This window comes from Clostridium sp. UBA7791 (genome assembly GCF_002480755.1).
GTDB lineage: Bacteria > Bacillota > Clostridia > Clostridiales > Clostridiaceae > Clostridium_J > Clostridium_J sulfidigenes.
In genome coordinates, this window is record NZ_DLCT01000005.1 from 57,672 (window position 1) to 115,342 (window position 57,671).

The window sequence follows — 57,671 nt, forward strand, 5'->3', positions numbered from 1 at the left end:
ATTTGCGCGAATTAGATAAAAATGAAGTTGATAGAATATCCTCTAAAGAACTAAGTGAAAGAATTGGGTTTACAGCTTCACAAATAAGACAGGATTTAAATTGTTTTGGAGATTTTGGTCAACAAGGGTATGGATATAATGTTAAAGAATTATTATATCAAATCTCTGTTATATTAGGCCTTAATAAAGAGTATAACACTGTAATAATTGGAGCTGGAAATATAGGTCAAGCAATTGCCAATTATACAACCTTTGATAAGATGGCATTTAATCTTAAAGGTATTTTTGATGTAAATGTAAAACTTATTGGACTTAAAATAAGAGATATTGAAATTAGAGATATGGATGAGTTAGATGGTTTCTTACAGAGAGAAAAGATTAACATAGCCATAATTTGTGTGCCTAAAAATAGAGCTCAAGGGGTAGCAGATGTGGTAACAAAGAATGGCGTAAAGGGAATATGGAATTTTGCACCTATAGATCTAAAGGTTAGCGAAGATGTTATTGTAGAGAATGTACATCTTAATGAAAGTTTAATGACTTTAAGTTACTTATTAAATGAGCGTGAAAAAGAAGAAGAATTCCTATAATACTAAAAAAAGACAATACGAATTTCTTAAAATTTGTATTGTCAGGAATTTTTTGAATTTAATTATATGAATTAAGTAAAAAGATTCATTAAAAAACATAAATAAAATATAAATTAGGTTGAAAAAGAATTATAAACAGTCTATAATAGTGATTAAGGTATTAGAACCTTAATCACTATTTTTGTTAAATTAATAACGATTTATGGCGGCTAACACCTGAAAAATTGCATGGGGGATTTTGAACATGGATTATAAGAACATAGTCTTGGAAAAAGAAGGAAATGTGGCTTTAGTTAAACTAAACAGACCTAAAGCATTAAATGCTTTAAACACAGAAACTTTAAAAGAAATTGATTGTGTTATCCAAGAAATTTCTGGGGATAAAGAAATTTATGCAGTTATTCTTACAGGAGAAGGTAAAGCTTTCGTTGCTGGAGCTGATATTTCAGAAATGAAAGAAATGAATGCTATAGAAGGTAAAGAATTTGGTATTCTTGGGAATGGGGTTTTTAGAAAAATTGAAAAACTTGAAAAACCTGTTATAGCTGCAGTTAATAGTTTTGCATTAGGTGGTGGATGTGAACTTGCAATGGCTTGCGATATTAGAATTGCATCAGTTAAAGCTAAGTTTGCACAACCAGAAGCAGGGCTTGGAATAACTCCTGGGTTTGGCGGAACTCAAAGGTTATCAAGACTTGTAGGTGAAGGAATTGCAAAAGAATTAATTTACACTTGTGACATGATCAATGCTGAAGAAGCTTTAAGAATTGGATTAGTAAACAAGGTAGTAGAACCAGAGACACTTTTAGATGAAGCAAAAGCTATGGCTAATAAAATAGCTAAGAATGCTCCTATAGCTATAAGCCAATGTAAAGCGGCTATCAATAGAGGCTTGCAAATGGATATTGATAGTGCAGTATTATATGAAGCTGAAGCATTTGGAATGTGTTTTGCTACTGAAGACCAAAAAGAAGGTATGACAGCTTTTGTTGAAAAGAGAGACAAGAATTTTAAGAATAGATAATCGAAATAGATAATCGTATAAGTAGGAGGTATTATAATGAATTTTTCATTAACTAAGGAACAAGAACTTGTAAAGCAAATGGTAAGGGAGTTTGCTATTAATGAAGTAAAACCTATAGCAGCTGAAATAGATGTTACAGAAAGATTCCCAATGGAAAACGTAGAGCAAATGGCTAGATACAACATGTTAGGAATTCCATTCCCAACTGAATTCGGTGGAGCAGGTGGAAACAACGTATCTTATGCTATGACTGTAGAAGAACTTTCTAAAGTTTGCGGAACTACAGGAGTTATAGTTTCTGCACACACTTCTTTATGTGGAGCACCAATATACCAATTTGGTACTCAAGAGCAAAAAGAAAAATATTTAACACCACTTGCAAAGGGTGAAAAACTAGGTGCATTTGGTCTTACTGAGCCAAACGCAGGTACTGATGCTGCTGGACAACAAACAACAGCTGTACTTGAAGGAGATCACTACGTATTAAACGGTTCAAAAATATTCATAACTAACGGTGGAGTTGCTGATATCTTCGTAGTATTTGCAATGACTGATAAATCAAAAGGAACTAGAGGAATATCTGCTTTCATAGTTGAAAAGGATTTCCCTGGATTCTCAATAGGAAAAGTTGAAGAGAAGTTAGGAATAAGAGCATCATCTACTACTGAATTAGTATTTGAAAACTGCATAGTTCCAAAAGAAAACTTACTTGGAAAAGAAGGAAAAGGATTTGCTGTTGCAATGCAAACTCTTGATGGAGGAAGAATTGGTATAGCAGCTCAAGCTTTAGGACTAGCTCAAGGAGCTTTAGATGAAGCTGTTGCTTACATGAAAGAAAGAAAACAATTCGGAAAATCAATAGCAGCATTCCAAGGACTTCAATGGATGGTTGCTGATATGGACGTTCAAATAGAAGCTGCTAGACTTTTAGTATACAAAGCTGCATACAAAAAAGATATGGGTATGCCATACTCAGTAGAAGCTGCTAGAGCTAAATTATATGCTTCAGAAGTAGCTATGGATGTTACAACTAAGGCTGTTCAATTATTTGGTGGATATGGATACACTAAAGAATATCCAGTTGAAAGAATGATGAGAGATGCTAAGATAACTGAAATCTACGAAGGAACTTCTCAAGTTCAAAGAATGGTTATCGCAGGAAGCATATTGAAATAGGAGGTAGTGAAAGATGAAAATAGTTGTTTGTGTAAAACAAGTACCAGATACAAATGAAGTTAAAATAGATCCAAAAACAGGAACTCTTATAAGAGATGGTGTTCCTTCAATAATAAACCCAGATGACAAAAACGCTTTAGAAGGAGCTTTACAATTAAAAGATACTTATGGTGGACACGTAACTGTTATAACAATGGGACCTCCACAAGCAAAAGTAGCTTTAGAAGAAGCATTAGCAATGGGAGCAGACGAAGCTATACTAGTTACAGATAGAGCTTTCGCTGGAGCTGATACATTAGCTACATCTCACGCTTTAGCTGCAGCTATTAAAAACTTAGATTATGATATAATATTCGCTGGAAGACAAGCGATTGATGGAGATACTGCACAAGTTGGACCAGAAATTGCTGAACACTTAGGAATGCCTCAAATAACTTATGTTGAAGCAGTTAGCCAAGAAAAAGAAGGCGTATTAAACGTAAGAAGAGCTTGGGAAGATGGATATGAAAATATCAGAGTTAACACTCCAGTTCTATTAACTGCAATCGAAACTTTAAACGTGCCAAGATATATGAACATTAAAAACATATTCGCAATGGCTAAAGAAAAAGAAGTTAAAGTATGGACTGTAGCAGACATTAACGTTGATGTTAACCTACTTGGTCTTAAAGGATCACCTACAAAGGTTAAAAAATCAATGACTAAAGAAGCTAAAGGACAAGGTGAAATATTTGAAGTATCACCAAAAGAAGCAGCTTCAATTGCGCTTTCAAAACTAAAAGAAAAACACTTCATCTAAGATATAGTTAAGGAGGAAATTACCATGAATATAGCAGATTATAAAGGTGTATGGGTCTTTGCAGAGCAAAGAGACGGAGAATTACAAAAGGTTGCTTTAGAATTATTAGGAAAAGGAAGAGAAATAGCTGACAAGTTAGGAGTAGAACTTACAGCATTATTACTTGGACATAAAAATATAGAAGAAATGACTAAAGAATTAGGAGCTTTTGGAGCAGATAAAGTATTAGTATGCGACAATGAGTTACTAACTCACTATTCAACTGATGGATATACAAAAGTTATAAACGAAGTTGTAAATGCTAAAAAACCAGAAATCCTATTCATTGGAGCTAGCTTCATTGGAAGAGATTTAGGACCAAGAGTTGCAGGAAGACTTTCAACAGGTCTTACAGCTGACTGTACATCTCTAGATGTAGATGCAGAAACTAACAACTTATTAATGACAAGACCAGCTTTCGGTGGAAACCTAATGGCTACAATCGTTTGTGGAGATCATAGACCACAAATGTCTACAGTAAGACCTGGAGTTTTCGAAAAGTTAGCTAAAGATGAAAACAGAACTTTCCAAGTTGAAAAATTTGACGTTCAATTATCAGCTTCTGATATAAGAACAGAAACTATAGAAGTTGTTAAATCAGTAAAAGAAATGGTAGACATTACTGAAGCTGATATCGTAGTTTCAGGAGGAAGAGGAGTTGGCTGTAAAGAAAACTTCGCTTTACTTCAAGAACTTGCAGACGTAATGGGAGGAACTTTAGCTGGATCAAGAGCAGCTGTTGATAATGGCTGGGTAGAAAAAGCAGTTCAAGTAGGACAAACAGGAAAAACTGTAAGACCTACTATATATATAGCTTGCGGAATCTCTGGAGCAATCCAACACTTAGCTGGAATGCAAGATTCTAACTACATCATAGCTATTAACAAAGATTCAGATGCTCCAATTATGAAAGCTGCTGACGTAGCTTTAGTAGGAGACTTTGCTAAAGTTATTCCAGAAATGATAGCTCAATATAAAGAGATGAACAAATAGTAAATTTATAAGACTTTAGATTAATTGAATTTTATAGTACACTAATTAACATAAGATGAGGGGATATACGGAGATGTATATACCCCTCATTTGTTAAATATTGAATAAAAGTCTAATTTCGTTGAAAATTGTATACATATATTTATATTTATTGAGTTATTTTTGATAAATATAAATATAAATATATAAAAATGTGGTAATATAGATTTGTAATAGTCTATAATCCATAATACAAAATTATGTTAGGAGTGTTTAATATGAAAAAGATATGTGTTTTAGGCGCAGGTACAATGGGATCAGGAATAGCTCAAGCTTTTGCCGCTAAAGGATATGAGGTAATAGTTAGAGATATAAAGGATGAATTCGTACAAAAAGGTCTTGGAATGATAGAAAAAAATATTAAAAAACTTGCTACAAAAGGTAAAATAACAGAAGAACAAGCAGAAGAAATTTTATCAAGAGTTAGTGGAACTACAGAATTAAGCTTATTAGATGATGTAGATTTAATAATAGAAGCTGCAGTAGAAAATATGGAAATCAAAAAACAAATATTCAAAGAATTAGATGAAATCTGTAAACCAGAAGCAATCCTGGCTACAAATACATCTTCACTTTCTATAACTGAAATTGCTACTGCTACAAAGAGAGTTGATAAAGTTATAGGACTACACTTCTTTAATCCAGCTCCAGTTATGAAACTTGTAGAAATCATAAAAGGAATGGGAACATCACAAGAAACATATGATGTAATGCATGAATTAGTTATTAACATATCTAAGGAGCCAGTTCAAGTAGAAGAAGCTCCAGGATTTGTAGTAAACAGAATTTTAGTACCTATGATAAATGAAGCTGTTTGCATCTATGCAGAAGGTATTGCAAGTGCTGCAGATATAGATAAAGCTATGATGCTTGGAGCAAATCATCCAATGGGACCTCTTGCTTTAGGTGACTTAATTGGACTAGATGTTTGCTTAGCAATCATGGATGTATTATATAAAGAAACTGGAGATTCAAAATACAGAGCACACAGCCTACTTAGAAAATTCGTTAGAGCTGGACAATTAGGAAGAAAAACTGGAAAAGGATTCTTCGATTATAGTAAATAATAATATCATAAAAATATTACAGCAAAAGAGTAAAGAATAATTTATCTTTACTCTTTTCTTTATGTGAAAATAAATTAAATATAATTAAAAAAATAAAAGATAGATAAAATTATAACAATGCATTTTATAATTTATTGTAGATTTTTAAAAATAAAAGGAGTATAGTTTAAATGGAATCACCAGAAGTTTGAAAGAATAACTGGAATTCAAGAGGATGTTTATAAAAAATGGATTTATTTGCTTGAAAATTTATAATATTTAATTTACTATATGGTTGACTATAATTAAATAAAATTATAAAATATAAGTGTAACCGACACAATGTATATTCATGTAAAGGATTTAAGTCGTATTATTTAAGGATATATGGAGATTTAAGTTAGTTTATTGGACAAGTGTAATGTGGTAAAGAATCCTATCATTATTGCGCTGTTTATTTTTGCGTTTGTAGCCACTATGTTAAATAAATATCTAATGTTCATATATAAATTTCAATGAAAATAGTATAATATTATATTTGGCAAAGGATATGAATTAAAATGGTGAAATATTAAATTCATATAAAAACAAAATATGTTTAAAATACGGAGGAAAGTACTATGTATAAAATTGTTGAAAAGAAAATTTTGGCACCTTCAATATTTATGATGAAGATTTTAGCTCCAAGAGTAGCTAAATCAGCTCGTCCAGGTCAATTCATTATAATAAGAATGGATGAAAAGGGTGAGAGAGTACCTTTAACAGTATGTGACACAGATGTAGAAAATGGAACAGTATCAATAGTTGTACAAACAATTGGATGTACTACAAAAGCTATGGAACAATATGAAGAAGGGGATTCTTTCTTTGACTTTGTTGGACCTTTAGGGATGCCTTCTGAACTTTTAGAAGAAGACAAAGATAAGCTAAAAAATGAAAAAATAATGTTTATATCAGGTGGAGTTGGAGCTGCACCAGTATATCCTCAAGTAAAATGGTTACATGAAAACGGAATTAAAGCTGACGTAATCATGGGATTTAAAAATAAAGAAATGGTTATTTTAGAAGAAGATATGAAAAATGTTGCAGACAATGTTTATGTAGCAACTGATGATGGTAGCTATGGATTTAAAGGAATGGTTACTAATAGATTAAAATCTTTGGTTGAAGAAGGCAATAAATACGATACAGTAATTGCTATAGGACCAATGATAATGATGAAATTTGTATGTAAATTAACAGAAGAATTAGGTATAAAAACAATAGTTAGTATGAACCCAATCATGGTTGATGGAACAGGTATGTGTGGTGCTTGTAGAATAACTGTTGATGGAGAAACTAAATTTGCTTGTGTTGATGGACCAGAATTTGATGGACATAAAGTAAACTTCGATGAAGCATTAAAAAGAACAACTATGTATAAGACAGAAGAAATACAAAAGGATTCTATACAAAAAGGATGCAAAGTAGGAGGAAATAACTAATGGATAGAATGAAAAGAACTCCAATACAAGAACAAGATCCAAAGGTAAGAGCAACTAACTTTCAAGAAGTTTGTCTTGGTTACACTGAAGAAGAAGCAGTTCAAGAAGCTTCTAGATGTTTAAATTGTAAAAACAAACCATGTGTATCTAAATGTCCAGTTGCAATAGATATACCAGAGTTTATTCATCATGTAAAAGAAAAAGAATTTGCACAAGCTGCAAAGGCTTTAGATAAATATACAGCACTTCCAGCAGTATGTGGAAGAGTTTGTCCTCAAGAATTACAATGTGAAAGCAAATGTGTTCTTGGAATAAAAGGTGAGGCAGTAGCTATAGGTAAATTAGAAAGATTTGTAGCAGATTGGTCAAGAAATAACAATGTGGATTTGACTAAAGAGATTGAAAAGAAAAATAAAAAAGTTGCTGTAATTGGTTCAGGCCCATCAGGAATAACTTGCGCTGGGGAGCTTGCTAAAATGGGTTACGATGTAACTGTATTTGAAGCTTTACATGAGCCAGGTGGAGTTTTACTTTATGGAATTCCTGAGTTTAGATTACCAAAGGATACTGTTGTTAAACATGAAGTAAACAACCTAAGAAAATTAGGAGTTAAAATAGAAACAAATGTAGTTGTTGGTAGAACAGTTACAATAGATGAATTAATGAATGATGAGAAATTTGAAGCTGTATTTATAGGATCAGGAGCAGGACTTCCTAAGTTTATGGGAATTCCAGGAGAAAACTTAAATGGAGTATTCTCAGCAAATGAATTCTTAACTAGAAATAACTTAATGAAAGCATTTAAAGATGAGTATGCTACTCCAATTAAATCTGGTAAATGCGTTGCAGTAGTTGGTGGCGGTAACGTTGCTATGGACGCTGCTAGAACAGCTTTAAGACTAGGTTCAGAAACACATATAGTTTATAGAAGAAGTGAAGCTGAACTTCCAGCTAGAGTAGAAGAAGTACATCACGCTAAAGAAGAAGGAGTTATCCTTGATTTATTAGTTAATCCTACAGAAATCCTTGGGGATGAAAATGGTTGGGTTAAAGGAATGAAATGTGTAAGAATGGAACTTGGAGAGCCAGATGCATCTGGAAGAAGAAGACCACAAGTAATAGAAGGTTCTGAGTTTACATTAGACTGTGACACTGTTATCATGTCACTAGGAACTTCACCAAACCCATTAATTCCAGCTACAACTAAAGGCTTAGAAACTAATAAATATAAATGCATAGTTGCAGAGGAAGAAACAGGACTTACTTCAAAAGAAAAAGTATATGCTGGTGGAGATGCTGTAACAGGTGCAGCTACAGTTATACTTGCTATGGAAGCTGGTAAAAAAGCTGCTAAAGCTATTGATGAGCAATTAAGTAAATAAGGCATTTTCAAAAAATCAAGCCATATTTTAAAGTTATGTGAAATTCTTTAAAATATGGCTTTTTTATATGATAAATATAGTATAATGAAACTGAAAACTAGTAGATTTCTAATATATTTAAAGAAATTTTTGGAGTCATAGATTTATGACTAAAAATATAATAAACAGAGTTCTTAGCTTCTCTGAAGATTAGGACTAATTAATAGGAAAGTAGGGTGTATAAATATGTTATTAGATGTAGTAAAAAAATATTATGGAGAAGAATATGATTTAAACTGTGCAGAGACTATGCTATATGCTGCTAATGAAGAATATGGTTTAAACTTAAGTAAAGAAACTTTTAAAACCATGGCTGCTTTCGGTGGGGGAATGGGTGTAGAATCCATTTGTGGAGTTATCACAGGAGCAATTTCTGCTTTAGGTATTTTATTTACAAAGGAAAGAGCCCATGAAAGTGATTATGTAAAAACCCTTACTCAAGAATTCATTGAAAACTTTAATAAAGAATGTAATTCACTAAATTGTGATAAATTAAAGGAATTATATAGAAATGATGAAATAAGATGTCTTAATATAGTAGAAAAAGGTGCAGTTATATTAGACAACATAGTAACAAGAGAGAGAAATAAACAGTAATTGAGAATAATTTTAAAACTTAGTGCTGAGAATATCCTTAGCACTATTTTTAAACTAGCATCCCATAAGTGTTATTTAAAGGAGGTTGATATGGATGGACTTTAAAGAAGTTATTGAAGAAAGTGGAAAAGTTATATTAAAGGATGTAAAGAATTTTGAACTTCCCCATATTTTCGATTGTGGACAATGTTTTAGATGGAACAGACAAGATAATAATAATTATATAGGTGTAGCCTTTGGAAGAGTTATTGAAATTGAGAAAAGGGATAATGATGTAATTATATATAACACGGATTTAAAGGATTTTAATGACATATGGCTAAATTACTTTGATCTAGAAAGGGACTATTCAGCTATAAAAGAAGAATTTGAGAAGGATGAACTTTTAAAAAAAGCAGTAGAATTTGGTGTAGGAATAAGAATACTACAGCAAGACCCCTTTGAAATGCTAATATCTTTTATTATATCTGCAAATAATAGAATTCCTATGATAAAAAGAGCTATAGAGAATATAAGTAAAGCATTTGGCAAATCTATAAAGTACAAGGGAAATACATATTATGCTTTTCCAACCTTAGAGGAGTTTAGAAGAGCTACAGTAGAAGATATAGAAGCTTTAGGGGTTGGATTTAGGGCTAAGTATATATATAAGGCACTAGAAGATTTGAGTAGTGGTACCTACGATTTAAATGCAATAAAACAAAGTGATGATGATGGATGTCATGAGGGTCTTAAAAATTTTAATGGAGTAGGGCCTAAGGTAGCTGATTGCATAATGCTATTTTCTATGGGGAAATACTCAGCATTTCCAGTGGATGTATGGGTAAAAAGAGCAATGCAATTCTTTTATGTGGCACCAGATGTATCATTGCCTAAAATAAGGCAGTTTGCAAGAGAGAAGTTTGGTAGTTTATCTGGATTTGCACAACAATACTTATTTTATTATGCAAGAGAAAACAATATAAAAATAGATTAAGTTAGAAATATGTTGATATATAGAACATAAACTAAGGGTATACAAGGTGGGAAAGGTATGGAGAATAAAAATAAGATAAAAAAGTATGTAATAAATGGAGTAATATGGACTATAGTTATAGTAGTATTATTAATAGCATATTGGGAATTTTCCAAGAAATTCACTGTATTCAGAGATCCTGAAGAATTAAAAAAATTAATACTATCCTTTGGTAGTTATAGTATAATTGCCTTTATAGTGCTACAAATGATACAAGTAATAATATTCTTTATACCAGGAGAAGTAGTTCAAGTAGCAGGGGGATATATATTCGGACCTTTAGTAGGAGGAATTGCCTCTGCAGTAGGTATAATTCTTGGAAGTATAGTTGCTTATTTTATAGCTAAATTATTTGGGAAAAAGTATATAAATAAGCTTATTGAAAAAAATAATTTAACTAAGATAAAGAGGATATTAGATGCTGGAAGTAATAATATAGTTATCTTTGTAATATACTTTATACCTGGAATACCTAAAGATATATTAGTTTATGTAGCTGGTATATCCAATGTAACTCTAAGGGATTTTATATTATATTCTTCTGCTGGTAGATTACCATGGATAATCACATCTGCCATGTTTGGCCACGGTATACATAGAGGGGACTATGTGTCTATGATAATTATAGGAGTAATATCAGGAGTCTTATTTTTAGTCGGAATACTTAAAGGACATAGCATTATAGACTTTTTCCATAGAGCGTTAAAGCATAAAGGTAAAAATAAGAGAAAATAAGAGAAAATATTACCATGAGTGAGATATTTTAATATATTCGCTTATTTTACCAGGTTCTATTAAAATAAAAGATTTGCTTATAAAATAATAATTATATATTATTATATTGTAGTTAGCACTCAATAGTCGTGAGTGCTAATAAATAAAGATAAATAAAAAAATTATATAAATAATTAACAATAGGAGGGTTTTTTATGAATATCAGACCATTAGGCGACAGAGTTGTAATCAAAAGATTAGAATCTGAGGAAATAACTAAAGGAGGAATAGTTCTAGCAGGTACTGCAAAAGAAAAACCACAAGAGGCAGAAGTCGTTGCAGTAGGTCCAGGAACTTATTCTCATGGAAGAGAAATTAAGATGGAAGTGAAAATAGGAGATAAGATATTATTTTCTAAATTTGCAGGCACAGAAGTTAAATTACAAGGACAAGAATATATTATATTAAAGCAAGAAGATATATTAGCAATATTAGAATAAGTAATATATCTTAATAAGTGTAAAGAAAAATAATTTTAATGATAAGCTAAGAAATTCACATATCATAGGAGGTAAATGAATATGGCTAAAAGTATTTTATTCGGAGAAGAATCAAGAAGAGCTATGCAAAGAGGTGTAGACGTACTTGCAGATACAGTTAAGGTAACTTTAGGACCAAAGGGAAGAAACGTTATATTAGATAAAAAATTTGGTTCACCACTTATAACAAATGATGGTGTTACAATAGCTAGAGAAATAGAACTTGAAGATGCATATGAGAATATGGGAGCACAACTTGTAAAAGAAGTTGCAAACAAAACAAACGATGTAGCTGGAGATGGAACTACAACTGCTACAGTACTTGCTCAAGCTATCATAAGAGAAGGACTTAAGAATGTAACAGCTGGTTCAAACCCAATGTTACTTAGAAATGGTATAAGAATGGCTGTAGATACAGCAGTTGAAGAAATAAAAAAATACTCTAGACAAGTAGATGGAAAAGAAGACATAGCAAGAGTTGCAGCTATATCAGCAGCAGACGAGGAAGTTGGAGCTCTAATAGCTACAGCAATGGATAAAGTAGGTAACGAAGGTGTTATAGCTGTAGAAGAGTCTAAAACAATGGGAACTGAACTTGATGTTGTTGAAGGTATGCAATTTGATAGAGGATATTTAAGTGCATATATGGTAACTGACACAGATAAGATGGAATCTGTACTTGATAATCCATACATTTTAATAACTGATAAGAAAATATCTAACATCCAAGAATTACTTCCAATTCTTGAGCAAATAGTACAACAAGGTAAAAAACTTTTAATAATTGCTGAAGATGTTGAAGGTGAAGCAATAGCTACTTTAGTAGTTAATAAATTAAGAGGAACATTTACATGTGTTGCTGTTAAAGCTCCAGGCTTTGGTGATAGAAGAAAAGAAATGCTTGAAGATATAGCAATACTTACAGGTGGTACAGTAATTTCAGAAGAATTAGGACACGACATTAAAGATGCAACTATTGAAATGTTAGGAAGAGCTGATAGTGTTAAAGTTACTAAAGAAAACACTGTTATCGTAAATGGAAAAGGTGCAAAAGAAAATATAGCATCTAGAGTAAATCAAATTAAGAAACAAATGGAAGATACAACTTCTGAATTTGATAAAGAAAAATTAAATGAAAGACTTGCAAAACTTGCTGGTGGAGTTGCAGTAATAAAAGTTGGTGCTGCTACTGAAACTGAATTAAAAGAAAAGAAATTAAGAATTGAAGATGCTCTTGCTGCTACAAAAGCTGCAGTTGAAGAAGGTATCGTTGCAGGTGGTGGAACTGTTTATATCAATGCAATAGAAGCAGTTGCTAAACTAACTTCAGAGGTTTCAGAAATCCAAGTAGGTATTAACATTGTAAGAAGAGCTCTTGAAGAGCCATTAAGACAAATAGCTACAAATGCTGGTGCAGAAGCTTCAGTAGTAGTTGAAAGAGTTAGAAATTCAGCTACAGAAATAGGCTATGATGCATTAAATGCTGAATATGTAGATATGATTAAAGCTGGAATAGTTGACCCAACTAAGGTTACAAGAAGCGCACTTCAAAATGCTGCATCTGTAGCATCAACATTCTTAACAACAGAAGCTGCTGTTGTTGATATTCCAGAAAAGAACCCAGTTCCAATGCCAGGTGCACCAGGAATGGGAATGGACGGAATGTACTAAAATTAAATATTAAATAAAATTAAGACTTTCATGAAGTTTTCATGGAAGTCTTTTTTACATCCATAATTAATGTTCACATAAATTCTCTCCAAATTTTATCAATTTAATTATCTACAAAGTCTATAAAAACCTTTAAAATAGTGGATTTTAAGGAGAGATGTAATAAAATAACACATAACAAGGAAAGTATATAGAAATATAATACATAATATAGTATAATATGTTTAACATTTATAAATTTATACAACAATAAAACAAATTTATATAAATGTAAAATAAATTTGTATAAAAAGAAAGTAAGTTTAGATACAATGATGCAACTTTTTTATTTGGGTACCTTGAAAGTTGTTGAGTTAATGGTACAACCGGCTAAATTATAAATTTAGTCGGTTTTTTTGCGTGTATTTTATATACACATATGTAAAAATATAGTATAATGATTTCTAAATAGAAATAAATGTAGAAGGATAATAAATTATGGGTTTTATAGTATTTTTATATGGAGTAGTAATAGGAAGTTTTTTAAATGTATGTATTTATAGAATACCTAACAATCAGTCATTAATTAGTCCACCTTCCCATTGTGGAAATTGTGATACTAGATTAAAATGGAGGGATTTAATACCAATAGTAAGCTACCTATGGCTTAAGGGTAAATGTAGATATTGTGGTTCTAAGATTTCTATGAGATATCCTTTAGTAGAAGGGCTTACAGGGATTTTATTAGTAGGAATATATCTAAGATATGGCATAGGGGTAAGCTTTTTTAAGTACTCCCTTTTAACTCTATTTTTAATAGTCATAGCCCTTATTGATTATGATACTACAGATGTGTATTCTAGTGTAGTTTATAGTGGAATGGCAGTGGGTATAATCTTTATCTTTATAGAAACTGTAGCATACTCCCATAGTATAACTAACTATATTATTGGGGGATTAATAGGCCTAGGTGTTATTGGTTTAATATATGTTTTAACTGGTGGCATGGGTGTTGGAGATATTGAAATAGCAGTATTATGTGGATTATTTCTAGGATGGAAATTAGAGATATACTTTTTACTTATATCCTTCATTATAGGAGGAACAATTGCAGTTATGTTAATTGTATCAAAAAAGAAATCAAAGGATGAGTATATTCCTTTAGGACCTAGCTTGGCTATGGGAGCATATATAGTTTTAATCATTGGAGAACAATATATTTTAAATTTCATTTAATATAAGGAGTTTTAAGAAATAAAAAGAAGTATAAAACTTTTAGATAAGGACAAATAAATTAATTGTAAAGGTGAGGTGGAGAGAAATGGCAAGGAATACTGTCAGACTAGGTGACTTGCTAGTAAAGGCAAATAAAATTACCAGGTCACAATTATCAGAAGCCTTAGAGATTCAAAAGGTAAAGAGAAAGAAACTGGGAGAATTATTAATCGATGAAGGAATAGTAACAGAGGATATTATTATAGAGGTACTTCAAGAACAGTTAGGTATTGAAAGAGTAACCTTAAGTAATATAGATGTAGATTCTAAGGCTGTTAAGTTAGTTAACGAAGGCTTATGTAGAAAATATGAATTATTCCCTTTTTATACTGCTGATGGAGTAATAAAGATAGCTGTATCAGATCCTTTAAATATATTTGCCATGGATGATGTAGCTATAACTACGGGACTAAGGGTGGAGCCTTATATATCCACAAAGGATGACATCCATAAGGCTACGGAAAAGTATTATTCAGATAGAAATGTGGAAAGTGCTGTAGAAGAGATAACCAGGTCTAGGATAGTGTTTCATAATAAGACGGAAGATATAGAAAAGATTGATGAAGTTAAAAATGCTCCCACAGTAAAGCTAGTGGATTCTCTACTTAAAAATGCAGTGGAACAAAGAGCTTCAGATATTCATATAGAGCCCTATGAAAAATATATAAGAGTTAGATATAGAATAGATGGTCAGCTAGAAGAAATATCATCTTTAAATATTGATGTACTTCCAGGCATAGTTACTAGAATAAAAATTCTAGCAAATCTTAACATAGCTGAAAAAAGAATTCCTCAGGATGGAAGAATAGTTACTGTAATCAATAATAAAAACATAGACATGCGTGTGTCTATAATACCTCTTATCACAGGAGAAAAGGTTGTAATAAGAATACTAGATAGAAGTAACTATAAAATTGGAAAAGATAATCTTGGCATGAGTAGTGAAAATATAAAAAATCTTGAAAACATCATATCTGCACCCCATGGAATAATTTTAGTAACAGGACCTACAGGAAGTGGAAAATCCACCACTCTATATACTATTTTAGGGGAACTTAATGATATTAATAAGAACATAGTTACTGTAGAAGACCCTGTGGAATACTCCATGGATGGAATAAATCAAGTAAATGTAAATAGTAAGGTAGGACTTACCTTTGCTGCAGGCTTAAGGTCTATATTAAGACAAGACCCTGATGTAGTAATGGTAGGGGAGATGAGAGATAGCGAGACTGCTGAAATTGGTATAAGAGCTGCCATAACAGGCCACCTGGTTCTTAGTACACTACACACAAATGATGCACCATCATCAGTAATAAGACTTATAGATATGGGAGTTGAACCTTTCTTAGTTGCCACTGCCATAAAAGGAGTAATAGCTCAAAGACTGGTGAGAAGAATATGTCCAAGCTGTAAGGAAACCTATGAGGGGGATGAAGCTGAAAGGAAACTTCTTAACTTAAGTAGTGATGATAAAGTAACTCTTCATAGAGGAAAGGGTTGTGCTAGCTGTAATTATACTGGTTATAGTGGCAGACTTGGAGTCTATGAAATAATGAATGTAGATAGAGAGATAAAAGATTTGATTATAAAATCTAATAATCCAGAAGAACTAAAGGATGAAGCGATTAAAAAGGGTATGAAGACTTTATCAGATAGTTGTAGAGAGTTAGTTCTTAAAGGTGAAACCACCATGGAAGAAATGATGAAGATAATATTTATGGATAACTTGTAGAGGAAGGAGAACTAAATTATGTCTAAATATAAATATAAGGCTATTAGCTCTAAGGGTGAAGTTATTCAAGGAGTACATGAGTGTAGGAGTAGGGAAGAGGTACTTAACCTTATGGTATCTAGTGGATATTCACCTCTATCCATTGAGGAAGCTATAGGCAGTAAGGAGATTATTCTAGGAAAGAAAAATAAGGTTAATAACAAGGATATTTCTATATTTTGTAGACAATTAGCTACCATGATAGAAGCTGGTGTTTCCATAACTAATGCCATAAGTCTTTTAGCAGAACAAATACCTAATAAGAAGCTGAGGGAAGTCCTTGTAAAAGTAGATGAAGATATAAGAAAAGGTGAAGAGTTATCGGTAGCCATGGGTAAATACTCTAATGAATTTCCAACCTTACTTATAAGCATGATTCAAGTTGGTGAACAAAGTGGTACCCTAGATTCCATCATGAATAGGATGGCCACTTACTATGAAAAGCAAACAAAGATGAATGGTAAATTAAAAAATGCATTAATCTATCCAGGCATATTAGCCACAGTAACAGTGTTTGTGGTGGTATTTATTTTAACTTATATAATGCCAATGTTTATGGATATGTTTGAATCAGCAGGGTCAGACCTTCCAGCTATGACAAAGATAGTACTATCCCTAGGAGATGGTATAAGGCATTACGGTATATTAATAGGACTTATTATTGTAGGTATAGTGGTAGGCTTTAAATATTATACAAAGAGAGTTGACTCTGGAATTTATATGTACAGTAAATACAAATTGAAAAAATCTCTCTTTAAAGACTTGAATCAAAAGATTGTAGTATCAAGATTTGCAAGGGGACTATCTACAGTTTTAGGAGCTGGACTATCCATAGCCAGCTCCATAGATGTAGTATCTGCAGTACTAGAAAATAAATATGCAGATGTAAAATTAAAAACAGTAAAAGAAAGAATGTTAGCTGGAGATACACTATCCGATGCCATAAAGGAATCACAGTTATTTCCACCAATGCTAGGGTCCATGATAAAAATTGGAGAAGAAGCTGGAGAACTAGACAACATCCTAAGCAAAACAGCTGACTTCTACGACGAAGAGCTAGAAAGAGCAATAGAAGCCTTCACCACAATCCTAGACCCAATAATGCTAGTGATAATGGGAGTAGTAGTAGGATTTTTAATAATCTCCATCCTAACTCCAATGTTTGAAATGTACAACGTAATGTAAAAAGGACAAGCCTATCTTTTAACTAATATGAATAACGACTTCATATTATCTGCGCTCAATCGTTTCGGAACCTTGATTTACTAAAGGCCCTGATAATGAGAAAATCTAAAATACAACAACTCGCATGCGCTCAAACAAGTTGTATTTCTTAACGATTTTATCATTCTCATAGCCTAAGTAAATTCAAGAACCCTGCAAATGGTATTCGCTCAGATAATATTGAAGTCAAATATTCAAAATTATTTAAAGCATAGTCAAAACAAAATAACAGGTCTAACCAGGGGAAACCCTTTAGAAATAAATAGAAATAATTAGGAGGTCATTTTAAATGATAAAAAGAGCAAACAACAAAAAGAAAAAAGGTTTTACACTAATAGAACTAATCATAGTTCTAGCAGTAATGGCAATCATAGCATTAATAGCTATACCAAACTTCGCAGCGGTAAGAAATAACTCTAAGGTTAAAGCAGATAAACAAAGCTGTGCAACAATTGAAAGAACAGTATTAATGTTAGTTTCAGATGAAACAATTAGTTTAAAAGATTCTACTAAGCCAGGAACAATAGAAATGACATTCCCAGGTGCAAGTCTAACCCTAACTGATGTTGCTGAAAAGGAAGCTGATACTGTAAAGAAGGCATTAGCAGAAGTTAAAGAGCCACAAGAAAAAGATAAGACTAAATATATTATAACAATTGATACTGAAGGTTCTGTTAAAGCTATAACAGGTCCAGTTAAAGAAGTAGAAGAAGGAAAATAAGGATAATAAAAAATAATGTCATAGTTTATGAAAATAACTAAAACAACCCACAAACATAAGTGTAAAGCCACCCTTTACGCTTATGTTTCTAAAAATAAATAAAGTATTCCTCTACATACTTAAACGCTACTTATATCAACACTTTCACCATGGAAGAACATAAAAAGCTAAAAACATGAAAATTCTAGAGCCTATACATAACCACTAAAATAGTAAAAACACTGCAAACCATTGATATTACAACAAATAGTTAACTAGTTATATAGTTATATATAGAAAAGTTTAAATAGCTATATATTTAAATAGACTTATAGTTTCATATTTTAATAGGTATATAGATAAATATTCAATTTAGGAATAATGAAGAAAGATTTCAATTGTGACAATGTAATTTAATGATGAAAAAGTAATATTATTCATAGTATTTCTCGGGGAATAAAGAAGATATATGAAAATTAATAGAAGTAATGAAAGAAAAATAATGAATTTGAAAGTTATCTAGGGTGCTAAGTTATTAGAGCCTTAGTGTATATAAAATAGATATAAATATTGTTAATTAAACATAAAGGATTTGAAGAAGAAGGGAGTGCTAATTTTGAGTTTGTTTAGTAAATCTAAGGTCAGTGAAGAATTAAAGAATAAGGAAATTCAAGTAAATATAGATGATGGTACCTTGCTAAATAAGGAAGGTTATAATAAAGGCATTGATGCTGAAAATTCAAAGAAGGAATCCATATGGAACAGAGATATAAAGTTACAGGATCTAAAATTTAAAAGAATAAAAAAAGTTGATGATAGTAAACCAGCTAAGCCTAAGAGTATAAGACTTGTGAGTCTTGACATAGGCTCTAGTGATATAAAAATAGTAGAGGGACAAGTTAAGGGTGGAAAATTAAAGATTTATAATATGAGGAAAATAAAATCTCCAGAGGAGATTATTCAAGATGGGGAGCTTTTTAACGAAGAATCTATCTTACTTAAGTTAAAGGAAGAAATGAAAACCTCAAGGGTGAGAACTAAAAATATAGCGTTAGTTTCCTCATCATCTACAATCATAAGTAGAGAGATTATAGTTCCTTATGTGGAGAATAATGAAGAATTAAAAACCTTAGTTAATTATGAAATAGAGCAATTTCTAGCTATAAATTTAAATAACTATGTAATTCAATTTATGAGATTAGAGGAAGTTATAGTGGATGAGGTAAGAAAGGAAAAGATATTTACTATTATATATCCTAAAAATCTCATTGAATCCTATAGAAACTTAGCTGAAAAACTACTTTTAAATCCCTATGCTTTGGATATAAGTAACAACTCCATAAGAAAACTAAGCAGCATTGCAGATATATATAATGTAGATTTAATAAATAAAGAGGAATCCATTTTGTATTTAGACTTAGGTTATAAAAGTGTAGATTTATCTATAGTTAATAATAATAATTTAGAATTTATAAGGGTTATGCCCATTGGTGGAATAGAGATAGATAGGTTTATAGCGGATTTAAATGGAATTTCTATGGAGGAAGCAGAGGAAATAAAGAAGGCTCAGGTTGAAGTAGGAAAGCATAGGAAAGAAAATCAGCTTAATGATGGAGTAGTAGAAGTCATAGAGGGTTGGCTAGAGGATTTAAATAGAATTATTCAGTTCTATACTAATAAAAGTAATGGGAAAAAGATAAGTCATATATATTTATACGGTGGTACTTCTAAGTTAAGAGGAATAGATGAGTATATAGCTTTAAAGACTGGCATAGATACTACAAAAATAATTACAGCTAACAATATAGAATTTAGTAAAAATGTAAATACAACAACCATTGAAGAGTATGTTAATGCATTAGGTGCATTAGTAAGATTGTAGGTGAGATTATGAATGATTTGAATTTTTTCTATGTGGATACAAATAAAGAAAGCGATGCAGGAGTAAAAAAAGCAATTTTTAGTGCAGCAGCTATAGTTGGGGCAGGTATTATAGTAACCTTGTCATTTAATACTTTTGGAATTTATAGAGCTGAAAAATCAATAAATGATCTTAATAATAAAATTAACGAAGAAGCTTTTCTAGAAAGTTATAAGGAAAGTTTAGAGGTAGCTACAGAGAGAAAAACCTTTTCTACTTATAATAGTAAGTTAAATGAAATTTTCCATGGCATAATCGATAGAAATAAATTAAGTCCAGACTTTATTGAAGAGATAAATTATACCCTTCCAAAAGAGGTGTATTTTAAATCTATGAATTTTGCAGCAGGTTCTATAGAAATAAATGCTTCAGCTACAAATAGAGAGGCTATTGCTGAGTTTCAACATAATATGAATAATATTGAATTCATAGAAGAATCTCATATAGGTGGAATAGTGTCAGACTTAGGTGATGGTGAAAAAGAAGTATTTACCTTTACTATGACCTGTAAACTAAAGGAGGCCTACTATAATGAAAGTAAGTAAAAGAGAAAAATTTTTATTAGGAGTGTTAGTCCTCATAATTATATGTACAGCATATTATAAGTTGGTTTATGAAAGACAATATGCTAAATTGCAAGAAATTAAACAGGAAGAATCAGAGCTGAATAAGAAATATAATGAGATGCTTTCCAATATAAATACTATTACAAAGAATAAAGGTGATATAAAAATATTAAAGGGTAGTATAGGTTCAAAGTCTATGCTGTTATATCCTAAGATCTATCAAGATAGAATAATAATAGAGCTAAATAAACTATTAAATAATGCTGGAATTAAGGGAAGTTTAACTTTTTCAGAGGTTACTGTTTCTCCAATAGAAGCTTATTTTTCAGAAGTAGCAGACCCTAAGGAACAAGCATCCCTAGAGCAAGTAGTGGAGGAGTCTAGTAAAGAAAAGACCAAGGAAGATGTGGAAGAAAAACTAGAGGAAACTAAAGAACTTGGAGAAGATCAAGCTACTAAAAGAGATGAAGGAGAGTCAACTGGAAATAAGGTAGAGCAAATGAAGGTATCGGTATCCTTTAATGGTACCTATAAAAATGTTGCTAAGTTCGTAAAGCTAATATCAGAATATGAAAGAATTTTAGCTATGCCAAATATAAATATAACAGCCTCTGGGAATGATGAAGTCTCTGGAACTTTAGATTTAGAATTTTACTCCATACCCAAAATTAATCCTTATGAAGATTCAAAGTACTTAAAATGGACTTTTGACGAGGAGTATGGAAAGGAAAATCCTTTTTTAGAAGGAAATCAAAGCTCCATGGCATCAAGAACTAGTGAAGGAAATAATTATGTTCTAATCATGGCTTTAAAGGGTGTGAATTCAGATTTACCAAGTTTAACTTTAGGTAAGGAAAATGATTTAACAAGAGAAAGTTATATATATAATGATGAAAATAAAAAGGTAGATGTGGAAATTGAAGTAAATAAGGAAGGTGGTAAGTACTATATTAAGTACAAAACAGAGAAATCTAGCTATCCATCAGATTATAGTAAAAATGGTATAGAGCTTAGGAATGTGGATGAAGAAAATATAAATATTGCAATATACTCATCTAAACGTATAGGTATTGATGATAAGGTAGGAGCAAATATAAAGGTAATAAATAATGCTAATGATAAGAAAGTTTCACTTACTATAATTGATGATGATAAAACTAGTCCAAGGGTGCAAATAACACCAGAAGGAAAGGTGGAGTATGTTAATAAATAAAGTTACTAAATCTAGAAAAAGTAAGAAAGGTTTTACTCTTCTAGAGGTAATAATTAGCTTTGCTCTAATATCAATTATTCTTATTCCTATAGCTAATTTAGTACTAACTTCTGTAAAAATAAATAAATCTACAGAAAATAAACAACAAGCTAAGGCGGTACTTCAGGAAACTATAGAAAATATTAAAACTGTAGATAATTTTTCAAGTGCTTTATCAAAGCCTTTAAATAATGGCATTACTTTAAGTGAAGCTACAGGGGAAGATAATAAATTAATATATTCCCTAAGTGGGGAGATAAATGGATTTTCCATAGAGGGGTCTATAAAAGAACAGACCCAGGTCATTAATAATAAGGTTAGTGAAATGGAAGTCGATAGAACTATATATTTTCACCACGGGTCCATATCCATATCAAATGGTAAGGAGGTTATAGGAGAAGCTATAAAAAAACTATCAGATAATTTAGCTACACCATCAGAGGAAGTCTTTATTGAAATGAAAGAAGCAGGGGAGATAAATGTTACTTATGGGGGAAGTATCATTGCTATTCCTAAACCAGAAGCTAAGTCATTACTTATATGCTTAAATGAAGACAGTGAAAAGAAGTTAAATTTAAGTGTAGAAAATAAGAGCCATACAGAAAACTTAAAAATATATCTATTTAATGGGGAAAAAGTATCTGAAAGGCAAGATGTAATAATATCTAAATTTAATGGACAAATAGAATTAATCGAAGGGGTTCAACATAGTGATGATGTTATCAATGAAAAATTGTACTTTGTAGAATTAAGAGCTAATAAAAATGGGGAAGTAGTAGAAAATATGAATTTAGAACTACTTAAGTAGAATAACTAATTAAAAAGGGGTTTTAATAGAGTTGTTAAATTAAGAGGAGGGAGAAGATGAGAAAAAGAAAGACTAAAGGTTCATCTATGTTACTTGTAATAGCTGTGTTTGGTATATTAGCTACCTTAGCATTGGCTATGCTAGGGGCCACCTATGCAAACTATAAGCTAAGAGTAGAAGAGAACAATAGGGTTAAAAATCTCTATTCTGCTGAATCTGGAATTGATAAGGCCTACGCTAGAATCACTAAAGTAGTAGAGATAGCTATAGAGGAAGGCATAGCGGCAGGTAATAAGGAAACTACAATAAAGAAGCAAAATGAAATTTTCAAAGGGGTTTATAAGGATTATATAGATGATAATCTTATAGATTACGTATCTGGAGAATATGTAGTAAATAGTAATAAGGCAGAAGTTAAGTGTGAGCTAAAAGCACCAACAGTAAAAAAAGAGGATTTAGATTATAAAATTGTTAAGTTAACTTCTACCTATAAAGATGATAAAGGCAAAGAGAGGGTGGTGAGTGTAGCTTATAATTTAGTTACACCGGAAGCGTATAGAATCCTTGATAAAGCCGATGGAAACACATCTAAATTAATAAACTATACTCTAGCTGCTGATGGAAACTTAACTATTGCTACTGATTCATCCAATGTTAAGGAAGGTAAGGTAGAAGTGGACGGAAACCTTTGGATTCAAGGTTTACGAAGTGAGGATATGGCTAAAGCTCCAACGGTAGATAAGTATAAGGGCGGAATTGAGATAAACAATACTGATATAGAATTTAAAGGACAAGTTAACACCGCTGCTAATATTACTATAGACAAAAGTAAGGTAAATTTTAAAGCAATAACTTTAGAGGATAAAGAAGTTGATAATAAGGTTTACGCTGAGAATATATTTTTAGGTAGTTTAGCAGAAGGTGATGTGGATAGTGGTATAGATGTAGATTCCAGTAAGGCAGAGCTATATCTAGCTAACGATTTAGTTATAGGAGCTAGTGATTCAAAAATTAATATAAAAAACCTTTATGGTTTTAATGATTTAAATATTGCTTTGCCTACAGACAATGGACAGGTTGTTAGGGGTTCTAGCTCTATAATAATTAATTCCATGAAGTGGCCTAATAATAAGGGTAATTTAACAGTTAGTGATAGTGCCTACCTAATGGGTTCTGCTTATATAAAGACTCATAGAGAGCCCTATCAGACAGGAGAGTCTGTAGCCTTAAAGGGGAATTATAAGGCCTATGCCAAGGATTCTAATGGGAATTATAAGAATAGCCAATATGAGTATTTAGATCCCTTAGTCCTTATAACGAAAGATGCAGAAGGACAACCTTTAAATGTGGTAGATAAAGCAGAGCACTTTGTGGATTATAGTAATTCAAGTGATGAAAGTATAAGAGCAAAGGGAATATCCCTTCCACAGAAAACCTATACTGCTGGAGCCTATATTTCAGGAGGAAAAGCCCATGGAAATTCAGTGAACCTTAATGAAAAAGAACTTGATGCAGTAAAACACATGAGGGAAAGGTTTGTACAAGCTGTTTATTATATGGGAAACGAAGACTTTGATGTGAATAAATTTCAACAGGGTAAGGCTATTTATACTGTAGAAAATCAAATAAACTGGGATGGTGTATCTTCATTAATTGCTAATAGGGGTAACATTATTCAGTTAGAAAATATGGTAATTCTATTAAATGATGATGAAAATAGGGACATTGAAATTAATGATGATAAGCTTATCTTAAGACATGAAAATGAAGAGGCAACCTATAATACAGAATTTAATAGGGATGAATCTAAGGACATAACCTATATAGTGGTGACAAAGGGTGATGTAAACTACACTGGAACTAAGGATTATAAAGGTACCATTATATCCTTAAAAGATATAAATATAAAGAATTCTAAGGGTTTAATAGGAACTGCTAAATTATCAGAAGATGAGATAAAGGATAAGAAGAATAAGGGTGTATTAGATTTTATCTTTACTCAAGGTAAAAACTTAGTAACAGAGAGAACTATACTAGCTACAAATTTGATTACAAAGGAAAAATGGACACTAGAAAAATAAGTTATAAGGTAGTGGGATTATGATTTTAAATAGAAAGAAAAAAGGAGTAACCTTAATAGAATTAGTGATAGCATTAGGACTTTTAGCTATAGTTACTTCATTCATATTCTCCTTTTTCTTTTCTAATGAAAGAAAGCTAGAGGAGATAAACACTAGATCAGACCTTCAATATGAAGCTAAGGTTATTTTAGATAGTATATCTAAACATGCCATGGCAGCTACTAAATGTAAAGTGGACAAAGAGCTTGATGGTACTGTAAAAACTATAACCTTTTCAAAGGTTGAAGATGATGGCACAGTAACTGATGAGGGAGCTGAATTTATCATTGAAGGATATAATGTTTATCTATCTACAAAAGAGGATGGTAAAAGGCTTATTGGTTCACATTTACATCATATAGAGACTTCAGATGACATTTTAAAGAGTATAGAAATTAGATTGTCATTAAAAGCAGAGGATATAGATTATTCAGTGAAAGAGAGTTTTTTATTTAGAAATAGTCATAAGAAGTAATGAATTAAGCTTCATTGGGAATAAAGTTCCCTATAAGGCAAGGAAGTCTGTTAACAACCTACTAATGGTGATGGAGGTGGATAAAATGAAAAAAAGAATCGGTTACAAAGCAATATTATGCATAGGGCTTATTCTCTGCATGACAGCTACCTTAGTAATGACTTCTGCATCAAATGCCAGTGCCGAAGTAGCAACAAAGCCAGCCTTTGAGGTAAAGATAAATTCAGTATCCCCTGAATTCCCTAAGGTAGGAGAAGATATTACTGTCAGTGGAAAAATAATTCCTAAAGACTTTGAAGCTGAAGTTCCAGCTAAAGAAATAGTATTGGTACTAGATGTATCTGGGAGTATGGCGGACAATGTATATGTAAATGGTAAATCCTCTACAAAGATAGCAGAATTAAAAAAAGCAGCAAAGAACTTTGTAGATAAAATGAAGGATGTGCCTAATTTAAAGATTGGGATAGTAGCCTATTCAAGTAATGCCAGTATTAAAAAAGTAGATAAAGAAATATTAATAGATGCCAATAAGGTAAATGAGCTGAAAACAGTTATAGATAATTTAAAGGCTGATGGAGGTACTAATACTGGGGAAGGCTTAAGAAAAGCTGCCTACCTACTTAGTACATCTAAAGAGAAAAATGCAAATAAGACAGTGGTTTTAATGTCTGATGGAGTACCAACATTTTATTCTTACTATTATTCATATTATTATAAGTATTTTTATAAAAATATAGATGATAGCAATCCGAAGTTTGATGGAAAAGGTAATGAACTTGATGATGATGCAGTAGAATATGCAAATATTATAGGGGAGCGTATAAAGGAATCTACAAACAATGTATTTTCTATAGGTTATGGTTTAGGAAATAAGAATAGTGAAGCCAATAAAACACTAAAACAAATCCATGAATCTATGGGAGGTAAAGAAGGTAATTTCTTTGCATCTGATAATGGTGCTATAGACAACGTATTCCAGAATATAGCTACAGAAATCTTAGCTTCCTATGCCATTAGTAATGTAAAAATGGATATGAATCTTAAATCAGGATTTTCTCTAAAGGTTGGAGGAAATAAAGTAGATATTGATAATGTATTATATAAAACTGATGGTAAAGTTAAAGATGGCAAGGTTACCTATACAGCAGATCCTGTGCCCTTTGAATTTGTAATTAAAAGTGGAGTAACGGGACAGCATGAACTCTTTGCAGGGTCTACAGTGAGTTTCCCTTGGAAGGATAATGAGATTATAACTGCTCCAGTACCTAGTATAAGCGTTAATATAGATAAAAATGAATTACCTAATATTAAGGCTAAGTTAACAAGCCCAAGTGAAGTAGAGGCATATCCAGGAGAGGAAATAAAGGTAACCTATGATATTAAACCTGAAAACTTTGTATTTCAAGATAGTGAAAATGAGTCAACTTCTAATGAAAAGGAAATTGTTTTTTTGCTAGATACTTCAAAAAATGGGGGAGATAATTATCTTGATGATTCAAAACATTTATGGAGTGGATTATTAAATGATTATAATAAGAAGGACTCTATGGCCAAATTCGGATTAGTAACTTATAGTAATACAGCTGAAATAGAATCAGAACTTACAGATGCTAAGGATATAAAGAATGAATTGAAAAATGTAACATCTTCATCATCTACAGAAAGAAACATTGGTAATGCTCTTGAAATGGCAGATAGTATTTTAACAAATGGAAATAAATGGGCAACGAAATATATTATAATTTTAGCTGCAGGAGATGTTAGCTATGATATAAATAAAATTAATGCTGTGAAAAATAAAGGATATAGCATTATATCCTTGAAATTAGGAACATCAGGAAGTGATGACATTAACAATACCAAAAGCTTAAAGTGGATTCATAATGAGTTGTGGGGAATTGAGGATGATTACTTTAATGCTGTTAGAGAAAATGGTGGTGCTCTCAATAATAAAGTTAAAGAAATTGCATTACGATTATCAACAAAACGATATAAGTCATATGTATTTGGGGATGTTAAGTTGAATTTTAATATAGGTGATGAATTTGACGTAGTTTCAGGACTTAAATCAGTAGAAAGTAGTAGTTCCTATAATTATGCATTAGAGATACCAGAAATTAGATATACCTATGATGTTGTTAATAAAATATATAAAGCTAGTGGGTCGCAGGTATCCTTTATAATTAAGACAATGGAACATGGGGAACTTAAGTTTAAGGATAGTAACACTATTACTTATACAAACCTTATAGGGGAAATGGCGAAATTCAATATAGAAACTCCTACTATTATTGTTAGAGGACAAACAGATATACTTCATGGAATCTATAATGGGTATGACAGTAAAACTGAAAAATATAATATAGACACAGAGGAAAGAACTTTAGCAAAAGAAGCAACAGTAACCTTTGGGGCTACCTTTGAAACCTATAGTAGTAAGGCAAATATCGGACTTAAGGTACCAAGTAACGCAAAGATTCAAGACACTCCTAAGGTATACAAAGTAGATGAAGAAGGCAATCTTAAGTTATTAGGAGACATGGTTATGAATTCTACAGATTCATTATATTCCTATACCTTAGGTGGAAATGTAGGTAAGGATGATAGTATTACTGTGCTTTATACAATTACCTTACCTAAGGATGAAGGCGCCTATGAAAATATAATTTCTGTTGATGGAGTTGAAGCTCCAGCTAAATTTAATGTTGGGAAGGAAGCTTTACCAGATTTATTTTAAAATTTTAGTATAAATATACATTATCTCACTATAATTTTTTAACTAATTATAGTGAGATAATGGAAAAATTCTCATTAGTAATGTATAATTATTATATAAGTCGATAAATTTCTACAAAATTTAGAAAATAGGTTAAAAGTTTTCCTTGACAAACATACTTATTTTAAATAAAATAGGTGTAATCAATTAATAAATTATGAATAAATAACTCATATATCCCTTGAATATGGCAAGGAGTTTCTACCGGAAACCGATAAATTTCTGACTATGAGTAAAAGTAATCATGTTATAGATTTCATTGAATTTATGGACATGCTTAATTTTACTTGTATGTACATAGTATGAACTCTAATGGAGTTATATTATGGGTTGAAAGTGAATTAAGCATGTTTTTGTTTATGTTTTAATTAAATTTAAAATATAAACAAAAACTATGTTAGAGAATTTAATACAATAATTTTAATTGATTTCAGATTATAAGTATAACTAAAGTTAATTATAAAGAAAATAATATAGAAGGAGAGGATTTAAATTATGGCAAAGATATTAAAACAAGGATACACTTTTGATGACGTATTATTAGTTCCAAATAAATCTGAAGTTTTACCAAAGGATGTTAGCTTTAAAACAAACTTAACTAAAACTATAGCTCTTAATTTACCACTAATAAGTGCTGGAATGGATACAGTAACTGAAAGTAAGATGGCAATAGCTATGGCCCGTGAAGGTGGAATTGGAATTATCCATAAGAATATGTCTATAGAAGCTCAAGCAAGCGAAGTAGATACAGTTAAAAGACAAGAAAATGGAGTAATTGTAAATCCATTCTCCATAGGAAAAGATAATGTTATACAAGATGCATTAAACATAATGTCAAGATATAGAATATCTGGAGTGCCGGTAACTGAAAATGGAAAATTAGTTGGTATAATTACTAATAGAGATATAGTGTTTGAAACTGATTATAGTAAAAAAGTAAGTGAAGTGATGACTAGTGAGAATCTAGTTACTGCAAAAGAGGGAACAAGTATTGAAGAAGCTAAGACAATACTTGCAAAACATAAAATTGAGAAATTACCTTTAGTAGATAAAGATTTTAATCTTAAAGGATTAATTACTATAAAGGATATAGAAAAGGCTGTGAAATTCCCTAATGCTGCAAAGGATGCTTCAGGAAGATTACTTTGTGGAGCTGCAGTAGGAGTTACAAAGGATATGATGATAAGAGTTGATGCTTTAGTTAAAGCTCACGTAGATGTCATTACTATAGATACAGCACATGGACACTCTAAAGGTGTTATAGATGCAGTTAGAGAAGTTAAAGAAAAATATCCAGAGCTTCAAGTTATAGCAGGTAATATTGCAACAGCAGAAGGTACACGAGCTTTAATAGAAGCTGGAGCAGATTGTGTTAAAGTTGGTATAGGACCTGGATCTATCTGTACTACAAGAGTAGTTGCAGGAGTTGGAGTTCCTCAACTAACAGCAGTTATGGACTGTGTTGAAGAAGCAGAAAAATCAGGAGTTCCAGTTATAGCTGATGGAGGAATAAAATATTCAGGAGATATCGTTAAGGCATTAGCTGCTGGAGCAAAAGTTTGTATGATGGGTTCAATGTTTGCTGGTTGCGCCGAAGCACCAGGTGAAATAGAAATATATCAAGGTAGAAGTTACAAGGTATATAGAGGAATGGGTTCTTTAGGAGCTATGGCAAACGGAAGTAAGGATAGATATTTCCAAGAAGATAACAAGAAATTAGTACCAGAAGGTGTTGAAGGAAGACTTCCATTTAAGGGTAGCGTAGTAGATACTATATACCAATTAATTGGTGGTATTCGCTCAGGAATGGGATATTTAGGATCAGCTACACTAAAAGATTTATATGAAACTGCAAACTTCGTAGTTCAAACTTCAGCTGGATTTAGAGAAAGTCATCCACATGATATAGTAATTACTAAGGAAGCTCCAAATTATAGTGTAAATCAATAATCTAAGAAGGAGAGCTTAATTTATGGATAGAGAATTAGTATTAGTTGTTGACTTTGGTGGTCAATATAATCAATTAATAGCAAGAAGAGTAAGAGAGCATGGAGTATATTGTGAGATAATTCCATATAGTACTTCTGTTGAAAAAATAAAAGAATTAGATCCTGTTGGAATAATATTTACTGGTGGCCCTAACAGTGTTTACGGGGAGGGTGCTCCAAGAGTAGATAAGGAATTATTTGATTTAAACATTCCTATCCTAGGAATCTGCTATGGTGCTCAGCTTATGTCCCATGTTTTAGGTGGAGTTGTTAAGACTGCTACTGTTAGAGAATATGGAAAAACTGATGTTAACTTAAACACAGATAATAAATTATTTAATGGAATAAAAGAAAAACAATGCTGGATGAGTCACACTGACTTTATAGAAAGCGCACCACAAGGCTTTGAAATCATAGGTCATACAGATGAGTGTCCTATAGCTGCAATGGCGAATGTAGAAAGAAAACTTTATGGGGTTCAATTCCACCCAGAAGTTCAACACACTTTATTTGGAACAGAAATGCTTAAAAACTTCTTATACAATGTATGTGAAGTTAAGGGAGATTGGTCTATGTCTGCCTTTGCAGAAGAAAAGATTGCACAAATTAAAGAATTAGTAGGAGATAGAAAAGTGCTTTGCGCTCTATCAGGTGGAGTTGATTCATCTGTTGCAGCAGTACTTGTTCATAAAGCAATAGGTAAAAACCTAACTTGCGTATTTGTAGATCATGGTCTACTTAGAAAAGATGAGGGAGATCAAGTTGAGAAAATCTTTAGAGAAGGCTTTGATATGAACCTTATCAGAGTAAATGCTCAAGAGAGATTCCTTGGAAAACTTAAAGGTGTTTCTGATCCAGAGAGAAAAAGAAAAATCATTGGAGAAGAATTCATCAGAGTTTTTGAAGAAGAGTCAAATAAACTTGGTAAAATGGATTTCTTAGTTCAAGGAACTATTTATGCTGACGTTGTAGAAAGTGGAACTAATTCATCAGCTACAATTAAGAGTCACCACAACGTAGGAGGACTTCCAGAGGACATAGAATTTGAACTAATAGAGCCATTAAGAGAGTTATTTAAAGATGAAGTAAGAGCTGTAGGAGAGGAAATTGGAATTCCACACCACTTAGTATGGAGACAGCCATTCCCAGGACCAGGACTTGCAATAAGAGTACTTGGTGAAATTACAGAAGAGAAGCTACACATAGTAAGAGAAGCAGATGCTATATTTAGAGAAGAGGTTGCAATTGCTGGCCTTGAAAGTGAAATCTGGCAGTACTTCGCTTGCTTACCTAATATAAGATCAGTAGGAGTTATGGGAGACGAAAGAACCTATAGCCATACAGTAGCCTTAAGGGGAGTTACATCTTCTGATGGAATGACATCAGACTGGGCAAGAATCCCTTATGATGTACTAGATAAGGTATCTAGAAGAATTGTCAATGAAGTTAATGGAGTAAATAGAATTGTATATGATATAACTTCAAAACCACCTTCAACTATAGAGTGGGAGTAATATAAATATTCTAATAGATTAGATATTACTCTATCAACTCCTTGGCAGAGTAATATCTTTTCTTAAACCCTAATGTATTTATACATGTTATCATGTTTAAATAAATCACACCCAAAGAAAGTAGTTATAAGTTTCTATATAATATAGAAATTTCATAGCTGCTTTTTTTATTTATAAATAATATACAATGTAAGTATTAATTTATAACTTATAGTGTTAAAAAATAAAATAGTAGAATTATTTATTGAATTTACAGCAATATTTATAAGTTATAATGGCACAAATTTTCTTACACAATAATACCATAATATTGTAAAGGAGATGATTAAAAAATGGCTTTAGAAATACATGATTATAACAGAGATGACAAGTCTTTGCTTGATGAATGTAAAAGGCATATGTACTATCACGTTATTTTAACAATGGCAGATGGAAGTATAGTGGATGGAATAATTGAGAATGTAGATGGAGATCGCGTTACCATGTTAGTGGGTGAAGATGTAATGGAGCTAGATGATGAAAATCAATATGATCAGCAACGACAATATAACCCTTATGGACGTCCTAGAAGAAGACAAAGACGTTATAGACGCAGAAACTTCCCACTTTTAGATTTAGCTAAATTATTAATAGTACCATATCCACCTTATATTTCTCCATATCCATATTACACCCAATATCCAGGTCAGTATATTAATCCATATTATCCTTTTTAATAAGGAATACTTAAACATCAGTAGTTTTGATTTTTTATAATTAAATAAAGACAATATTCAAGAGTATTGATGGAATAAAATTATCCCCAAAGTAGTTATGAAGTTTCTATATAAATTAGAAATTTCATAGCTACTTTTTTATAAAAAATCATAATTGGCATTTGACAATAACTTAAAATGGCAGTAATATATAATTAGCAAATGCCAATAATGAAAATCACATAAAAGAATAATTAATAAAGAAATGAGGAATGGAAAATGAAAATAGCAGTTTCAGCAGAAGGAAAAACTATTGTAAATTTACTTGATATGAGATTTGGAAGATGTGAGTATTTTCAAATTCATGATACTGAAGGTGGAGAAATTAAAGTTTTAGAAAACCAAGGCAAAAATGCTAGTGGTGGAGCAGGTATTTCTGCATCTAATCAATTAATTGATGAAAACATAGATGTTATTATCACAGGAAATCTTGGACCTAATGCTTTTGAAATCATTGAAAAATCAGGAGTTAAGGCATATAAGTGTGATGGTATAGTTATAGCTGAGGCTATAGAAAAATATAAAAAAGGTGAACTTGAAGAAATAAAAATGTCTGGTCCTGCACATCACGGAGCTCACTAGATTGGAGGTGAATAGGTAGTGAATATAGCAGTACTTAGTGGAAAAGGCGGTACAGGAAAAACTACAGTATCTACTAATCTTGCTCTTGCTCTAAAGGCAAATTATATAGATTGTGATGTGGAAGAGCCTAATGGTTTCTTATTCCTAAAGCCTACAGTAGATACAAAAGAAAAAGTAATGGTAGAATATCCAATCATAGATGATAACAAATGCACTAACTGTGGAGCTTGTGTAAAAGCTTGTCAATTTAATGCTCTAGCAAAGGTTAAAGATGATATTATGCTGTTCCAAAAGTTATGTCATGGTTGTGGAGCATGTGAAATTGCATGTAAATATGGTGCTATAGCCTATGGTGAAAGAGAAACGGGTAAGGTTGAAAAAGGATCAGTAAGAGATATAAACTGTAGCAGAGGTGTTTTAAATATAAGCGAGCCAATGGCAGTGCCTGTTATTAGAGAATTACTTAATGGATTATCTAAGGGAACTAATTTAATAGATTGCCCACCTGGAACTTCTTGTAATGTGGTAAATTCTTTGAAATATGCTGATGGGGCAATACTTGTTACAGAGCCTTCTGAATTTGGTCTTCATGACTTAAAGATGGCAGTGGAACTTGTGAAAATGTATGATATTCCCTTTGGCATAGTTATAAATAAGGATGATGGAAAAGATAACATAGTAAAAAAGTATTGCAAAGAAGAAAATATAGAATTAATAGGAACAATTACCTATGATAAGGCTACAGCAGTACTTTATTCTAAGGGTGAAATACTTTACGATTATTTAGTTCATAAGAAGATATTCGATAAGCTTTCAGAGGGAGTAAAGGAGGTGCTATCTTGGAATTAGTAGTTTTAAGTGGAAAAGGTGGCACTGGAAAAACCACCATTGCAACAGCTTTAGCTGAACTTGAAAAAGATGTATTAAGAATAGACTGTGATGTAGATGCTCCCAATCTTTATCTCTTTTACAAGGGAAAAGATATTGAAAAAGATGAATTTGTAGGTGGAAAAAAAGCATCAATAGATGAAAGCATTTGTATTAAGTGTGGTAAATGTGAAGGTGTTTGTAAATTTAATGCCATAGAAAACTTTACTATAAATCCATTTCTTTGTGAAGGCTGTGGAGCATGTACATTAGTGTGTCCTGTAAATGCAATAAAACTAGAGGATGAAAAGACAGCAGATACCTTCATTACAGAGCTAGATAAAGGCATAATTTCAAGGGCAGAAATGGGTATAGGCAGTGATGGTTCAGGAAAATTAATAACTGAATTAAGAAAAAATGGTAAGAGATTTAATAAGGATGAAAAGTTAACTATAATTGATGGCTCACCAGGTATTGGATGTGCTGTTATAGCTTCAATAACAGGTTCAAATGCAGTTTTAGTTGTAACAGAGCCTACAAAATCAGGCCTTGAAGATTTAAAGAGAGTAGTACAGCTGTGTAAACACTTTGGAGTTTTTACTATGGTTTGCGTAAATAAATTTGATATAAATGGAGAGGTTACAAAGGAAATAGAAAACTTTATTTATGAAAATCAAATAGTTTTAGTAGGTAAAATTCCTTATGATGACATGGTTATGAAGTCTATAAATGAATTAAAACCTATAACTTTCTACAAGGATAGCATAGCTGAAAAAGCTATTGAAGCTATGTGGAGTAATATGACTAAGTATATATTAAATTAATATATTAAATTTTTAGGTAAAATAAAAGGAGGAATTTTTAATGAAAATAGCAGTTGCAAGTGATGAGAAATATGTAAGTGGACATTTTGGACATTGTGAAGGATTCACAATATATGAAGTAGAAGAGGGTAAGTCTTTAGAAAAAAGTTTTACTCCAAATCCAGGACATAGACCAGGACTTCTTCCAGTATTTTTAAGAGATTTAAAGGTAAATGTTATTATTGCAGGTGGTATGGGAGAAACAGCACAAGACTTATTTAACGAAAATGGAATTGAAGTTGTAGTTGGTGCACAAGGACTTAGTGATGATGTAGTTCAAAAATTTGTAAATGGTGAATTAAAATCAACAGGTAGCGTTTGTACAGAACATCAACATGAAGGTCACTGTAACGAATAATTATTATAAAATGAAAATATTTAGTGGCAAACCCCTGTATATTCATTTTAAATGTTATAAATGTAATAGTATAAATGTAATAGTATAATTGATATAGATAGTCAAAATTTAAATTTTGACTATCTTAAATTAAACAAAAGAATAGAAGAAGAAAGTAACGTAGAAATATATGATTCTGATATAATGTTTATAGGATTATGTAGTAAATGCAGGGAGGATTTAAAGTGCCAAGACCAACAAAATTTAGAAGAGTAGAGTTTTTCCCAGAAGATACTTATTTTGTTCCATGGGGAAAGCCTAAATGTGAAATTAAAGAAACTGTTTTAAAGGTAGAAGAACTTGAAGCTATGAGACTTAAAGATATTGAAGAATTAAATCAAGAACAATGTGCTGAAAGAATGCAAGTATCAAGACAAACCTTCCAAAATATTATTGATAGTGCAAGGAAAAAGATAGCTATTGCTTTAACAGAAGGAAATGCTATAAGAATAAGTGGTGGTAACTACAGAGCTACTTTTTGTAAATTTAAGTGCCTTCATTGTGGAGATGTGTATGATATAAATTATGAGCAAGACAAGGATAATTGTCCTACTTGTGGTTCAGAGGAAGTTGTTTGCAGCAAGAAAGCAGAGCTTTGTAAAAGATGGTGTAGAGGAAATAGTGTAGAGGATAAATAAGAGGTGGATTTCCACCTCTTATTTATTTATCTATTAAATTTATATTATTTTACAGATGAAAAAATATAAGTTTAAGAATTTAAAATCCATTCTCTAGGAATAATAAATTTAAAGTCATAGGAATGGAGAGTGCTGATGTGAAGAATTTTAAGGTGATTGTTTTAGTAATATTTATCACTTCTTTTATAGTTAACTCACCTATAGAGGTTTTAGCATTACAAAGTAATAAGAGAAAAGATGATGATAAGAGGATAATTGAAATATGTGATGAAGTGAGAACTACTCCTGTGGATGAGGAAGAATTATTAAAGCTAACAAGGGAAGGATTAGACAAAGAAGATGCCGAGTTTTATATAAGACTTGATGAAATAGTAGAAAGGTTAGAACAGTGTGATTTAGAAGTGATATTAGATAATTCCATAGAAGATATAACTGATAAAGACTTTAGAAACAATAAGGAATACTATAGAAATCAAATACTAAAAGGAGATAAGGTTGCTTTAAAGAAAGCCTTTAAATCTCTAAAAAATATCTTTAGTGAAGAAGAATATACAGAAAAGGTAATTAATACTTTTGCTAATAAATCTGCTTATGAAATAATTTATCCTGATGGTTCAAAGATTACCTATAACACAAAAAACTCTCAAAGAGAAAATTTAAATAGAGAAAAGAATATTAAAAAACCAGTTATGTCTAATAAGGGTTATGAAGAAATCCTCATGGAAGAGGGAGTTTCATATGCCTATGGAAAGGTGGAATCTAAAGAAGCAGAGTGGTGTTTTGAATCAGAATTATCCTATTCTAAGATACATCTATATACTGAGTTTTTACTAGGTACTGATAAAATATCAAAAATTAACTACGCTAGAGGTGGGCAATCTTCCTATGGAGTAGTTAATATTGCAAATAGTACTGGAGCCACTATCTCTAGAACCTATAGTGAAGGTAAAGAAATACCTGCGGAAGCAAGAAATGAAGTCATATTTACTGTGACAGGTTCCTTTGGAGCTTCCTTTTTAATCTTATCCATAGGAGCAAATCCAGGATATAACTGGACTCAATATATAATATTTAGACTTTATGAAGTAGAAAAAATAGATGATAAATATGGAGCTCACTACAAATGGTACGCCGCTGAATTTAAGTAATCCTCCAAATCTATGATTTGGTTAAGGATTACTTACTCATTCGAATGAATATGAGAAGGAGTGTCCCCTCGAGCAAAGCGAGAAAAAGAAATTTTATATTTGGTTAGTCGAAGTTAAGTTACCATTTAAATCTATGATTTAATTATGAGAACTTACTCATTTGAACATAGCGAAAAGGAGTTTCATTTCAAATATGAACATGAGAAGGAGTGTCCTCTCGAGCAAAGCGAGAAAAAATTAAAGAGGAATAATGTTATATGAGTAAACTTAAGAAGAGATATAAAAACAAGAAGAAGTACAAAATCAAAAATGGAAAAACAATTAAGAAAAATAGAAGAATTTTTATGATTTCAGTTATAGGATTATTCTTATTAATTACAGCTATTCTAATTAAGAATGATTTATTTAAAGAAACCATGGAGATAAAAAGTGGTAACTTGCCTATAAAAGATGAAGAACCCTTTGAAGTAAAGTTAACAGATAAGATAACATATCTTCTATCTAAGACCCTTAACATAGGTGAAGATAGAATATCTATTCTAAATGTATCAGATATACAAAAGGATAAATTAGTCATGTTTTTATATGAAGACAATGGTAAAAACTATGAGGGGTTATGCAAATTAAGTAAAGTAGAAAATTCTTATAACATCTTAACAACTTCTATAAAAGAGGTAGATAAACATGCTCCTTTTACAGTGAATGTAATGGAAACAAAGGTAAGCGCTACTGAGAATTACAAAGTTCTTGGAGGAGTAATAAATGATGAAAATATAAAATGCATAAATATTAACTTTACTAATAATACTATGACCAATATATTAATTGGAGAAGATAGATCATTTTTTTATGTAATAGAAGAAAATGAGATAGATATTTTAACTATAGAAGCATTAGACAATTCTCTTAAAATATTTTATAAGTGGTACAGCAAAGAAAAAGGAATATAAGATAAAGATAAACTCGGTGAATATGTTAAAATTCATTGAGTTTATTTATTTTAGCCATTATTATAAGTATATAGGGTAGTTTGAAATAATTTACATAATATTGTATACTGACAAAAGAGGGTGGAGGATATAATGGAGATGTTTTTACCTATAGTAATGTTTATTATAGGAATTATAGTAATAATAAAGGGCGGAGATATATTTGTAGACTCAGCTATGTGGATTGCTGAGATAACAGGAATACCAAAAATAATTATAGGAGCAACCATTGTAAGTTTAGCAACTACTCTTCCAGAGTTTTTTATAGCTTCAGTGGCAACTATTATGGGATCACCAGAGATTGCAGTAGGTAATGCTATAGGAGCAATAATTTGTAATACAGGACTTGTTCTTGCTATTTCAATGATTGCAATGCCTGTGGAGGTAGAGAAGAAGAGGTTTATGCCAAGAGCTTTTATGATGGTAGTATCTATGGTTTTACTATTACTTTTTTCTACAGATGGAAATATAAATAGAATAGAGGGGGTAGTCCTTTTAGGGTTATTTGTGTACTATATAAGAAAAAATATAAAGGGTGCTAAAAAGTCCCTTGAAATTCCTGATGAGACTGCTATGACTATAGATGAAATTAGTGTTAGAAGAAGAGTAAAAAAGAGAGAATTTGCAAAACATATAGTTGTATTTATAATAGGAGCAATACTTATAGGATGTGGAGCTAGGTTATTAGTTGTAAATGCGCAGATTATTGCCAGGCATTATGGAGTAACAGAAGGAGTAATTAGTTTAACCATTATGGCCTTAGGAACATCGTTACCAGAATTAACTACTGTTTTAACTTCTATATATAAGAAGGAAAGTGGAGTAGCGGTTGGTAATGTTATTGGTGCAAACATACTAAATATAACAATGACTATAGCTGCTAGTAGTATTTTAGCTAGGGGTGGATTAGTACTAAACTCTAGAAATATTCATATATTTAACGCATCTTTTATAAGCTTTAATCAGACTATACTTTTAGATATTCCAGTGGCTTTAGTATTGATGCTACTTATAATCTTACCTATATCAACTAATGGAAGATATTCTAAGAGAAATGGAATAATGCTTCTTAGCGTTTATATAATATACATAAGTTTTTTGATTTTAATAATATAAGGTATCTTCCCATCTTTGACTTGTTATTTATTTTCAGATACCTAATAAATCGTTTTATAGGAGGCAATTAGAAATGACTAGTTCTTTAAGTTTAAATATAAAAAACCTTCAAGAGGCAGTTAATGAATCACATATAAATAATTTAAAACCTATGATAACAGCAGCCCACAACACTCTGCATAACAGAAGTGGTGCTGGCAATGAATTTTTAGGGTGGCTTGACCTACCAAATAATTATGATAAAGCTGAGTTTGAAAGAGTAAAGGTAGCAGCTAAAAGAATACAGGAAAATTCTAAAGTTCTTATAGTAATAGGCATTGGGGGTTCATACCTTGGAGCTAGAGCTGTCATAGAGGCAATGACAGGCCCATTCTTTAATAGTATGGATGAGGATAAAAGAAAGGTTCCAGCAGTATACTTTGCAGGAAACAATATAAGTTCTACTTATTTGTCTCAACTTATACAGCTCATAGACGGGAAGGATTTTGCCATAAATGTTATTTCAAAATCAGGAACTACTACAGAACCTGCCATAGCCTTTAGAATATTTAAAGAAATCATTGAGAAAAAATATGGCAAAGAAGAAGCTAAAAATAGAATTTTCATAACAACGGATAAGGCAAAGGGAGCTCTTAAAAAATTAGCTGATACAGAAGGGTATGAAACCTTTATAATTCCTGATGATATCGGTGGAAGATTTTCCGTTTTAACACCAGTTGGATTACTTCCTATTGCAGTGGCAGGAATAAATATAGATGGGTTATTACAAGGTGCTAGAAATGGAAGAGAAAACTTTAGTAATAAAGATGTACATAGAAATATTTGTTATAAATATGCAGCTGCAAGACATCTTTTATATGAAAGAGGAAAAACTACAGAAATTCTTGTAAACTATGAACCTTGTCTACAATACTTTGGAGAGTGGTTTAAGCAACTTTATGGAGAGAGTCAAGGTAAGGATGGAAAGGGGATATTCCCTGCATCCGTTAACTTTTCAACAGACCTTCACTCCATGGGTCAATATATTCAAGATGGAATGAGAAATATATTTGAAACTGTAATAAATGTAGAAGAACCACAAATAAATTTATCCATAAAAGAAGATGAAGAAAATGTGGATGGACTTAATTTCTTAGCAGGAAAGACTATAGATTTTGTAAATAAAAGAGCTATGGAGGGAACAGTCCTTGCACATGTAGAAGGTAGAGTTCCTAATATAGTTATAAATATGAAAACTTTAAATCCAGAAGCCCTAGGAGAGCTTATATACTTCTTTGAAAAATCCTGTGCCCTAGGAGGATATTTATTAGGAATAAATCCTTTTGATCAAGAAGGAGTGGAAGCCTATAAGAAAAACATGTTTGCTCTACTTGGCAAACCGGGTTATGAAGAACTTCAAAGGTCTCTAATAGAGAGGCTAGGTGATTAATTATGACTATTATAGTTGATGGTGATGGATGTGCAGGAAGAGGTATTATAGAAGAAGTGGCTAAGAACTATAAGGTTCCACTAAAAATTTATTGTGATATACATCATGTGATAAATTTAGAATATGGTGAAGTTATAATTATGGATAGTGGCTTTCAAGCAGTGGATATGAAGGTTGCCAATGAAGCTAAAAAAGGAGATATCGTAGTAACTCAAGACTATGGAGTAGCAGCTATGGTCCTTGGTAAAAAGTCCTATGCCATAAGTCCAAGAGGATATATATTTTCTGAAAATAATATAGACAAATTACTCTTTGAAAGACATATAAGTGCCAAGGTAAGACGTGGCGGTGGAAAGACAGGAAAACATAAAAAAAGAAATGAAGACGATAATATAAGCCTTAGAGATAATTTAATAAAGCTTGTAGAAAGAAGTCTAAGAGAAGAATAGAAAAACATAAATTAAGAAAACACTTGTAGAAATATAATTTACAAGTGTTTTTTTACAAGGATTTTGTCTAATGAATTATCGCAAATAAAGACCTCCACAGGTTGTTACATAATATGTAAGTGTAGTATAATATAGCTATGCTTATGTAAGAATATTATAACAATTTAATCAATTAGGGATGTATATGTACATTCTAGGGGGAATATGTATGAATGAAATGATTATTGGTACAAGCCTATCAAGTCCGCAGGAGAAGGGGACTGAAATTAAGATATATATAGAAAATAAAATGTCAGATGATTTATTATATAAATTTATAATAAACTGTGATGGGGGTTGGGAAACCATTAGAGATTTCCATGAGGAGGATTTTACCTATTGGACACCTAAGGAAGATGGCAAATACATGATAATGGTACAATCTAAAAAAAGAAATGGAAAAAAACCTATTGAATTTACATCTAGAATGGACTTTATCATAGGCTCTGTAGAAGAAAAACTAATAAAAGATATTATCATTAGTAATAATGAAATAAAGTTAGGAGAAAAGATAGAAATTGATGTTGTACCTAACAAATTACCTATCTTGTGTAAGTATTGGATAAAAGAGGATTGTAAATGGAATTTAATAAGAGATTATTCCATGGATACTAGTTTAAGTTTCACCCCAAATCGAGAAGGGGATATCGAGATTCTTATAGAGAGTAAAGAAGAAGGCTCAGTACATCAATTTGATGACTTTAAAAATGTAACTTTTAAGGTATTGCCTATGGATGAAATAAGAATTAACAATATACAGTGTTTAACAGAAGAGCTGATAGTAGGTAGTGAATTAACCTTTGAGATTGATGCGCACTTTGATGAAAATAGGGTTGTATTATACAAATTTATGAAGATTGATGAATATGGAAATATGCATGTAATGCAGGACTTTTCAAGTAAGAGACTAGTCAGCTTCACAGAAATACTACCAGGTAAGTATAAGCTTTTATGTTTAGTGAAGGACATGTATTCCCACGAGAGTTTTGATGATAGGGGGATAATACACTATACTGTAGATAAATATAAACCTATAAAAATTCTTAACTTCACTTCTGATCTAAGCTCACCACAGCTTGAAAAAACACCTATAGAGTTTAAGGCAATATGCTCTGGTGGAGATAAATTGCTCTATAAGTTTGTAGTAGATGGAAATTATCATAGTAGTTCAAATTTTACTACTAACAACAGTTATAAATGGATTCCAGAAAAAAGTGGCTTATATAGAGTTGAAGTTCTTGTAAAGGATAGTACCTATAAGGACGATTATGAAGAGAAGGCAATTATGGACTTTGTTATAGATGAAGACTGCACACAAAATGTATATATAAAAGAAATTAAGCTAAATAAGGACAAGCAAGTTCTTATAAATGAACCAGTTAAGGTAAATGTTGAAGCCACTGGCTCAAGAAATTTATTATATGAATTTAGTGTGAAAAAAGAAGGTAAGGAAGTCCAATTCATAGAATATAACGAAGAAGATAATTTTAAGTTCACTCCTACTAGTGTAGGAAAATATGAAATAGAAGTTAAGGTAAAACATCTAAAATCTAAGAGAGACTACGATGTACATTCAGTGATATATATAGATTGCAAAGAATATATACCAGCTAAGATAGATTATATTCTTACAGAAAAGAAGTATATGTATCTTATAGGTGATGAAATAGTCTTAGAGGTAATAACAGAAAACACTAGCAATACTTTAACTAAATATAAGGTTGAAATCAATGGCAGAGAAGTTGAAACTACGGAATTTAGTAATGATAAGAAGTTTAAACTAATTCCAAAATGTGCAGGAGTATATACGGTAAAAATATATTGTAAAAATGTATTTAGTACTAAAGAGTATGATTGTAAAAAGGAATTGATTTTAGATGTATTACAAGGAGTTCCAGTAACTAACTGCAAGATAACCTTAGATAAAGAAGTAATAAGGTGCAATGAAGATGTTAACTTCTATGTGGAATGTGACGGTGGAAAAGATAATTTATATGAATTTTATTTAATGGAAAAGGGAGAATGGAAGCTAATACAAAAGTATAGTAAGAAAAATTATTATACCTTTATGCCTTTCTATAAAGGATTTTATAAGATATTGGCATTATGTAAAAGCTGTTACTCTAAGAGTGCCTATGATGACTATTCCATTTATGAAATTCAGTGTAAGGAATAAGGCATCTTAAAAAAATAAATAAGTGAAAGATGCCTAATAAGGTATAAAGAAACAAGGGAGATGAAGTAATGAGTTACGATGTGGGTAGTGTTTATGGAGGAATAAATAACTATATAAACAGCATAGCTACAAATGGAAATACTAATAGTAGTATAGGTTCAGTAAACAATGGAATTACTCAAAATCAATATGTTAATGGCCTAGGTATTCTCAACGATACCTTAAGTTCTGGTACTGGCAGTGATGCCCTTACTGGACTGATGAGCTTAGGTTTAATGTCAGGAAGCTTTGGTGGAGGTTCAAACAGCAACACTTCTTCAAGCACTAGCGGATTTAGTTTAATCATGGCATCTTTACTAAAGGCCATGGGTGAAAAAGAGAGACAAACTCAGCAAGGCATAGATCAAAATAATAGAGCTTATAATAGTACTTCTAATGGTATTAATGATATAAGCAATGTCATTGTAAGAGCTATAGGAGGAGTAACTCCATCCACAGTGGTAAGTGCTACAGGTACTGACTCTGAAAGAATTGAAAAAGCCATAGCAGATGCTTCAACTAAATATGGAGTAAATGCGAATTTAATAAGAGCTATAATTAAAACAGAATCAAACTTTAATCCTAATGCAGTATCTCCTGCAGGAGCTAAAGGATTAATGCAGTTAATGCCTTGCAACATAGAGCACTATGGAGTTAATGATCCTTTTAACATAGAGCAAAATATTGATGCAGGTACAAGACACATAAAGGATTATCTTAAAACCTATAATTATGACTTAAACATGGCACTAGCAGCATATAACTTTGGACCAGGAAATATGGCATCTAGAGGAATAAGTAACTCCAGTGATTTTTACAAACTGCCATCAGAAACAAAAAATTATTTAGCGAAGATAAATAATTTAATATAATTAACTAAATCTTAAGCTAATGTTGAGCCTGTACTTATATTATTGACGCTCAGCCGTTTCGAAGCATTGATTTACTAGAGGATTTATTCAAGGTAAAATCTACAACACAACAACTCGTATGCACTCAGACAAGTTGTGTTGCTTAACGATTTCACCATTCATAAATCCTAAGTAAAGAAATGTTTTAGGAGGTTCTTCTAATAAATTAGAAGAACTAAGTTCGAATATCTAAATCAAAGATTTAGATTCTTACTTATTCAAATGGCATTCGCTAACAATAATATTAAAGTACAGGCTCAACATTTTATAAAGATAAGTGAATAATTATGAAACAGCCTTGTTATATAGTATAAGTAGTTTAAAATATTAGATTTATTTTTAAAGTAATGTTAAAATGAATTTTGACTAATAATAATTAAAGTTAAATAATGAGTTAATATATGAACAAACTATAAATAAAGGATGGTATGATATGGAACGTTTAGATAAAGTTTTAGGAAATTTAGGCTATGGAAGTCGTAAGGAAGTTAAGGTTAGTTGTAAAAATGGAGAGGTTGTTGTTGATGGAGAGGTTGTAAAGGACAGTTCAACTAAGGTTGATCCAGAGACAGCAGTCATTGAGGTAAATGGAGAAAGGGTAATGTATAGAAAGTATGTTTACCTACTTTTAAATAAGCCAGCAGGAGTTGTAAGTGCAACCTTTGATAATTATGATGAAACTGTTATAGATTTATTAGATCCAGAATATCAAGTTTTTGAGCCATTTCCAGTGGGAAGATTAGATAAGGACACTGTAGGATTCTTATTGCTTACTAATGATGGAGCTTTAAATCATAAGTTAATCGCTCCTAAAAACCATGTAGATAAGGTTTATTATGCAGAAATAGATAAGCCCGTAAATGAAAAAGATGCTGAAAGTTTTAGAAAAGGTATTGTCATAGATGATGGTTATAAGTGTATGCCAGGAAAGTTAGAAATTATTTCTTCTACAGAAGATGGTTCTGAAGTTTTAGTTACAATACAAGAAGGTAAGTTCCATCAAGTTAAAAGAATGTTTGAAGCTTTAGATAAGTCTGTTGTATATCTAAAAAGAGTTAAATTTGGTCCTATGGAACTGGATGAAACCTTAGAAGAAGGCGAATATAGGGAGCTTACTAAAGAAGAAATTGAAGCATTAAACAACTTATAGGGATTTATTAACTGTATATACATTAAATTGAATATAAAAGGTAATTTGGTGTATTGTGTAGAAAATATACAAAAAATATAGATAAGGTATAAATATTAACAATTAGTTTATATTTTTTATTATAAATTTACTTGAAAATTTATAAAATTATATATATAATATATATATAAATAGAATAAATAACCCCTTTTTATTTATACGTATAACCTAACCCCAAGGGTTATACAAGTTATTTTATGTCGAATATAATTGTATATTATTGCAAGGAAAAAACCCATTGGTTACCCCCGATGGGTTTTTTCTTGTAATAAAACTTATTTTTGGAAAACATATGTTTAAGAAGTTAAACAGAGTTCTTAGCTTCTTTGAAGCATAGAAATCGTTATCCAGGAACGTAGCAGCTCTTAACTCCAATTTAAAAAAATGGGAGTATTAGAGCTGGTAGTTATCGGATAAATATAGAAATTATATAGCATATACTGTAAACTATATAATATGTAAATATCTAATGTAAAAAACACATAACATTGATTTAATAGAGCAATAATAGTAAATAGGTATACTAATTATAAACAGAGTTCTTAGCTTCGGCGGGAGTTTTAGATATGGTAGGCATTATATAAAAAATAGTATGTATTAAGAGGATATATTACGTAAAGATGAGAGAAGTATGAAAGGAAGTGCATTATGAATATAAGAGAAGTACTTGTAAGCTTTATGAAAGAAAAAGCTTATAAACCGATGAGTTTAAAAGAGTTGTCTAAAATATTTGGTATAGGTAAAAAAGAGTCTAAAGAGTTTTTAAACCTATTAAATGAAATGGAGAAAGATGGAGAAATAATAAAAAATAGAGCAGAGCTATATGGAATTCCAGAGAGAATGGGTATACTTAAAGGGGTTTTTGCTGCTCACCAAAAGGGTTTTGGTTTTGTAATTGTAGAAGAAGATAGACCAGATATATTTATACCTGCAAGTAATGTAAATAGTGCCATGAACAATGACGTGGTGTTAGTTAAAGTATTAAAAGATGAAAATAACGGTAAGAAATCTGAAGGAGAAATTATCAGAATTGTTGAAAGAAAGAATAAAAAACTAGTTGGAACCTATGAAGATAGTAAAAACTTTGGATTCGTTGTACCAGATGATAAAAAGATAGGTCAAGATGTATTCATTTCTAAAAATGATAGAAATGGAGCAAAATCAGGTCAAATAGTAGTGGTAGAAATCACTAGCTGGCCAGAGAAAAGAAGAAATCCAGAAGGAAAGATCATTGAAATCCTAGGAGAAAAAGGAGATAAGGGAATAGATATCCTAACTATAATTAGAAAGCACAATCTTCCTGAAGAATTCCCATTACAGGTAGAGGAATATGCAGAAAGAATAGAAGATATGGTTCCTCAAAGTGAAATAGACAGAAGAAGAGATCTTAGAGATGTGACCATGGTTACCATAGATGGAGAAGATGCAAAGGACCTAGATGATGCTGTTTCAGTAGAAGTTCTGAAAAATGGAAACTTCAAGCTAGGAGTTCATATTGCAGACGTATCACACTATGTAAGAGAAAATAATGTCCTTGATAAGGAAGCCTTTAAAAGAGGTACCTCTGTATACCTAATTGATAGAGTAATTCCAATGCTACCTAGAAAACTATCCAATGGAGTATGTAGCTTAAATCCAAAGGTGGATAGACTTGCTCTTAGTTGCTTTATGGAAATTGATCCTACAGGAAAAGTAGTAGATCATGATATCTTTGAAAGTGTAATAAAAACTAATGAAAGAATGACCTACACTGATGTAACTAAGATTCTTAGAGATGAAGATGCTGAAACTATAGAAAAATTTAAACACCTTCATGAAGACTTTAAAAACATGGGTAAATTATTTGAGCTCTTAAATAAAAAGAGATTATCAAGAGGTGCCATTGACTTTGATTTTGAAGAATGTAGAATAATCCTAGATGACACTGGTAAACCAATAGATATCCTACCTCGTGAAAGAGCCATTGCCAATAGAATAATAGAAGAATTTATGTTAATCTGTAATGAAACTGTAGCAGAGCACTTCTTCTGGCTTAATGCACCATTTGTTTATAGAGTTCACGAAGACCCAGATATGGAGAAGTTATTACACTTCAGCGAATTCGTATATAACCTAGGATATCATGTAAGATTTAAAGAAGATGAAATTCATCCAAGGGAGCTTCAGAAGATTCTAGAAAAGGTTAAAGGCAAGAAGGAAGAAACAGTAGTTAGTACCTTACTTTTAAGATCTATGATGAAGGCAAAATATTCCCATTTATGTGTAGGACACTTTGGTCTTGCTGCTAAATACTATTGTCACTTCACATCTCCAATAAGAAGATATCCTGACCTAGTAATTCATAGAATTATAAAGGAAATGATAAACGAAGGATTAAATTCTAAAAGAGAGAAGAGATTAAGAACCTTTGTAATAGATGCTTCAAAACAATCCTCTGATACAGAAAGAATGGCTGTGGATGCAGAACGTGAAGTAGATGACTTAAAGAAAGCTGAATACATGATGGATAAGATTGGAGAAGAATTCGAAGGAATCATATCCTCTGTAACTAGCTTTGGTATGTTCGTTGAACTTCCTAACACCATAGAAGGTTTAGTTCATATTAGTGAGCTTCATGATGACTACTATATCTATGATGAAAAGCATCTAGCTTTAGTTGGTGAGAGAACTAAGAATATCTACAGACTAGGAGATGAAGTTAAGGTTGTTTGCTCTAAGGTTGACATAGATGCCCACGACATTTACTTTGAAATAGTTAAACCACAAGTAGAAGAAGAGGAAGAAGAAATGTCCCTAGACATCGATGATTTAATTTTCGGAGAGTAAAATATAGTTAAGAAGAAAACTATAAGGATAAAAATTTAACATTATATAAGAAGAGATAAAATTTTGTTTATTAAATTAAATATGATTTTATCTCTTCTCTTTTATGTAATTTGCTATAAATTAAGGGAAACAAATAAAAATATAGGATAATTTTACATAGTAGAGTGTAAAAATCAAAAAAAGATTGTTAAAAAGTTAAACAAATCAGATAAATTTTTAACAAAGTACTAGTATTTTTAGAAAAAGGTGGTATACTAAAATTATAAATGTTAAATAAATAACAAAATTTAAAGTTTGTATTAGGGAGGTTCATATTATGGCACGTTTTACATTACCAAGAGATATATATCATGGAGAAGGAGCGTTAGAAACTCTGAAAACTTTAAAAGGGAAGAGAGCTTTCGTAGTTGTTGGTGGCGGATCTATGAAGAGATTCGGATTCTTGCAAAAGGTTGAAGACTACCTAAAAGAAGCAGGTATGGAAGTTGAATTATTTGAAGGGGTAGAACCAGACCCATCAGTAGAAACAGTTATGAAGGGTGCAGAAGCTATGAGAAGCTTTGAGCCAGATTGGATAGTTTCTATAGGTGGAGGATCTCCAATAGATGCAGCAAAAGCAATGTGGATATTCTACGAATACCCAGAATTTACTTTTGAACAAGCAGTTATTCCATTTGGACTACCAGAATTAAGACAAAAAGCAAAATTCGTTGCAATACCATCAACTAGTGGTACAGCTACAGAAGTTACAGCATTCTCTGTAATTACTGATTACAAAGCTAAGATTAAATATCCATTAGCTGATTTCAATATAACACCAGATATAGCAATAATAGATCCAGCACTTGCACAAACAATGCCTAAGACTCTAGTTGCTCATACTGGAATGGATGCTTTAACTCATGCTATAGAAGCATATACAGCATCACTAAGATCAAACTTTTCAGATCCATTAGCATTAAAAGCAATTGAAATGGTAAAAGAACACTTAATAGATTCTTATAATGGATGTGAAAAATCAAGAAACTTAATGCACGAGGCTCAATGCCTTGCAGGAATGGCATTCTCAAATGCACTACTAGGAATAGTTCACTCCATGGCTCATAAAACAGGAGCAGTATTCCACATTCCTCATGGATGTGCAAATGCAATCTTCCTTCCATATGTAATTCAGTACAACAGAACTAAATGTGAAGATAGATATGCAGACATAGCTAGAATGTTAAAATTAAATGGAAATACAGATTCAGAATTAACTGATTCATTAATAGAAATGATCAATGACTTAAATACAAAACTAAGCATTCCTCACTCAATGAAGGAATACGGTGTTACAGAAGAAGACTTCAAAGCAAATCTTGAGTTTATAGCTCACAATGCAGTACTTGATGCATGCACAGGCTCAAACCCAAGAGAAATAGACGACAAAACAATGGAAAGACTATTTGAATGCACTTACTATGGTAACAAAATAGAGTTCTAGGATTTGTCATTGGAACATGGTAAAAAGGGGTTTAATTGCAATAGAGGGAGACAATAATTAATTTTAGTTAGTGGAAGAAACTCCACTGAAAAGTGGGGTTTCTTATATTATGTTATTAATTCTGTTGAACTAAGGTACAGCAGATTTAAAAAATATCCTTATAATTCATCAAATCAAATCAAATCAACTTGGAAGAGCTGTCTCAAAGTAGAGTTAATAAAACTCTACCGTGAGACAGCTCTTCTAAGCTTCACTCCAAATCTATGATTTGGCCAAGTGAAGCTTACTCCTTAGACTGAAAGAAAAGGAGTTTCCTATCGACCAAGGGGAGAAAGAAATTTATTAGGAAATCCCTGAACCCCTCACAGCGCCAACAACTAGTTAAATAGTTACCTAGTTATATAAGTAATATAGGTAAATAGTTTCCTATATAAAAATAGAGCTATTTAAAAAGTTTCATATATATATTTTTCTAATTTTAAATAGTTAAAATGTAGATGTTCCCTAGAGGGTTTGAATGCAGTGATATCAAGGTATTAGCTGTGGAAGAACATAAGAACATAAAAACATAAAAAGCTAAAAACATGGTAATTGGAGAAATTGAATTAATATGAAAATTATTTTCTATGTCTATAACATTTTAAAGAATTAAAATTCATATATTTCAAGGTTAATAATTACAATATTTTTATTTTAGGTTATAATAAAAATAGGATATACTATACAATACATTTTAAATTTAGTAAAATCACATGTATAATGATAAAAGTAGGTGAAAACATGGCAAAGAAATTAGGAACTAAAACTTTAGTAGAAAATAGAAAAGCAAGACACGATTACTTCATAGAAGAAGCTATGGAAGCTGGAATAGTACTTGTAGGAACAGAAGTTAAATCTATAAGAGCTGGAAAAGCAAACCTTAGAGATAGTTATGCAGATGTATACAATGGAGAAGTCTTCGTAAAAAATATGCACATAAGCCCTTATGAGCAAGGAAACATATTTAACAAAGATCCTCTAAGAGTAAGAAAGCTACTTCTTCACAAAGGAGAAATAGATAAACTTTTAGGATTCACAGCTCAAAAGGGGTACACTCTAATACCACTTAGCTTATATCTTAAAGACGGTAAAGTAAAAGTGAACCTTGGAGTATGTAGAGGTAAAAAAGATTATGATAAGAGGGATGTAATGCTAGAAAAAGCAGCTAAGAGAGACATAGACAGACAAATGAAAGAGAAATATAGGTAACACTCCAAATTTTATATTTGGTCAAGTGTTACCTACTCATGGGAATGAATATGAGCAAGAGTTTCCTTTGCACAATAGAATTTTGCTATGAAGTATGGGAAGTTTAAATAGGGGGAGCGGTAAAGGATGAAAAGAATAATTACCATTCAACATACTCAATCAGTGCATCACACCAATGGAATGATTGGTTCATGGGCAGATTGGGATTTAACTAACCTAGGAAAAGAACAAGCAAATAACATTGGGATAAAACTTAAGGAAGAACTCTCAAAAGATAGTGCCTATGTTATGTATTCTTCAGACTTAAAAAGAGCAAAACAGACTGCTGAAATTGTAGGAAAGCATTTAAACTTAAAACCTATTATTAATGAAGCTCTAAGGGAGCGTAACCTTGGTTCTGCTGTAGGAAAAAGTGTACAGTGGCTTAGAGAAAATCAAACAGCATGGGAAAAGACAATTGATGATAGATGTGTACCAGATGCTGAATCTAGAAGAGAAACTTGGAAGCGTCTAGAGCCTTTCTACAATGACATAATGAGCAGTGATGATGAGAATATAATTATTGTTTCCCATGGGGATACATTAAGTATTTTTAATGCTATGTGGTTAGGACTTAAACCAGATAATCTTAATAACTGTGATTTATTTGGATTTGCAGGTGGAGTTTCTCATTTTATAGAAGATGACAATGGAAAACACATCATAAAGAGACTAAGCGACATGTCTTATATAAAATAGTTTGAGCTACCTATATAGGATAAAATAAACTTATATTTGGTGTGAAAGTATCATTAAAAGTGGTACTTTTTTTACATATATAGATTTGCCAAATACCATATGTAGAATCTAAAGGAAATATGTCCATAAACACTATAAAAGTTTTTACAAAACTTTACTTGCTATAAGGATTGATATTGTTTATAATGAATATACGTGGTAATCACTAATAATTACCACTACCTAACATGGGGGCGTACTGGTTTCGACGGGGGTACGTGACATATAGGAAGCGAGTAGAGGGAACTCATGGGCCCGCTTTAAAAAACTATGGGATTAAAGATAAACGCAGAAGACAATTTTGCATTAGCAGCTTAGTATAGTTGCTCGTCCTACCTTTGAGTCCCACGGCTTAGGATAGGGCGCCGATTAGTGGGGAACCGAGCCATGGAAAGCTTTGACCATGGAACGGAATTTATGAAGCTACTGAAGTAGAAACCCGGTCTCTAGGGGTTCTATGGAGGGAATGTTAAAATAGAGACTGCACTCGGAGATGCTTATGTGGAATGGCTTTCGGACAGGAGTTCGATTCTCCTCGCCTCCACCATTTGGAAACTCTAACATTAAATGTTAGAGTTTTTTATTTTGCAAAAAAATATTTTAATAAGAATTTATATAAGTATGACAATGGAGTATATTATAAATTTATAGGTTTCTAAGGAGCAATGCATGGGATACTAGGATAGAAGATATCAAACTAATTATGCTTCTATAAGATGTCAAGGGGGCTAGAATGTATAGTTAGTACTTATAGAAATATAGGATGCATATTTATTCTGAATTCCACCATGAAATCCATGAATCGCCTGTAGTTGGCTTAAATAACTGCTTATAGGAGGTCGTTTTTGTTTTGCAAAGGGAGTATTGATAAGTTAAAATAAGTAATCGAACACAGTTATTATGTATTAAATTAGTTTACAACTTATTACTTGATAAGTTATGTACAAAGGCATCAAAAAAGAATGTTTTATAATATTAAGAATTATAGTTAATTATATTGATCTTTTTATGCTGAAATAAATTTAAAAAAAGAAGGTAAATGTAATTATTTGTAGAAATTAGTAAGAAGAATATTGATATTAGTTACACATAGTATTTTATGAGATGAATAGATTATCTTTATATTGATCATATTCTTATATACATATCGTGTTACTCAAGGAGGAAAAGGATGGGATTTAATATTTATGAAAGATTTAAAAGATGCGAGCCTGATGAGAAAGATTATTTTGAGTACAAACCTTCAAAGTTAACTAAAAATGAAATATTACAAATAATAAACATTGCTGATAAAGAGGAATGGGAAGAATTAAATCTTAGCACAATTGGAATGGAAGAGGTTCCTAGAGAAATAGGAAAATTGAAAAATCTAAAAATATTATGTTTGAATAGTTCAAATGTAAATGATAAAGATGATATATATAATAATAAATTACATTCTTTACCTGAAGAAATTTGTAAATTAGAAAATTTAGAAGAGTTATATTTATATGAGTGTAGAATTAAACAACTTCCAATGAATTTTATTAAATTAAAAAAGTTAAGAAAATTAAATCTAAATGGTAGTGAGTTAACTAATTTCCCGGTACAGATATATAATATGATACATTTAGAGATTCTATGTATAAGCGGTTTGTTCGACCATATTCCAAAGGGAATATCAAAATTAAATAAATTAAAAGAATTACATCTTCCAGATTTACTAGTGACAGAAATTTTAGATGAAATAGGTGAACTTAGAAACCTAGAGAGCCTTAGTTTCGTTAGAAGTAAGTTCGCTTTTATACCTAAAAGTTTTACAAATCTAAATGGGTTAAAAGAATTTGAAATAGATCAGTCATCATTAAGTAAAATACTTCCACCAGAAATACGAAAACAAAAACCTGTTGATGTGATAAATTATCTAGTTAAATACAGCGGTGAAAAGAGAAAAAAAATCAGAGAATCTAAGTTATTAATTGTAGGACAAGGAGGGGTTGGAAAAACATGCTTAGCTAATAGGATTATACATAATAAATATGATGATGAAGAAAAATCAACACAAGGGATAAGCATAAACATGTGGAATTTTATAAAAGATAATAAGGACTATCATTTGAATATGTGGGACTTTGGTGGACAAGAAATATATCATGCTACTCATCAATTTTTTCTTACACGAAGATCATTATACTTATTTGTATGGGATGTTAGGCAAGAGGAGGAATATGGAAGAATAGATTATTGGTTAAATACTATTGAGTCTTTTGCAGATGATAGTCCTATAATAATGATTATTAATAAATGTGATGAAAGGAATAATATAAAAAGCGTTGACTTTAAATCTCTGCAATCAAGATTTTCACAACTTAAACATTATGTACAAGTAAGTGTAAAGAAAATTTTAACATAGACAAGCTAAAAGGTATAATTGAGGATCAAACAGTTAAATTGCCATTAATGGAAGTTGAGTGGTTTGAATCATGGGTACGGATTAGATGCGAATTAGAGAAGTTAGCAAGTAAAACTAATATTATAGAATATGATGAGTATCTAAATGTGTGTAATAAATACGGAGTTTTTAAAGATGAAGCAGATAGTTTGAGTCAGTATTTGCATGATTTAGGAATTATACTTCATTTTCAAGATAATCTTCTACTAAGAAATCTTATAATATTAAATCCGGACTGGGGAACGAGTGCGGTATATAAAGTGTTAGATGCAGAGGATAAGTTATTAAAAGGAAGGAATGGTATACTGTATTCAACAGATTTACCTAAGATATGGGATGATAAAGATATTTATCCTGAAGACAAATACCCTATAATTTTAGCGCTAATGGAAAAGTTTCAGTTATCATTTACATTAGAGAATGGCAAGAGTTTTTTAGTTGCAGAATTATTAGAAAATGAAGAGATTGAATCAGGATTTAGTTATGTAGATGATAATCCACTGAATTTTCAATATAAATATGATTTTCTTCCATCAGGAATAATGACTAGATTTATAGTAAAAGCCAATAATTATTTAAAAGAACTAAATAATAAAAAACTCTGTTGGAAAAAGGGGGCTCATTTAAAATATAGAAGTGCATCAAGCATTGTTAAACTATATGAAGGTATTAAGGAAAGAAAAATTGAGATAAATGTATATGGAGAAAATGTAAGAGATAAACAAGACCTGTTAAGAATAATTAGGATGAATTTTGAGGAAATTCATAAAACAATTTCTAAGTTGAATGTAACAGAAAATATTAAATGTAATTGCCATCCTCAATGCAAATATGTGCACGATTACGATTATAAGTATCTTATAAAATTGGAACAGTTGAATATAAGTTATGAAAGATGTAGGGAGTCATTTAATGAGGTTGCGGTTACAAAGCTTCTAGATGGAATTGAAATAAACAGATTATCTGTAAAAAAAGGAGAATTGTTGGAAATGGAAACACCTAATATTATTATTGCTCCGGTAAACAAGATTTATAATGAGAATAATGCTTCAAACATCAATACAAATTCTATAACTATTACAATTGAAATTAGAAATCAAATAAACGAATTACAGGGAGCAATAAATGATTTAAAAGATGAGCTTGTTTTTGAGAATCATGCTGATAATGACGAGATACAAAAGGAATTTCAGAAGATAACTACAAGTATGGAAAAGTTAGATTCAGCACAAAATAGGGACGAAGTAATAGCGTCAGGAGCCTTAAGAAAAATACCTAGATTTTTAGAAAACTTAAATGATGAAAGCAGTAAATTGGGTAAGGCACTTAAGAATGTTAAGGCTGGAATTTCAATTGTTCAAGATGTTGCAGAACGCTATAATAGTATTGCAGAATGGTGTGGTATGCCTGTTGTTCCAAAGGTGTTTTTAAAAAATAAAGAGTAATGGGATAAAGGAGTAATGTGGGTTTATTTATTATTAAACAGATAATAGAGAGTACGGGATTACCATATACAATTAGTGGTTACGACTTAATAGTGGATTTTAAAGGTCGCACTTCGCCTCAACCATTAACAAGCAGCTACATCAGCTCTAATCTGATGTAGCTATTTTGCATTAATAAATTCCTCATAAAATATCTCTTTTTTAGCAAGCTGTTCATCTGTACACCTACCATTTCTAGGGTAAGAGCTTTATATTGTGTTATTATCATTTCTGCACGTTTTCTTTTAGATTCTATAATTAAGTAAGGGTAAATATCTTCTAGTAATTTAATAGCATTATTCTGCTTAATTACAAATGAATAAGATAATTTATGTTTTTCAGGGTTATAATTTTTTTTCTTTATTATTACTCCATATCCAATGGTGTCTTTTAGCCAAGTTAATAATTCTATAGTAGTGGAGGCTATTGATACGCAAGGAGCAGGATATTGATTTGTATGAAACCGCTGTAACATAATACTTCCTTCTCCATCGATTATTCCAGCTATATAGGCTTTTTCTATTTCTGTCATTTAACCACCTCTATAGATAGTATTTACTGGTTTCTCAATATTATCAGAAATAAATCAAATAGGTAATAATCTTTATGGTAATAGATCGTTAAGAATATAACTAAAGTAATATACTGTAAATTATACAATGAAGTGCATAGTATTTATATACTAAATTAACCAAATACTATATAATGGAATCAGGTCGTTATTGTAAAATATGCTGAAATAATTTAAAGAGAATTACAAAATATATCTGTTTTGTGACAGCTCTTATGTGTTTCAGAAATTATGAATTTAGGAGATTAAAAAGCAAATGATTCAAGATGATGATGAATTAGAAATAGTTAGAGAATTAAAGGAAGCTCTAAAACCGGACCTTTATTGGCCAATTTGGAACACAATTATATGTTCTGGACCACCATTAAACCTTATCTTTAGATATTTTATAGAAAGAGAAATTAAAGATCCAACTGTTACAATAATTCTTACAGTAATAACAACCATATGGACTATTATTAATTGGTATTGGTATGTGAAGGAAAGAAATGATTTTAAAAAGAATTGGCAAGAGATTTCAAAGGAATTGGAGACCTTAAACTATAAAGAAAAGCCTTCAAAAGATTACATGGATAAAATTCTTAATAGTATGCAAATAACAGCAATAGTTTCACTGGTAGCATTCTTTATTTTTGTTGCTATTACATTATTATCTGAACTTTCATATGTTAGATATTTTGCGTTATTTTCCATAGCAATATTTATCTTAACATCTATAGGAATGATAATTATTGGTGTTATTCAATTATTTAACATTTTTAAAGAGTTAAAAAAGGAGAGAAGGTTAAAGAAAGAAGATTGAATGAATACTTCACCTGATGAAAGCTATGGCAGGTAAACTAGCTGTTTAGAGTATAATACCTTGCTATCTAACTTTACAGATAGTAGGGTTTTTATTTGCATTTCTTTAGTCTAATAGGTCTAATATACTTACATTTTTACAAGGTATTTTTTACTTTTAGACCTATAGTGGTGGAGGAAAAATGTTAACAGCTGAAGTGAGAACTGTGGATTATTACTTTGAAAAGTTACAAGAGGTGTGGATAAGAATATTTTTATGTTAAGTTTGTTTTAAATACATAAAAAAATATAGTATTTATGGAGGAAAGCTAAATGCCAAGATATGATTGCTTAATAGTAGATGATGAGGAGGCACTGTCTCAAAGTACCTGTGAGTTTTTCAACATGTTCGGTGTAAAAACCTTTTGGGTATCAGATAAAACAGCATGTTTTGATTTTTTATTGAAGAATAAGGTTGATTTAATATTGCTGGATATCAATCTAGGACAATCCTCAGGCTTTGAAATTTGCAAAGAATTGAGAACGACGATGGATACACCAATTTTATTTATCAGTGCTAGAACAAGTGATGATGATGTCCTTTTGGCATTAAACATTGGTGGAGATGATTATATTCAAAAGCCATATTCTCTAAATATACTGATGGCAAAGGTTAAAACTGTTTTAAAAAGGTATAAGTCTAACTATGCCAGTACCGTAAGTTTTGGTAGATTTTCTATTGATTTAGATATGGAAAAGCTTATGGTAGATGGTAGGGAAGTAAAATTAAAATCAATGGAATATAGATTGTTATCATATTTGGTTAAAAACAAAAACCGAACCATTTCAAAAGATGAGCTTTTTCAAAAGGTATGGGGCGATGCAATTACAGGGGAAGGAACCTTGAATGTACATATAAGAAGACTTCGTGAGAAGATTGAGGAAAATCCTAATGAACCCCAGTA

At 31.2% G+C, this 57,671-nt stretch carries 49 protein-coding genes, 1 other RNA gene and 2 riboswitches (2 of these 52 cut by a window edge); of the genes, 49 read left to right on the top strand and 1 reads right to left on the bottom strand.

Annotated elements, in window-relative coordinates:
- The 47 genes from B3Z56_RS05830 to B3Z56_RS06060 all read left to right on the top strand — a co-directional run.
- Positions 1 to 590: the 3' portion of a redox-sensing transcriptional repressor Rex gene (locus tag B3Z56_RS05830; RefSeq protein ID WP_035130502.1), read on the top strand. The gene continues 61 nt to the left of window position 1, outside the view; the window shows 590 of its 651 coding nt (coding positions 62-651); its start codon lies beyond the left edge, outside the window; the stop codon is at positions 588 to 590.
- 244 nt (positions 591 to 834) lie between these two features.
- A complete protein-coding gene (locus B3Z56_RS05835) occupies positions 835 to 1,614 on the top strand; it encodes a short-chain-enoyl-CoA hydratase (RefSeq protein ID WP_346878423.1) in 780 nt (259 codons plus the stop codon).
- 36 nt (positions 1,615 to 1,650) lie between these two features.
- Complete coding sequence (locus tag B3Z56_RS05840; protein ID WP_346847183.1) at positions 1,651 to 2,790, top strand: acyl-CoA dehydrogenase; 1,140 nt, start codon at positions 1,651 to 1,653, stop codon at positions 2,788 to 2,790.
- 13 nt (positions 2,791 to 2,803) lie between these two features.
- Positions 2,804 to 3,589: an electron transfer flavoprotein subunit beta/FixA family protein gene (locus tag B3Z56_RS05845; RefSeq protein ID WP_035130493.1), complete on the top strand. Its 786-nt coding sequence runs from the start codon at positions 2,804 to 2,806 to the stop codon at positions 3,587 to 3,589.
- Between the two features lie 24 nt (positions 3,590 to 3,613).
- Entirely contained in the window at positions 3,614 to 4,621 is a 1,008-nt protein-coding gene (locus B3Z56_RS05850) for an FAD-binding protein (RefSeq protein WP_150845320.1), read from the top strand.
- Positions 4,622 to 4,878: 257 nt separating this feature from the next.
- Positions 4,879 to 5,727 carry a 3-hydroxybutyryl-CoA dehydrogenase gene (locus B3Z56_RS05855; RefSeq protein ID WP_346847184.1) on the top strand — a complete coding sequence of 283 codons (849 nt, stop codon included), beginning with the start codon at positions 4,879 to 4,881 and terminating at the stop codon, positions 5,725 to 5,727.
- A 599-nt stretch (positions 5,728 to 6,326) separates the two neighbouring features.
- Entirely contained in the window at positions 6,327 to 7,190 is an 864-nt protein-coding gene (locus B3Z56_RS05860; protein ID WP_035130488.1) for a sulfide/dihydroorotate dehydrogenase-like FAD/NAD-binding protein, read from the top strand.
- Complete coding sequence (gene gltA, locus B3Z56_RS05865) at positions 7,190 to 8,572, top strand: NADPH-dependent glutamate synthase (protein ID WP_346847185.1); 1,383 nt, start codon at positions 7,190 to 7,192, stop codon at positions 8,570 to 8,572. The genes B3Z56_RS05860 and gltA overlap by 1 nt, the downstream gene beginning before the upstream one ends.
- A 225-nt stretch (positions 8,573 to 8,797) precedes the next feature.
- Positions 8,798 to 9,208 (top strand): C-GCAxxG-C-C family (seleno)protein, encoded by a 411-nt coding sequence (locus tag B3Z56_RS05870; protein ID WP_346878424.1) that lies wholly within the window; start codon positions 8,798 to 8,800, stop codon positions 9,206 to 9,208.
- A 94-nt stretch (positions 9,209 to 9,302) separates the two neighbouring features.
- Positions 9,303 to 10,184: a DNA-3-methyladenine glycosylase gene (locus tag B3Z56_RS05875; protein ID WP_346847187.1), complete on the top strand. Its 882-nt coding sequence runs from the start codon at positions 9,303 to 9,305 to the stop codon at positions 10,182 to 10,184.
- Positions 10,185 to 10,241: 57 nt separating this feature from the next.
- Positions 10,242 to 10,958, top strand: a complete 717-nt coding sequence (locus tag B3Z56_RS05880) for a TVP38/TMEM64 family protein (RefSeq protein ID WP_346847188.1) — start codon at positions 10,242 to 10,244, stop codon at positions 10,956 to 10,958.
- Positions 10,959 to 11,152: 194 nt separating this feature from the next.
- Positions 11,153 to 11,437: a co-chaperone GroES gene (gene groES, locus B3Z56_RS05885; RefSeq protein ID WP_035130475.1), complete on the top strand. Its 285-nt coding sequence runs from the start codon at positions 11,153 to 11,155 to the stop codon at positions 11,435 to 11,437.
- Positions 11,438 to 11,518: 81 nt separating this feature from the next.
- Positions 11,519 to 13,147: a chaperonin GroEL gene (gene groL, locus B3Z56_RS05890; protein WP_346847189.1), complete on the top strand. Its 1,629-nt coding sequence runs from the start codon at positions 11,519 to 11,521 to the stop codon at positions 13,145 to 13,147.
- Between the two features lie 295 nt (positions 13,148 to 13,442).
- Positions 13,443 to 13,527, top strand: a riboswitch (cyclic di-GMP riboswitch).
- Positions 13,528 to 13,624: 97 nt separating this feature from the next.
- Positions 13,625 to 14,362 carry a prepilin peptidase gene (locus tag B3Z56_RS05895; RefSeq protein WP_346847190.1) on the top strand — a complete coding sequence of 246 codons (738 nt, stop codon included), beginning with the start codon at positions 13,625 to 13,627 and terminating at the stop codon, positions 14,360 to 14,362.
- An 85-nt stretch (positions 14,363 to 14,447) separates the two neighbouring features.
- Complete coding sequence (locus tag B3Z56_RS05900; RefSeq protein WP_346878425.1) at positions 14,448 to 16,136, top strand: GspE/PulE family protein; 1,689 nt, start codon at positions 14,448 to 14,450, stop codon at positions 16,134 to 16,136.
- Positions 16,137 to 16,154: 18 nt separating this feature from the next.
- Complete coding sequence (locus B3Z56_RS05905) at positions 16,155 to 17,360, top strand: type II secretion system F family protein (protein ID WP_346878426.1); 1,206 nt, start codon at positions 16,155 to 16,157, stop codon at positions 17,358 to 17,360.
- Between the two features lie 328 nt (positions 17,361 to 17,688).
- The gene (locus B3Z56_RS05910; protein WP_346878427.1) at positions 17,689 to 18,120 is read left to right on the top strand and encodes a type II secretion system protein; all 432 of its coding nucleotides are present in this window, start codon (positions 17,689 to 17,691) and stop codon (positions 18,118 to 18,120) included.
- Between the two features lie 595 nt (positions 18,121 to 18,715).
- The gene (pilM, locus tag B3Z56_RS05915) at positions 18,716 to 19,981 is read left to right on the top strand and encodes a pilus assembly protein PilM (protein ID WP_346878428.1); all 1,266 of its coding nucleotides are present in this window, start codon (positions 18,716 to 18,718) and stop codon (positions 19,979 to 19,981) included.
- A gap of 8 nt (positions 19,982 to 19,989) precedes the next feature.
- Positions 19,990 to 20,565, top strand: coding sequence for a PilN domain-containing protein (locus B3Z56_RS05920; protein ID WP_346878429.1), 576 nt, complete (start codon positions 19,990 to 19,992; stop codon positions 20,563 to 20,565).
- Positions 20,552 to 21,799 carry a type 4a pilus biogenesis protein PilO gene (locus B3Z56_RS05925; RefSeq protein WP_346878430.1) on the top strand — a complete coding sequence of 416 codons (1,248 nt, stop codon included), beginning with the start codon at positions 20,552 to 20,554 and terminating at the stop codon, positions 21,797 to 21,799. The genes B3Z56_RS05920 and B3Z56_RS05925 overlap by 14 nt, the downstream gene beginning before the upstream one ends.
- The gene (locus B3Z56_RS05930; protein ID WP_346878431.1) at positions 21,786 to 22,646 is read left to right on the top strand and encodes a type II secretion system protein; all 861 of its coding nucleotides are present in this window, start codon (positions 21,786 to 21,788) and stop codon (positions 22,644 to 22,646) included. The genes B3Z56_RS05925 and B3Z56_RS05930 overlap by 14 nt, the downstream gene beginning before the upstream one ends.
- Positions 22,647 to 22,702: 56 nt before the next feature.
- Positions 22,703 to 24,727: a hypothetical protein gene (locus B3Z56_RS05935; RefSeq protein ID WP_346878432.1), complete on the top strand. Its 2,025-nt coding sequence runs from the start codon at positions 22,703 to 22,705 to the stop codon at positions 24,725 to 24,727.
- A 19-nt stretch (positions 24,728 to 24,746) separates the two neighbouring features.
- Positions 24,747 to 25,241 carry a prepilin-type N-terminal cleavage/methylation domain-containing protein gene (locus B3Z56_RS05940; protein ID WP_346878433.1) on the top strand — a complete coding sequence of 165 codons (495 nt, stop codon included), beginning with the start codon at positions 24,747 to 24,749 and terminating at the stop codon, positions 25,239 to 25,241.
- A gap of 85 nt (positions 25,242 to 25,326) precedes the next feature.
- Positions 25,327 to 27,978, top strand: coding sequence for a VWA domain-containing protein (locus tag B3Z56_RS05945; RefSeq protein WP_346878434.1), 2,652 nt, complete (start codon positions 25,327 to 25,329; stop codon positions 27,976 to 27,978).
- Between the two features lie 189 nt (positions 27,979 to 28,167).
- A riboswitch (purine riboswitch) is annotated at positions 28,168 to 28,266 on the top strand.
- Positions 28,267 to 28,512: 246 nt separating this feature from the next.
- Entirely contained in the window at positions 28,513 to 29,967 is a 1,455-nt protein-coding gene (gene guaB, locus B3Z56_RS05950) for an IMP dehydrogenase (RefSeq protein WP_346847201.1), read from the top strand.
- 22 nt (positions 29,968 to 29,989) lie between these two features.
- The gene (guaA, locus tag B3Z56_RS05955) at positions 29,990 to 31,519 is read left to right on the top strand and encodes a glutamine-hydrolyzing GMP synthase (RefSeq protein ID WP_346877705.1); all 1,530 of its coding nucleotides are present in this window, start codon (positions 29,990 to 29,992) and stop codon (positions 31,517 to 31,519) included.
- Positions 31,520 to 31,851: 332 nt separating this feature from the next.
- Positions 31,852 to 32,235 (top strand): hypothetical protein, encoded by a 384-nt coding sequence (locus tag B3Z56_RS05960; RefSeq protein WP_346878435.1) that lies wholly within the window; start codon positions 31,852 to 31,854, stop codon positions 32,233 to 32,235.
- Between the two features lie 258 nt (positions 32,236 to 32,493).
- Complete coding sequence (locus B3Z56_RS05965; protein ID WP_346847204.1) at positions 32,494 to 32,856, top strand: NifB/NifX family molybdenum-iron cluster-binding protein; 363 nt, start codon at positions 32,494 to 32,496, stop codon at positions 32,854 to 32,856.
- An 18-nt stretch (positions 32,857 to 32,874) separates the two neighbouring features.
- Entirely contained in the window at positions 32,875 to 33,705 is an 831-nt protein-coding gene (locus tag B3Z56_RS05970) for an ATP-binding protein (RefSeq protein ID WP_346878436.1), read from the top strand.
- The gene (locus tag B3Z56_RS05975) at positions 33,696 to 34,547 is read left to right on the top strand and encodes an ATP-binding protein (RefSeq protein ID WP_346878437.1); all 852 of its coding nucleotides are present in this window, start codon (positions 33,696 to 33,698) and stop codon (positions 34,545 to 34,547) included. Before B3Z56_RS05970 ends, B3Z56_RS05975 begins: the two co-directional genes overlap by 10 nt.
- Before the next feature lie 40 nt (positions 34,548 to 34,587).
- Positions 34,588 to 34,944, top strand: a complete 357-nt coding sequence (locus tag B3Z56_RS05980) for a NifB/NifX family molybdenum-iron cluster-binding protein (protein WP_346847207.1) — start codon at positions 34,588 to 34,590, stop codon at positions 34,942 to 34,944.
- Between the two features lie 224 nt (positions 34,945 to 35,168).
- Positions 35,169 to 35,621 (top strand): DUF134 domain-containing protein, encoded by a 453-nt coding sequence (locus B3Z56_RS05985; RefSeq protein WP_150845363.1) that lies wholly within the window; start codon positions 35,169 to 35,171, stop codon positions 35,619 to 35,621.
- 137 nt (positions 35,622 to 35,758) lie between these two features.
- Positions 35,759 to 36,769: a hypothetical protein gene (locus B3Z56_RS05990; RefSeq protein WP_346877708.1), complete on the top strand. Its 1,011-nt coding sequence runs from the start codon at positions 35,759 to 35,761 to the stop codon at positions 36,767 to 36,769.
- Positions 36,770 to 37,026: 257 nt separating this feature from the next.
- On the top strand, positions 37,027 to 37,719 hold the full coding sequence (locus B3Z56_RS05995; RefSeq protein ID WP_346877709.1) for a hypothetical protein: 693 nt from the start codon (positions 37,027 to 37,029) through the stop codon (positions 37,717 to 37,719).
- A 132-nt stretch (positions 37,720 to 37,851) separates the two neighbouring features.
- Positions 37,852 to 38,874, top strand: coding sequence for a calcium/sodium antiporter (locus B3Z56_RS06000; RefSeq protein ID WP_346878438.1), 1,023 nt, complete (start codon positions 37,852 to 37,854; stop codon positions 38,872 to 38,874).
- 73 nt (positions 38,875 to 38,947) lie between these two features.
- A complete protein-coding gene (locus B3Z56_RS06005) occupies positions 38,948 to 40,303 on the top strand; it encodes a glucose-6-phosphate isomerase (protein ID WP_346878439.1) in 1,356 nt (451 codons plus the stop codon).
- Positions 40,304 to 40,305: 2 nt separating this feature from the next.
- Positions 40,306 to 40,752: a YaiI/YqxD family protein gene (locus B3Z56_RS06010; RefSeq protein ID WP_346878440.1), complete on the top strand. Its 447-nt coding sequence runs from the start codon at positions 40,306 to 40,308 to the stop codon at positions 40,750 to 40,752.
- A 208-nt stretch (positions 40,753 to 40,960) separates the two neighbouring features.
- A complete protein-coding gene (locus tag B3Z56_RS06015; protein WP_346878441.1) occupies positions 40,961 to 42,967 on the top strand; it encodes a triple tyrosine motif-containing protein in 2,007 nt (668 codons plus the stop codon).
- Between the two features lie 68 nt (positions 42,968 to 43,035).
- Positions 43,036 to 43,878, top strand: a complete 843-nt coding sequence (locus B3Z56_RS06020; protein ID WP_346878442.1) for a lytic transglycosylase domain-containing protein — start codon at positions 43,036 to 43,038, stop codon at positions 43,876 to 43,878.
- Between the two features lie 472 nt (positions 43,879 to 44,350).
- Positions 44,351 to 45,067: a 16S rRNA pseudouridine(516) synthase gene (locus B3Z56_RS06025; RefSeq protein WP_346878443.1), complete on the top strand. Its 717-nt coding sequence runs from the start codon at positions 44,351 to 44,353 to the stop codon at positions 45,065 to 45,067.
- 687 nt (positions 45,068 to 45,754) lie between these two features.
- Positions 45,755 to 47,932, top strand: a complete 2,178-nt coding sequence (gene rnr, locus B3Z56_RS06030) for a ribonuclease R (protein WP_346878444.1) — start codon at positions 45,755 to 45,757, stop codon at positions 47,930 to 47,932.
- A 316-nt stretch (positions 47,933 to 48,248) separates the two neighbouring features.
- On the top strand, positions 48,249 to 49,415 hold the full coding sequence (locus B3Z56_RS06035) for an iron-containing alcohol dehydrogenase (protein WP_346878445.1): 1,167 nt from the start codon (positions 48,249 to 48,251) through the stop codon (positions 49,413 to 49,415).
- A gap of 780 nt (positions 49,416 to 50,195) precedes the next feature.
- Positions 50,196 to 50,663: an SsrA-binding protein SmpB gene (gene smpB, locus B3Z56_RS06040; protein WP_035131317.1), complete on the top strand. Its 468-nt coding sequence runs from the start codon at positions 50,196 to 50,198 to the stop codon at positions 50,661 to 50,663.
- Between the two features lie 126 nt (positions 50,664 to 50,789).
- Complete coding sequence (locus B3Z56_RS06045; protein ID WP_346878446.1) at positions 50,790 to 51,401, top strand: histidine phosphatase family protein; 612 nt, start codon at positions 50,790 to 50,792, stop codon at positions 51,399 to 51,401.
- A 229-nt stretch (positions 51,402 to 51,630) separates the two neighbouring features.
- Positions 51,631 to 51,987: a transfer-messenger RNA gene (ssrA, locus tag B3Z56_RS06050) on the top strand.
- 624 nt (positions 51,988 to 52,611) lie between these two features.
- Positions 52,612 to 53,832: a leucine-rich repeat domain-containing protein gene (locus B3Z56_RS06055; RefSeq protein ID WP_346878447.1), complete on the top strand. Its 1,221-nt coding sequence runs from the start codon at positions 52,612 to 52,614 to the stop codon at positions 53,830 to 53,832.
- 47 nt (positions 53,833 to 53,879) lie between these two features.
- Positions 53,880 to 55,316 carry a COR domain-containing protein gene (locus tag B3Z56_RS06060; protein ID WP_346878448.1) on the top strand — a complete coding sequence of 479 codons (1,437 nt, stop codon included), beginning with the start codon at positions 53,880 to 53,882 and terminating at the stop codon, positions 55,314 to 55,316.
- Between the two features lie 136 nt (positions 55,317 to 55,452).
- Here B3Z56_RS06060 and B3Z56_RS06065 read toward each other — a convergent pair whose 3' ends face one another.
- On the bottom strand, positions 55,453 to 55,887 hold the full coding sequence (locus B3Z56_RS06065) for a hypothetical protein (RefSeq protein WP_346878449.1): 435 nt from the start codon (positions 55,885 to 55,887) through the stop codon (positions 55,453 to 55,455).
- Positions 55,888 to 56,182: 295 nt separating this feature from the next.
- Between B3Z56_RS06065 and B3Z56_RS06070 the strand changes: the two genes are divergently transcribed.
- Together B3Z56_RS06070 and B3Z56_RS06075 are read left to right on the top strand one after the other, a co-directional pair.
- Positions 56,183 to 56,728 (top strand): hypothetical protein, encoded by a 546-nt coding sequence (locus tag B3Z56_RS06070; RefSeq protein ID WP_346878450.1) that lies wholly within the window; start codon positions 56,183 to 56,185, stop codon positions 56,726 to 56,728.
- A gap of 311 nt (positions 56,729 to 57,039) precedes the next feature.
- Positions 57,040 to 57,671 carry the 5' portion of a response regulator transcription factor gene (locus B3Z56_RS06075; protein WP_346878451.1) on the top strand. Its footprint extends 61 nt past the window's final position, so 632 of the gene's 693 nt are visible here — the first part of the coding sequence; it begins with the start codon at positions 57,040 to 57,042; its stop codon lies beyond the right edge, outside the window.

Coding starts and splice junctions, on each gene's coding strand:
- B3Z56_RS05930 (WP_346878431.1), top strand. CDS start 21,786: ATGTTAATAAATAAAGTTACTAAATCTAGAAAAAGTAAGAAAGGTTTT.
- B3Z56_RS05880 (WP_346847188.1), top strand. CDS start 10,242: ATGGAGAATAAAAATAAGATAAAAAAGTATGTAATAAATGGAGTAATA.
- groL (WP_346847189.1), top strand. CDS start 11,519: ATGGCTAAAAGTATTTTATTCGGAGAAGAATCAAGAAGAGCTATGCAA.
- B3Z56_RS06045 (WP_346878446.1), top strand. CDS start 50,790: ATGAAAAGAATAATTACCATTCAACATACTCAATCAGTGCATCACACC.
- B3Z56_RS05900 (WP_346878425.1), top strand. CDS start 14,448: ATGGCAAGGAATACTGTCAGACTAGGTGACTTGCTAGTAAAGGCAAAT.
- B3Z56_RS06070 (WP_346878450.1), top strand. CDS start 56,183: ATGATTCAAGATGATGATGAATTAGAAATAGTTAGAGAATTAAAGGAA.
- B3Z56_RS05980 (WP_346847207.1), top strand. CDS start 34,588: ATGAAAATAGCAGTTGCAAGTGATGAGAAATATGTAAGTGGACATTTT.
- B3Z56_RS06065 (WP_346878449.1), bottom strand. CDS start 55,887: ATGACAGAAATAGAAAAAGCCTATATAGCTGGAATAATCGATGGAGAA.
- B3Z56_RS06000 (WP_346878438.1), top strand. CDS start 37,852: ATGGAGATGTTTTTACCTATAGTAATGTTTATTATAGGAATTATAGTA.
- guaA (WP_346877705.1), top strand. CDS start 29,990: ATGGATAGAGAATTAGTATTAGTTGTTGACTTTGGTGGTCAATATAAT.
- B3Z56_RS05945 (WP_346878434.1), top strand. CDS start 25,327: ATGAAAAAAAGAATCGGTTACAAAGCAATATTATGCATAGGGCTTATT.
- B3Z56_RS05840 (WP_346847183.1), top strand. CDS start 1,651: ATGAATTTTTCATTAACTAAGGAACAAGAACTTGTAAAGCAAATGGTA.
- B3Z56_RS05860 (WP_035130488.1), top strand. CDS start 6,327: ATGTATAAAATTGTTGAAAAGAAAATTTTGGCACCTTCAATATTTATG.
- B3Z56_RS05920 (WP_346878429.1), top strand. CDS start 19,990: ATGAATGATTTGAATTTTTTCTATGTGGATACAAATAAAGAAAGCGAT.
- B3Z56_RS05870 (WP_346878424.1), top strand. CDS start 8,798: ATGTTATTAGATGTAGTAAAAAAATATTATGGAGAAGAATATGATTTA.
- gltA (WP_346847185.1), top strand. CDS start 7,190: ATGGATAGAATGAAAAGAACTCCAATACAAGAACAAGATCCAAAGGTA.
- B3Z56_RS05845 (WP_035130493.1), top strand. CDS start 2,804: ATGAAAATAGTTGTTTGTGTAAAACAAGTACCAGATACAAATGAAGTT.
- B3Z56_RS05995 (WP_346877709.1), top strand. CDS start 37,027: ATGAGTAAACTTAAGAAGAGATATAAAAACAAGAAGAAGTACAAAATC.
- smpB (WP_035131317.1), top strand. CDS start 50,196: ATGGCAAAGAAATTAGGAACTAAAACTTTAGTAGAAAATAGAAAAGCA.
- B3Z56_RS05905 (WP_346878426.1), top strand. CDS start 16,155: ATGTCTAAATATAAATATAAGGCTATTAGCTCTAAGGGTGAAGTTATT.
- B3Z56_RS06035 (WP_346878445.1), top strand. CDS start 48,249: ATGGCACGTTTTACATTACCAAGAGATATATATCATGGAGAAGGAGCG.
- B3Z56_RS05935 (WP_346878432.1), top strand. CDS start 22,703: ATGAGAAAAAGAAAGACTAAAGGTTCATCTATGTTACTTGTAATAGCT.
- B3Z56_RS05965 (WP_346847204.1), top strand. CDS start 32,494: ATGAAAATAGCAGTTTCAGCAGAAGGAAAAACTATTGTAAATTTACTT.
- B3Z56_RS05910 (WP_346878427.1), top strand. CDS start 17,689: ATGATAAAAAGAGCAAACAACAAAAAGAAAAAAGGTTTTACACTAATA.
- B3Z56_RS05850 (WP_150845320.1), top strand. CDS start 3,614: ATGAATATAGCAGATTATAAAGGTGTATGGGTCTTTGCAGAGCAAAGA.
- guaB (WP_346847201.1), top strand. CDS start 28,513: ATGGCAAAGATATTAAAACAAGGATACACTTTTGATGACGTATTATTA.
- groES (WP_035130475.1), top strand. CDS start 11,153: ATGAATATCAGACCATTAGGCGACAGAGTTGTAATCAAAAGATTAGAA.
- B3Z56_RS06020 (WP_346878442.1), top strand. CDS start 43,036: ATGAGTTACGATGTGGGTAGTGTTTATGGAGGAATAAATAACTATATA.
- B3Z56_RS05875 (WP_346847187.1), top strand. CDS start 9,303: ATGGACTTTAAAGAAGTTATTGAAGAAAGTGGAAAAGTTATATTAAAG.
- B3Z56_RS06025 (WP_346878443.1), top strand. CDS start 44,351: ATGGAACGTTTAGATAAAGTTTTAGGAAATTTAGGCTATGGAAGTCGT.
- rnr (WP_346878444.1), top strand. CDS start 45,755: ATGAATATAAGAGAAGTACTTGTAAGCTTTATGAAAGAAAAAGCTTAT.
- B3Z56_RS05960 (WP_346878435.1), top strand. CDS start 31,852: ATGGCTTTAGAAATACATGATTATAACAGAGATGACAAGTCTTTGCTT.
- B3Z56_RS06015 (WP_346878441.1), top strand. CDS start 40,961: ATGAATGAAATGATTATTGGTACAAGCCTATCAAGTCCGCAGGAGAAG.
- B3Z56_RS05925 (WP_346878430.1), top strand. CDS start 20,552: ATGAAAGTAAGTAAAAGAGAAAAATTTTTATTAGGAGTGTTAGTCCTC.
- B3Z56_RS06010 (WP_346878440.1), top strand. CDS start 40,306: ATGACTATTATAGTTGATGGTGATGGATGTGCAGGAAGAGGTATTATA.
- B3Z56_RS05835 (WP_346878423.1), top strand. CDS start 835: ATGGATTATAAGAACATAGTCTTGGAAAAAGAAGGAAATGTGGCTTTA.
- B3Z56_RS06055 (WP_346878447.1), top strand. CDS start 52,612: ATGGGATTTAATATTTATGAAAGATTTAAAAGATGCGAGCCTGATGAG.
- B3Z56_RS06060 (WP_346878448.1), top strand. CDS start 53,880: ATGGAAGTTGAGTGGTTTGAATCATGGGTACGGATTAGATGCGAATTA.
- B3Z56_RS05895 (WP_346847190.1), top strand. CDS start 13,625: ATGGGTTTTATAGTATTTTTATATGGAGTAGTAATAGGAAGTTTTTTA.
- B3Z56_RS05855 (WP_346847184.1), top strand. CDS start 4,879: ATGAAAAAGATATGTGTTTTAGGCGCAGGTACAATGGGATCAGGAATA.
- B3Z56_RS06005 (WP_346878439.1), top strand. CDS start 38,948: ATGACTAGTTCTTTAAGTTTAAATATAAAAAACCTTCAAGAGGCAGTT.
- B3Z56_RS05940 (WP_346878433.1), top strand. CDS start 24,747: ATGATTTTAAATAGAAAGAAAAAAGGAGTAACCTTAATAGAATTAGTG.